The sequence below is a fragment of the Streptomyces sp. A3M-1-3 genome (genome assembly GCF_024213665.1).
Classification (GTDB): domain Bacteria; phylum Actinomycetota; class Actinomycetes; order Streptomycetales; family Streptomycetaceae; genus Streptomyces.
In genome coordinates, this window is record NZ_JANAVP010000021.1 from 54,770 (window position 1) to 111,064 (window position 56,295).

The 56,295-nt window shown below is 71.6% G+C and carries 53 protein-coding genes, 1 tRNA gene and 1 pseudogene (2 of these 55 only partly in view); 28 read left to right on the plus strand and 27 right to left on the minus strand.

Translation table 11 applies throughout. The features are described from left to right. Window positions 1-56, minus strand: the 5' end (the start) of a protein-coding gene (locus tag NLX86_RS23005) for a DUF1707 and FHA domain-containing protein (RefSeq protein WP_254373659.1). The gene continues 493 nt to the left of window position 1, outside the view; the window shows 56 of its 549 coding nt (coding positions 1-56); it begins with the start codon at window positions 54-56; its stop codon lies beyond the left edge, outside the window. Window positions 57-198: 142 nt separating this feature from the next. Here NLX86_RS23005 and NLX86_RS23010 point away from each other — a divergent pair, with 142 nt between their 5' ends. The 3 genes from NLX86_RS23010 (at window position 199) to treZ (ending at window position 4,059) form a co-directional block, all read left to right on the plus strand. After that, window positions 199-1,152 (plus strand): GNAT family N-acetyltransferase, encoded by a 954-nt coding sequence (locus tag NLX86_RS23010; RefSeq protein ID WP_254373660.1) that lies wholly within the window; start codon window positions 199-201, stop codon window positions 1,150-1,152. Between the two features lie 177 nt (window positions 1,153-1,329). After that, complete coding sequence (locus NLX86_RS23015; protein ID WP_254373661.1) at window positions 1,330-2,241, plus strand: GNAT family N-acetyltransferase; 912 nt, start codon at window positions 1,330-1,332, stop codon at window positions 2,239-2,241. Between the two features lie 42 nt (window positions 2,242-2,283). Then, entirely contained in the window at window positions 2,284-4,059 is a 1,776-nt protein-coding gene (gene treZ / locus NLX86_RS23020) for a malto-oligosyltrehalose trehalohydrolase (RefSeq protein ID WP_254373662.1), read from the plus strand. 60 nt (window positions 4,060-4,119) lie between these two features. Here the strand turns inward: treZ and NLX86_RS23025 are convergent, their stop codons facing one another. Both NLX86_RS23025 and NLX86_RS23030 read right to left on the minus strand, forming a co-directional pair. Next, complete coding sequence (locus NLX86_RS23025) at window positions 4,120-5,256, minus strand: aminopeptidase P family protein (protein ID WP_254373663.1); 1,137 nt, start codon at window positions 5,254-5,256, stop codon at window positions 4,120-4,122. Between the two features lie 50 nt (window positions 5,257-5,306). Next, window positions 5,307-6,266 carry a hypothetical protein gene (locus tag NLX86_RS23030; RefSeq protein ID WP_254373664.1) on the minus strand — a complete coding sequence of 320 codons (960 nt, stop codon included), beginning with the start codon at window positions 6,264-6,266 and terminating at the stop codon, window positions 5,307-5,309. A gap of 146 nt (window positions 6,267-6,412) precedes the next feature. Between NLX86_RS23030 and NLX86_RS23035 the strand changes: the two genes are divergently transcribed. The 9 genes from NLX86_RS23035 (at window position 6,413) to NLX86_RS23075 (ending at window position 14,338) form a co-directional block, all read left to right on the plus strand. Further along, a tRNA-His gene (locus NLX86_RS23035) sits at window positions 6,413-6,485 on the plus strand. 326 nt (window positions 6,486-6,811) lie between these two features. Next, the gene (locus NLX86_RS23040; protein ID WP_254373665.1) at window positions 6,812-7,069 is read left to right on the plus strand and encodes a hypothetical protein; all 258 of its coding nucleotides are present in this window, start codon (window positions 6,812-6,814) and stop codon (window positions 7,067-7,069) included. Next, complete coding sequence (locus NLX86_RS23045) at window positions 7,066-8,412, plus strand: RiPP maturation radical SAM C-methyltransferase (protein ID WP_254373666.1); 1,347 nt, start codon at window positions 7,066-7,068, stop codon at window positions 8,410-8,412. Before NLX86_RS23040 ends, NLX86_RS23045 begins: the two co-directional genes overlap by 4 nt. Before the next feature lie 178 nt (window positions 8,413-8,590). Beyond that, window positions 8,591-9,613: a 3-oxoacyl-ACP synthase III family protein gene (locus NLX86_RS23050; protein ID WP_254373667.1), complete on the plus strand. Its 1,023-nt coding sequence runs from the start codon at window positions 8,591-8,593 to the stop codon at window positions 9,611-9,613. Then, the gene (locus NLX86_RS23055) at window positions 9,610-10,374 is read left to right on the plus strand and encodes a glycosyltransferase (protein ID WP_254373668.1); all 765 of its coding nucleotides are present in this window, start codon (window positions 9,610-9,612) and stop codon (window positions 10,372-10,374) included. Before NLX86_RS23050 ends, NLX86_RS23055 begins: the two co-directional genes overlap by 4 nt. Window positions 10,375-10,528: 154 nt before the next feature. Beyond that, window positions 10,529-12,010 carry a class I adenylate-forming enzyme family protein gene (locus tag NLX86_RS23060; protein WP_254373669.1) on the plus strand — a complete coding sequence of 494 codons (1,482 nt, stop codon included), beginning with the start codon at window positions 10,529-10,531 and terminating at the stop codon, window positions 12,008-12,010. Beyond that, window positions 12,007-12,234, plus strand: coding sequence for a hypothetical protein (locus tag NLX86_RS23065; RefSeq protein ID WP_254373670.1), 228 nt, complete (start codon window positions 12,007-12,009; stop codon window positions 12,232-12,234). Before NLX86_RS23060 ends, NLX86_RS23065 begins: the two co-directional genes overlap by 4 nt. Next, complete coding sequence (locus NLX86_RS23070) at window positions 12,231-13,388, plus strand: cytochrome P450 (RefSeq protein ID WP_254373671.1); 1,158 nt, start codon at window positions 12,231-12,233, stop codon at window positions 13,386-13,388. The genes NLX86_RS23065 and NLX86_RS23070 overlap by 4 nt, the downstream gene beginning before the upstream one ends. Next, a complete protein-coding gene (locus NLX86_RS23075; RefSeq protein ID WP_254373672.1) occupies window positions 13,385-14,338 on the plus strand; it encodes an NAD(P)-dependent oxidoreductase in 954 nt (317 codons plus the stop codon). Before NLX86_RS23070 ends, NLX86_RS23075 begins: the two co-directional genes overlap by 4 nt. Here NLX86_RS23075 and NLX86_RS23080 read toward each other — a convergent pair. From NLX86_RS23080 to NLX86_RS23135, 13 genes and pseudogenes are all read right to left on the minus strand, one after another. After that, window positions 14,284-14,499: pseudogene (locus tag NLX86_RS23080) on the minus strand (peptide-methionine (R)-S-oxide reductase); the annotation flags it as partial. The gene NLX86_RS23075 and the pseudogene NLX86_RS23080 overlap by 55 nt on opposite strands. Further along, window positions 14,451-14,813 (minus strand): PCC domain-containing protein, encoded by a 363-nt coding sequence (locus tag NLX86_RS23085; RefSeq protein WP_254373673.1) that lies wholly within the window; start codon window positions 14,811-14,813, stop codon window positions 14,451-14,453. The gene NLX86_RS23085 and the pseudogene NLX86_RS23080, both read right to left, overlap by 49 nt. Before the next feature lie 34 nt (window positions 14,814-14,847). Further along, window positions 14,848-15,846, minus strand: coding sequence for an asparaginase (locus NLX86_RS23090; protein ID WP_374213939.1), 999 nt, complete (start codon window positions 15,844-15,846; stop codon window positions 14,848-14,850). A gap of 194 nt (window positions 15,847-16,040) precedes the next feature. Further along, entirely contained in the window at window positions 16,041-16,766 is a 726-nt protein-coding gene (locus NLX86_RS35140; RefSeq protein ID WP_374213943.1) for a helix-turn-helix domain-containing protein, read from the minus strand. Between the two features lie 656 nt (window positions 16,767-17,422). After that, a complete protein-coding gene (locus NLX86_RS23095) occupies window positions 17,423-18,163 on the minus strand; it encodes a hypothetical protein (RefSeq protein ID WP_254373675.1) in 741 nt (246 codons plus the stop codon). Window positions 18,164-18,199: 36 nt separating this feature from the next. Beyond that, on the minus strand, window positions 18,200-19,420 hold the full coding sequence (locus NLX86_RS23100) for a DUF1015 domain-containing protein (protein WP_254373676.1): 1,221 nt from the start codon (window positions 19,418-19,420) through the stop codon (window positions 18,200-18,202). 83 nt (window positions 19,421-19,503) lie between these two features. Beyond that, window positions 19,504-20,802: an MFS transporter gene (locus tag NLX86_RS23105; protein ID WP_254373677.1), complete on the minus strand. Its 1,299-nt coding sequence runs from the start codon at window positions 20,800-20,802 to the stop codon at window positions 19,504-19,506. Beyond that, window positions 20,799-21,956, minus strand: a complete 1,158-nt coding sequence (locus NLX86_RS23110; RefSeq protein WP_254373678.1) for a PLP-dependent cysteine synthase family protein — start codon at window positions 21,954-21,956, stop codon at window positions 20,799-20,801. Before NLX86_RS23110 ends, NLX86_RS23105 begins: the two co-directional genes overlap by 4 nt. Window positions 21,957-22,646: 690 nt before the next feature. Further along, window positions 22,647-23,099: a hypothetical protein gene (locus NLX86_RS23115; RefSeq protein ID WP_254373679.1), complete on the minus strand. Its 453-nt coding sequence runs from the start codon at window positions 23,097-23,099 to the stop codon at window positions 22,647-22,649. 703 nt (window positions 23,100-23,802) lie between these two features. Then, window positions 23,803-24,216 (minus strand): peptide-methionine (R)-S-oxide reductase MsrB, encoded by a 414-nt coding sequence (msrB, locus tag NLX86_RS23120; protein WP_254373680.1) that lies wholly within the window; start codon window positions 24,214-24,216, stop codon window positions 23,803-23,805. A gap of 13 nt (window positions 24,217-24,229) precedes the next feature. Further along, entirely contained in the window at window positions 24,230-25,624 is a 1,395-nt protein-coding gene (murC, locus tag NLX86_RS23125; RefSeq protein WP_254373681.1) for a UDP-N-acetylmuramate--L-alanine ligase, read from the minus strand. Between the two features lie 41 nt (window positions 25,625-25,665). Continuing rightward, complete coding sequence (locus tag NLX86_RS23130) at window positions 25,666-26,133, minus strand: indole-3-glycerol phosphate synthase (protein ID WP_254373682.1); 468 nt, start codon at window positions 26,131-26,133, stop codon at window positions 25,666-25,668. A 130-nt stretch (window positions 26,134-26,263) separates the two neighbouring features. Then, window positions 26,264-27,046: a pyrimidine reductase family protein gene (locus NLX86_RS23135; RefSeq protein WP_254373683.1), complete on the minus strand. Its 783-nt coding sequence runs from the start codon at window positions 27,044-27,046 to the stop codon at window positions 26,264-26,266. Between NLX86_RS23135 and zapE the strand changes: the two genes are divergently transcribed. The 7 genes from zapE to NLX86_RS23170 all read left to right on the plus strand — a co-directional run bounded on the left by zapE (window position 27,045) and on the right by NLX86_RS23170 (window position 33,464). After that, window positions 27,045-28,175 (plus strand): cell division protein ZapE, encoded by a 1,131-nt coding sequence (gene zapE / locus NLX86_RS23140; protein ID WP_254373684.1) that lies wholly within the window; start codon window positions 27,045-27,047, stop codon window positions 28,173-28,175. The genes NLX86_RS23135 and zapE overlap by 2 nt on opposite strands. Window positions 28,176-28,216: 41 nt before the next feature. Next, window positions 28,217-28,642 carry an OsmC family protein gene (locus NLX86_RS23145; protein ID WP_254373685.1) on the plus strand — a complete coding sequence of 142 codons (426 nt, stop codon included), beginning with the start codon at window positions 28,217-28,219 and terminating at the stop codon, window positions 28,640-28,642. A gap of 106 nt (window positions 28,643-28,748) precedes the next feature. After that, window positions 28,749-30,113 (plus strand): alkaline phosphatase PhoX, encoded by a 1,365-nt coding sequence (locus NLX86_RS23150; RefSeq protein WP_254373686.1) that lies wholly within the window; start codon window positions 28,749-28,751, stop codon window positions 30,111-30,113. A gap of 76 nt (window positions 30,114-30,189) precedes the next feature. Continuing rightward, complete coding sequence (locus NLX86_RS23155; protein WP_254373687.1) at window positions 30,190-31,104, plus strand: PPK2 family polyphosphate kinase; 915 nt, start codon at window positions 30,190-30,192, stop codon at window positions 31,102-31,104. A 100-nt stretch (window positions 31,105-31,204) separates the two neighbouring features. After that, window positions 31,205-31,840, plus strand: coding sequence for a metal ABC transporter ATP-binding protein (locus NLX86_RS23160; RefSeq protein ID WP_254373688.1), 636 nt, complete (start codon window positions 31,205-31,207; stop codon window positions 31,838-31,840). A gap of 2 nt (window positions 31,841-31,842) precedes the next feature. Then, window positions 31,843-32,700 (plus strand): metal ABC transporter permease, encoded by an 858-nt coding sequence (locus tag NLX86_RS23165; protein WP_302061660.1) that lies wholly within the window; start codon window positions 31,843-31,845, stop codon window positions 32,698-32,700. After that, window positions 32,658-33,464, plus strand: coding sequence for a metal ABC transporter substrate-binding protein (locus NLX86_RS23170; protein ID WP_254373690.1), 807 nt, complete (start codon window positions 32,658-32,660; stop codon window positions 33,462-33,464). The genes NLX86_RS23165 and NLX86_RS23170 overlap by 43 nt, the downstream gene beginning before the upstream one ends. 76 nt (window positions 33,465-33,540) lie before the next feature. Here NLX86_RS23170 and NLX86_RS23175 read toward each other — a convergent pair whose 3' ends face one another. Further along, window positions 33,541-35,265, minus strand: coding sequence for a class I adenylate-forming enzyme family protein (locus NLX86_RS23175; protein WP_254373691.1), 1,725 nt, complete (start codon window positions 35,263-35,265; stop codon window positions 33,541-33,543). Then, window positions 35,262-37,070 (minus strand): CoA transferase, encoded by a 1,809-nt coding sequence (locus tag NLX86_RS23180; protein WP_254373692.1) that lies wholly within the window; start codon window positions 37,068-37,070, stop codon window positions 35,262-35,264. The genes NLX86_RS23175 and NLX86_RS23180 overlap by 4 nt, the downstream gene beginning before the upstream one ends. A gap of 164 nt (window positions 37,071-37,234) precedes the next feature. Here NLX86_RS23180 and NLX86_RS23185 point away from each other — a divergent pair, with 164 nt between their 5' ends. Then, window positions 37,235-38,431, plus strand: coding sequence for an acyl-CoA dehydrogenase family protein (locus NLX86_RS23185; RefSeq protein WP_254373717.1), 1,197 nt, complete (start codon window positions 37,235-37,237; stop codon window positions 38,429-38,431). A 246-nt stretch (window positions 38,432-38,677) separates the two neighbouring features. Here NLX86_RS23185 and NLX86_RS23190 read toward each other — a convergent pair whose 3' ends face one another. Together NLX86_RS23190 and NLX86_RS23195 are read right to left on the minus strand one after the other, a co-directional pair. Beyond that, on the minus strand, window positions 38,678-39,751 hold the full coding sequence (locus tag NLX86_RS23190) for a sugar ABC transporter permease (RefSeq protein ID WP_254373693.1): 1,074 nt from the start codon (window positions 39,749-39,751) through the stop codon (window positions 38,678-38,680). Further along, window positions 39,748-40,887, minus strand: a complete 1,140-nt coding sequence (locus NLX86_RS23195) for an MFS transporter (protein WP_374213944.1) — start codon at window positions 40,885-40,887, stop codon at window positions 39,748-39,750. Before NLX86_RS23195 ends, NLX86_RS23190 begins: the two co-directional genes overlap by 4 nt. Window positions 40,888-41,177: 290 nt before the next feature. Between NLX86_RS23195 and NLX86_RS23200 the strand changes: the two genes are divergently transcribed. Both NLX86_RS23200 and NLX86_RS23205 read left to right on the plus strand, forming a co-directional pair. Then, window positions 41,178-41,891 carry a hypothetical protein gene (locus tag NLX86_RS23200; RefSeq protein ID WP_254373694.1) on the plus strand — a complete coding sequence of 238 codons (714 nt, stop codon included), beginning with the start codon at window positions 41,178-41,180 and terminating at the stop codon, window positions 41,889-41,891. Window positions 41,892-42,036: 145 nt separating this feature from the next. Then, window positions 42,037-42,681 carry a sigma-70 family RNA polymerase sigma factor gene (locus tag NLX86_RS23205; RefSeq protein ID WP_254373695.1) on the plus strand — a complete coding sequence of 215 codons (645 nt, stop codon included), beginning with the start codon at window positions 42,037-42,039 and terminating at the stop codon, window positions 42,679-42,681. 56 nt (window positions 42,682-42,737) lie between these two features. Here the strand turns inward: NLX86_RS23205 and NLX86_RS23210 are convergent, their stop codons facing one another. The 3 genes from NLX86_RS23210 to NLX86_RS23220 all read right to left on the minus strand — a co-directional run bounded on the left by NLX86_RS23210 (window position 42,738) and on the right by NLX86_RS23220 (window position 47,433). Then, window positions 42,738-43,856: a CapA family protein gene (locus NLX86_RS23210; RefSeq protein ID WP_254373696.1), complete on the minus strand. Its 1,119-nt coding sequence runs from the start codon at window positions 43,854-43,856 to the stop codon at window positions 42,738-42,740. A 97-nt stretch (window positions 43,857-43,953) separates the two neighbouring features. Then, window positions 43,954-46,191, minus strand: a complete 2,238-nt coding sequence (locus NLX86_RS23215) for an exo-alpha-sialidase (protein WP_254373697.1) — start codon at window positions 46,189-46,191, stop codon at window positions 43,954-43,956. A gap of 84 nt (window positions 46,192-46,275) precedes the next feature. After that, on the minus strand, window positions 46,276-47,433 hold the full coding sequence (locus NLX86_RS23220) for a S1 family peptidase (RefSeq protein ID WP_254373698.1): 1,158 nt from the start codon (window positions 47,431-47,433) through the stop codon (window positions 46,276-46,278). Between the two features lie 448 nt (window positions 47,434-47,881). Here NLX86_RS23220 and NLX86_RS23225 point away from each other — a divergent pair, with 448 nt between their 5' ends. Further along, entirely contained in the window at window positions 47,882-48,760 is an 879-nt protein-coding gene (locus NLX86_RS23225; protein WP_254373699.1) for a polysaccharide deacetylase family protein, read from the plus strand. Here the strand turns inward: NLX86_RS23225 and NLX86_RS23230 are convergent, their stop codons facing one another. Continuing rightward, complete coding sequence (locus tag NLX86_RS23230; RefSeq protein WP_254373700.1) at window positions 48,761-48,949, minus strand: hypothetical protein; 189 nt, start codon at window positions 48,947-48,949, stop codon at window positions 48,761-48,763. 22 nt (window positions 48,950-48,971) lie between these two features. Next, window positions 48,972-49,649 (minus strand): AIM24 family protein, encoded by a 678-nt coding sequence (locus NLX86_RS23235; protein ID WP_254373701.1) that lies wholly within the window; start codon window positions 49,647-49,649, stop codon window positions 48,972-48,974. A gap of 39 nt (window positions 49,650-49,688) precedes the next feature. On the opposite strand from NLX86_RS23235, the gene NLX86_RS23240 reads away from it, so the two are divergent. The 5 genes from NLX86_RS23240 (at window position 49,689) to NLX86_RS23260 (ending at window position 54,332) form a co-directional block, all read left to right on the plus strand. Continuing rightward, window positions 49,689-50,474 carry a peptidyl-tRNA hydrolase gene (locus tag NLX86_RS23240; RefSeq protein WP_374213940.1) on the plus strand — a complete coding sequence of 262 codons (786 nt, stop codon included), beginning with the start codon at window positions 49,689-49,691 and terminating at the stop codon, window positions 50,472-50,474. A gap of 162 nt (window positions 50,475-50,636) precedes the next feature. Next, window positions 50,637-51,437: a DUF4142 domain-containing protein gene (locus NLX86_RS23245; protein ID WP_254373703.1), complete on the plus strand. Its 801-nt coding sequence runs from the start codon at window positions 50,637-50,639 to the stop codon at window positions 51,435-51,437. Window positions 51,438-51,578: 141 nt separating this feature from the next. Next, on the plus strand, window positions 51,579-53,006 hold the full coding sequence (locus NLX86_RS23250; RefSeq protein ID WP_254373704.1) for a DUF692 domain-containing protein: 1,428 nt from the start codon (window positions 51,579-51,581) through the stop codon (window positions 53,004-53,006). Between the two features lie 5 nt (window positions 53,007-53,011). After that, window positions 53,012-53,986 (plus strand): TIGR04222 domain-containing membrane protein, encoded by a 975-nt coding sequence (locus tag NLX86_RS23255; protein WP_254373705.1) that lies wholly within the window; start codon window positions 53,012-53,014, stop codon window positions 53,984-53,986. A gap of 28 nt (window positions 53,987-54,014) precedes the next feature. Then, window positions 54,015-54,332 (plus strand): hypothetical protein, encoded by a 318-nt coding sequence (locus tag NLX86_RS23260; RefSeq protein ID WP_308409633.1) that lies wholly within the window; start codon window positions 54,015-54,017, stop codon window positions 54,330-54,332. Between the two features lie 40 nt (window positions 54,333-54,372). Here NLX86_RS23260 and hemQ read toward each other — a convergent pair whose 3' ends face one another. Both hemQ and hemG read right to left on the minus strand, forming a co-directional pair. Continuing rightward, entirely contained in the window at window positions 54,373-55,086 is a 714-nt protein-coding gene (gene hemQ / locus NLX86_RS23265; RefSeq protein WP_254373706.1) for a hydrogen peroxide-dependent heme synthase, read from the minus strand. Window positions 55,087-55,090: 4 nt separating this feature from the next. Then, on the minus strand, window positions 55,091-56,295 hold the 3' portion of the coding sequence (gene hemG / locus NLX86_RS23270; RefSeq protein ID WP_254373707.1) for a protoporphyrinogen oxidase. It continues 340 nt past the right edge of the window; only the last 1,205 of its 1,545 coding nucleotides appear in the window; its start codon lies beyond the right edge, outside the window; its stop codon occupies window positions 55,091-55,093.

Genomic DNA, 56,295 nt, shown 5'->3' on the forward strand with positions numbered 1-56,295 from the left:
CGCTCGGCGTCCGAGAGCCGTGCCGGGTACGTGTGGAATTCGTAGGAGGACGTCACAGAGCCGATTGTCGGGCCGACGGGCCCGGGTGTCCAGAAGAACCGGTTTTCCTTGCGGAGCTGACCTGCGCCGACGGATGCAGCGACGCCGTTCGAAGATCGTTGCCAGGGTCTGCGGACTCGACATCCGCTGGGGGAACCGATGACCGCGACACCGCACGATGTGACCGTCCGCCCGCTCGCCGGACCGGAGGAACTCGGTCTGTTCCTCGGGCTTTCCTATGTCCTCGACCACGAACTCGCCGAGGACCTCGAACAGGGCCGCCGCCGCCCGGAGTGGATGTGGGTCGCCCTGCGCGACGGCCGGGTGCTGGCCCGCATGGCCTGGTGGACCACGACGGGTGGTGGGACTCCGCAGGCCCTCGACTTCTTCGACCTCGACGACACGCTGGACGATCCCGAACGCACCGACATCGTTCTGCTGTTGCTGAAGACCGCGACGGCCGCCGTGGTCCCGGCCGGTGCCACGCCGCCGGAGTACGGCCGGTTCGTCCCCGCCGACTGGCGCGAGGACCCTGCGGCCACCCGTGTCGTCGAGGGCCGTATGAACGTCCTGGAGCGGGCCGGCGCCCGGCTGCTCGTCGAGCGGCTGCGGCTGGAGTGGCGTCCCGGCACGCCGGTCCCGGAGCCGACGGGGAGGCTCCGGTTCCGACCGGCCGGCGACCGCGAGGAGCTGATCGGCCTGATGACGCTCGTCCTTCAGGGCACGCTCGACGCGCACAGCCTCCAGGAGCTGTCCACCATGACGGCCCGGGAGTCGGCGACGCTGATGTACGAGGAGGAGTTCCTCGCGTACAAGAGCCCGCACGACTGGTGGACGATCGCGGAAACGCCGGACGGCGAACCCGTCGGCTTCGTCATCCCGGCCCGCAACAACTACAACCCGGTCATCGCGTACATCGGCGTCCTGCCGACCCACCGCGGCCACGGCCACATCGACGGCCTCCTCGCCGAGGGGACGCGCATCCTGGCCGCGAACGACGTGCCGCGCATCCGAGCGGCGACGGACCTGGCCAACGTCCCCATGGCGAAAGCCTTCGCACGCGCCGGATACGTCAACTTCGAGCGCGCGCTCAACATGACCTGGAGTTCCTGAACCCGGGCCTCGTAAATCCGTGGACGCGGCCCGCCGGCCGCGTCTAGTGTGCCCGTACGCCCTGGAAGAGGAAGGAGGCGAGCGCCGTGCACACCGTCATCAGCTGTCCGCGCTCCCGCCCCGTCCGCCGGGCGTCTTCGGTCTGACCGGGAGCGCACCACTTCCCGGAGGATCTCCATGACCGATCTGGTCATCCGCGCTCTCACCGAGAGCGATGCCCATCTCTTCAACTCCCTGCAGGACCCGGGTCTCGTCGGCCGCGCGCTGAACGGGGTCTCCTACCGCACCCTCGCCGAGGGCGGCGAGTACCGGCCCGACTGGACCTGGGTGGCCCTGCGCGACGGCCACGTCGTCGCGCGAGCCGCCTGGTGGGCGGGGCCGGACGACGACGCGCCGGTGATGCTCAACTGGTTCGACTTCGCCGAGGGCGAGGACGAGGCAGGAGTGGAACTGCTGCGCACCAGCCCGCTGTATGCCGAGTACGAGCTGTCCGTACCGCCGCACTGGCGCGAGCAGCCGGCCGTGCGCGCGGCCGCCGAGGCCCGCCTCGCCGCCGTCGCGGCGGCCGGGATGAAGCCCCTGGTCGAACGGTTCCGGTACGAGTGGACGCCGGCCCTCGGGCTGCCCGAGCGCCCCGGGCGGCTCGTGTTCCGCCCGGAGCCGGACGACGCGGTGGTCTTCGACATCCTGCGCCGGGTCCACTCCGCCACGCTGGACGCGCACGCGCTGCGGGCCATCGCCGGCCCGGGCGGCCTGGACGCCGCCGCACAGGAGGAGCTCGACTTCTTCCGCTGGTGCCCCTCGCCCCGCTCGTGGTGGCAGTCGGCGCACACCCCGGAAGGTGAGCTGGTGGGCCTGCACATCCCGGCCCGCAACCTCCAGGGCCCGGTCATCGGCTTCATCGGGGTCGTGCCGGAGCAGCGCGGTCACGGCTATGCGTACGACCTGCTGGCCGAGTCCACGCACTTCCTCGCCGCCCAGGGAGCCGAGATCATCACGGGTGCCACCGACCGGAGCAATTTCCCGATGGCGGCCAACTTCACCAAGGCCGGATATCCGGTGATTCAGGAGCGGATCCACTTCGTCTGACGCACCATGGTGGGCGGGTGTCGGCGACGAGGGGATCCGTCCGTGCAGTTCGAGGTGTGGGCACCGCAGGCAGACCGGGTCACGCTCCAGGTGGCGGGCACCGCCCAGCCCATGGAGCGCGACCCGGTACGCGCCGGGTGGTGGACGGCCGAGGCGGAGGCCGCCGACGGCGCCCGGTACGGCTTCCTGCTCGACGACGGCACGCTGCTGCCGGATCCGCGCTCCCGGCGCCAGCCGGACGGGCCGGACGGCCCGAGTGCCGTCGTCGAGCACGACCGGTTCGCCTGGACGAGCACCCCGCCGGGGCGGCGGCTGCCGGCCGCGGTGCTGTACGAGCTGCACATCGGCACGTACACCCCCGAGGGCACCTTCGACGCCGCCGCCGCGCGCCTCGGCCATCTCGTGGAGCTGGGGGTCACCCATGTGGAGCTGATGCCCGTCTGTCCCTTTCCCGGTACGCACGGATGGGGGTACGAAGGGGTGTCGCTGTGGGCCGTGCACGAGCCGTACGGCGGCCCCGACGGACTCAAGCGCTTTGTCGACAAGGCTCACGCGCACGGCCTCGGGGTCGTCCTCGATGTCGTCCACAACCATCTCGGCCCGTCCGGCAACCATCTCCCCGCCTTCGGGCCGTACTTCACCGACACGCACCACACCCCGTGGGGCTCCGCGGTGAACCTGGACGCACCCGGCTCCGACGAGGTGCGGGCGTATCTGCTGGGCAGTGCGCTGGCCTGGCTGCGCGACTACCGCATCGACGGGCTGCGGCTCGACGCGGTGCACGCGCTCGCGGACACCCGGGCGCTGACGTTCCTGGAGGAGCTGTCCACGGCCGTGGACGCCCTGGCGGCCGAACGGGGCCGGCCGCTGTTCCTGATCGCCGAGTCCGACCTGTGCGATCCGCGTACGACGGCCCCCCGCGAGACCGGCGGCCTCGGCCTGCACGCCCAGTGGAACGACGACTTCCACCACGCCCTGCACACCGCGCTCACCGGTGAGTCACAGGGCTACTACGCGGACTTCGCCCGCGCGCCGCTGGCCGCCCTCGCCAAGACCCTGACGCACGTCTTCTTCCACGACGGTACGTACTCCGCCTTCCGGGGCCGTACGCACGGCCGCCCCGTCAACCGAGTCCGCACCCCCGCCCACCGCTTCCTGGGCTACGCGCAGACGCACGACCAGATCGGCAACCGCGCGCTCGGCGACCGCCTCTCCGCCACCCTCTCCCCCGGGCTGCTCGCGTGCGCGGCCGCCCTGGTACTGACGGGCCCGTTCGTACCCATGCTGTTCATGGGCGAGGAGTGGGGAGCCCGCACGCCCTGGCAGTTCTTCACCGACCACACGGACCCGGAGCTCGCCGAGGCCGTACGGAGCGGCAGGCGCCGGGAGTTCGCCGCACACGGCTGGGCGGAAAGAGCCACGCCCCGGCAGGGGCATATGGACGACTTCCCCGACCCGCAGGATCCGGCCACGCGGGAGCGGTCCTGCCTGGACTGGACGGAGGCCGCGCGCCCCGAGCACGCCCGGCTGCTCGCCTGGCACCGGGTCCTGATCGCGCTGCGGCGCGGGCAGCCGGACCTCGGCGACCCGGACCTGGCGGCGGTTCGGGTGGCATACGACGAGGAGGCCCGGTGGCTGACCTTCCGGCGCGGAGACGTCCGTGTCGCCGTCAACCTCGCCAAGGAACCGGCCGAGATCCCGCTCGGCGGCAACGGCACCCAGGTGCTGGCCGCGTGGGATCCGGTCGTAGAGCCGCCCGGCGCGGACGGGCTGCTCCGCCTGCCGGGCGAGTCGTGCGTGGTCCTCGGCCCGGCGTGACTGGGCCGGGCGTGACTGGGCCGGGCGTGACTGGGCCGGGCGTGACTGGGCCGGGCGTGACTACTCCACCACGGCCAGCTCGCGCGCGACGGTGTTGAAGCGGCGCCCGCCGGTCTCGGTCACCGTCACGATGTCCTCGATCCGCACGCCGAAGCGGCCGGGCAGATAGACGCCGGGCTCGATCGAGAAGCACATACCGGGCACCAGCGGCTGTTCCTCGCCCTCGATCATGTACGGGGGCTCGTGCGTGGTCACCCCGATCCCGTGTCCGGTGCGGTGGATGAACCGCTCGCCGTACCCGGCCGCCGTGATGACCGCCCGCGCCACCCGGTCCACCTCCTGGCAGGCGATGCCGGGCCGCACCGCCTCGAACGCCGCCTGCTGGGCCGCCCGTACGACATTGTGGACGCGCTGTTCCTCGACGCCCGGGGCGCCGACATGCACCGTACGGGAGATGTCGGAGCCGTAACCGTGCATGAGCCCACCGAAGTCGAGGACGACCATGTCGCCGTTCTCGATGACGCGGTCACCGGCCTCGTGGTGCGGATTGGCGCCGTTCGGGCCGGAGCCGACGACCGTGAAGTCGACCTGGGAGTGCCCGGACTCCCGGAGCAGCGCGGCGAGATCGGCCGCCACGTCGGTCTCCTGCCGCCCGGAGAAACGGACCTTCAGGATCCGCTCGTACACGGCGTCGGCCGCCGCGCCCGCCGCCTCCAGCCGGGCGAGTTCGTGCGCGTCCTTGACCGCCCGCAGCATGGGCAGGGCCTCGGTCAGCGAGACGTACGAAATGCCCGGCAGCTCCTTCTGCAGGCCCAGCAGATGCATCGCCCAGGCGTTGTCGCTGATCCCGAAGCGGCCGTCGGCGTCGAGGAGCGGCGCGGTCACGTCGTACGGGTCCTTGCCGTCGGTCCAGTCGCGCAGCGTGAGCGCGGAGGCGCCGGCGGCCCGCACGGCGTCCGGTGCCTCCAGCGTCGGTACCACCAGTACGGGTTCCTGGCCGGCCGCGAGCACCAGCAGGGTCAGGCGTTCGGTGGCCGCGGGCGGCCGGTAGCCGGTGAGATGGACGAGGTCGGGTCCCGGCGCGACGAGCAGCCCGGCGAGCCCGGCATCGGCGGCGGCCTGCGCCGCCCGGTCCATCCTGGCCCGGTAGTCGGCGGCGGTGAAGGGTTCCGTGAGCGGTGCGGGCGTGCCGGCCATGTGCGCCTCCTCTGCGACGCCCCCATCCTGCCGGTGGCCCGGCCGGGACGCTACTGCTCGTCAACCAGCCGCTCCAGCAGCTCCTGGAAGTCCTCGCCGACCACGATCCGCAGCCCGTCCCGGTCCCCGTCCTCGCCCTCGTCCCGGTCGGTGAGCTGGGTCAGCTCCCCGTTGCGCCACCAAAAGACGTACGGGCTGATCGCCCCGGGAGTGTCCTGGTACCCGGCGGCGGCGAACCCGGCCATGCCGTTCAGGGCCTGGATCACGCCCACGTCCCGGATGGCGTGGAACGCCAGCTGGTGCCGGAACGGCATCGCGACCAGCGCGCCGTCGGCGCCGAGCGCCCGGCCGGTGACCCGCTGTACGAGGTCGTCCAGTACCAGGACCCGGCTCGCGGTGAAGAAGGAGTCGCCGACGACAACGTCGAAACGCATCCCCTCGCCGTTCTTGACCACCTCGTGGCCCTCGACGGGCAGCTCACGGAGATTGTCCAGCGCCCGGGTGCGCAGCTCGCGGACCTCGCCGAGCGGCTCCAGCGCCTCGTCCGTCAGCATCATCACGCTCTCCGGGAGGTCGAGCGCGATGATCTCGTGCAGCCCCGGGGCGAGCGGCCGGGCGTATCCGAAGGCGTGCGGGTTGAACCCCTCCGAGCCGATCACCCGCGGGTAGAGCTGGGCGCGGATCTGTTCGGCCGGCAGGGTGTCCAGCGCGGAGGGCGCGTCCATGGTGCGCAGCACCATGCCGACGTGCTCCCGCGCCACCTCGGGCCACACCCGCGGACCGCGGTCGTCGTTGTGACAGACCGCGGCGAGATTCCCGAGCCCGAACTGCCGTCCCGCGCTGTCCTTGACCATGTCCGCGTAGACGGTGACTTCGAGGCCCTGCTCGGCGAACGCCTCCCGCACATACCCGCGGAAGCGCGCGCCCTCGTCGGTGGAGAAGTAGGAGAACTCGGGATCCCGCGGTGCGTCGCTGCGGTCCCGCTTGGGCCCACGCCGGAATATCCCCACTTCAAGCCTTCCTCGAGCCCGTGACCTGCGGTGCGCCCGATCCTACCGACGCCAGGTCCCGGCGGGCCCCGGGGCGGCGCGGTGGCCCTGAGCTGATCGGCTATGCTGTACATGCACGATGAACGGGCGCCTCGGCGCCCGTCTTGGTGGGTGTAGCTCAGTTGGTAGAGCACCTGGTTGTGGTCCAGGTGGCCGCGGGTTCAAGTCCCGTCACTCACCCTGTGAAAAGCCCTCGGGGGTACGAGATCCGTCTCGTACCCCCGAGGGCTTTCCCGCGTCGGCCGCCTGCCGAGTGGCTGAGACTGTCCCTTGTTCCGCTCCGCCAACGATGCCTACCTTGAACCCTCCCCCAGCTAAAGCAGGGGGATTCCTGGCTCACGCTGCTCGGTCGCTCAGCGAACGATCGAGTCTTCCACGATCAACACCAGCCGGGTTGGAACCAGCCCGGTTTATGAAGTTTGGAGATTGGTGTGCCGGCTTGGTTCTCACTCAGCACGCCGTGCGCGCTTGGTTCTCGCAACGCACGGCATGCACCTTACCCGATCATGTGGGCGGTTTTTCGCCCTGGGGGCAAACCCCGTCCCCTGCTGCACGCGCTGCTCACCCGTACCCGGCCGGACGACGACGTGCGCGAGTTCCACGGCTCGCTGCGCTGGGCGGAATTCCTGCTGGAGCGGTCGGACGGGCAGCTGCGCCCCGGGGACCATGTCGCGGTGGGCAGCGATTCGATCTTCGACGGGCTCGGGGACTGGGTCTTCTCGGGGTCCTCTACGACGACCCCGACTGGGGCACAGCCAGATTGACCGAGTACGCCCGACAGCGCGGGATCGCCATCGACACGGCGTCCCGGATGCGTGTCCACGCGTCGGAGTTCATCGCGGACAGCGCGTCCGAGATCCTCGCGGACGATCCGGACGTCGTGGGGTTCACCAGTACGTTGATGCAGAACGTGTCCTCGCTCGCGCTCGCCGGGGAACTCAAACGCCGGCGCCCCGGACTGACCGTCGTCTTCGGCGGCAGCAACTGCGACGGGCCGATGGGGCACGCGCTGCACCGCAATCACCGATTCGTCGACTTCGTGGTGCGCGGCGAGGGTGAGTACGCCTTTCCCGCCCTCCTGGACCACCTGAGCCGCGCCACCCCGCCGGCGGACGTGGCGGGACTGTGCTGGTGGGACGGCGAGTCGTCCCGGGCCAACGAGGTGACGCGGCGCACCGTGGCCCCCGGGGACATCCCGTCGCCCCACTACGACCAATGGCAGGCGGCCCTGGACGCCTCCCCGACGGCGGAGTACGTCCATCCCAAACTGGTGGTGGAAGGCGCACGGGGCTGCTGGTGGGGCGAGAAGCACCACTGCACGTTCTGCGGCCTCAACGGCTCCGCCATGGCCTTCCGCGCCAAACCCGGCGGGCGGCTGTGGAGCGAGGTCGACCGCCTGGTCCGGCGGCACCGCATCCTTGATGTCATCACCGTCGACAACATCATCGACATGGCGTACTTCAAGGACTTCCTTCCGCTCGCCGCCGACAGCGGCTGGGACCTGCGGATGCACTACGAGGTCAAGTCCAATCTCTCCGCCGATCAGCTGGCCCTCCTGGGCCGGGCGGGAGCGGTACACATTCAGCCGGGCATAGAGAGCCTCAACAACCGGGCTCTTGAGCTGATGGACAAGGGCGTCACCGGCGCCCGCAACGTCCGTACCCTGCGGGAGTGCGAGAACCACTCGCTCACCTGTACCTGGAACTATCTGTACGGGTTCCCGGGCGAGACCGCCGAGGACTACGGCTCGGTCGTCGACCAGATGCCCGCGCTCGTTCATCTGCAGCCGCCCGGGGGTGCCTTCCGCATCCAACTGGAGCGGTTCAGCCCCAACTTCGCCAATCCGGGCCTCGGGTTCGGCGAGCGGCGACCGGCCGAGATGTACGGCCATGTCTACGACCTGCCCGAGGATGAACTGGCCGACCTGGTCTACCTCTTCGACACGCCCCCCGCCGGCATCGGCGGCGAGACCGAGGAGCGGCTCAAGCGGGCCGTCACGCAGTGGCGTGCCGGACACCCCGGCTCGAGCCTGACCCTGGAGCAGGAGCAGGAGCAGGAGCAGGAGCAAGGCCACGGCTCCGGCGGCTGGGCAACGTCCCGGTGCTGACGGGCTCGGCGGCGGTGGCGCTGATCGCGGCGGCCGCCCTCTGGTTTCCGCTCCGGCCGGACACCTCGTGACGGCCCATCATCTGCCCATCATCCGCGCGCGTGCTTACCAGACCGGTCCATTGATCTGAGCCCGGGTACTCAGGTCCGGGCCCCGCATGACCTGAAATCATCTGCCCATGCCCAAACAGATGAGCGATCCGCAGCAGCAGGTCGGGATAACCGCCGTCGGCAGCCTGCTGCCCGACGAGGTCCTGTCATCGGACCGCCTGCAGCAGGAGGTTGCCGGAAGCAGCGGATTCGCGCTGCCCCCGACGCTGTTGAAGCAGGCCACCGGGATCGTCACCCGCCGTATCGCGGATGAAGGTACGTTCGCCTCGACGCTCGCGGTGGGCGCCGCGCGCCGGGCCCTGGCCGCGGCCGAACTCGATCCGCTCGATATCGACCTGCTGCTGTTCGCCTCCGCGTCGCGTGACATGGTCGAGCCCGCCACCGCGCACATCGTGCAGGCAGAACTCGGTTCGAGGGCGCACGCGCTGGATGTCACCAATGCCTGCAACAGCTTTGTCAACGGGATCGACCTCGCCCGTGTCATGATCCTCGCCGGGCGGGCTCGGCGGGCGCTTGTGGTCACCGGGGAGACCCCGAGCCGGGCGATGCACCGAGCACCCGCCGGTTTCGCCGAGTTCCGCTCCGGGTTCGCCGGTTACACTTTCGGCGACGCGGGGGCCGCCGTGGTGCTGGAGGCGGTGGAGCGCGGCGGGATTCTCGACGTGGACAGCGAGACGTACTCCGAGCACTGGGCGGTCGGCGGAATCCCCGGCGGCGGGTCCCGGCATCCGCGCGGCGACGAGTACACCTATTTCCGCGGCGACGGCCGGGAGTTGCGCGGTGTGTTCGAGAAGGCGGGCACCGCGGTCATCGACCGGACGCTGCACCGTACGGGGATGGAGTGGGACAGTTTCGCGAAGGTGCTGGTGCACCAGGTGACGGTGCCGTATCTGGAGCGCTTCGCGGAGCTGACCGGGGTGCCGGCGGAGAAGCTGGTGGTCACCGTCCCCGAGCTGGGCAACGTGGCCAGCGCAAGCATCGGGGTGCAGCTGGAGCGGGTGTACGGAGAGCTGTGTCCGGGGGACCGAGTGCTCTTCGTGGGTCTTGGCGGCGGCATCAGCATCATGACGATGATCTGGGAGAAGTCTTGAGCCGCCGCGAGCTGATGTGGGTGATCGTCCCCGCCCACCAGGAGGAGGCCCGGCTGCCCGGTACCCTCCGGGCGCTGGCCGCCCAGCGGGATCAGGACTTCACGCTTCTGGTGGTCGACAACGGTTCGTCGGACGGCACGGGGGCCGTCGCCCGGAAGTTCGCCACGCAAGCCCCGTTTCCGGTGGAGGTGATCGAGGAGCCGGAGAAGGGCGTGGGATGCGCCGTGGACACCGGGTTCCGGTACGCGATCGAGCGGGGCGCGACGCTGCTTGCCCGCACGGACGCAGACTGCCTGCCCCGCCCCGGCTGGACCGCCGCCGCACGGGCCGCGCTGGCGGACCCCTCCGGCACCGGCGGCGCCCGGATGGTCTGCGGGCGGATCGTCGCCCGGCGCGATGAGCACGGTCCGTTCGGCCGGGCCTGCTTCGCGGCGATGGTGGCGCTCGCCGCGCTGTTCGGGCGGCTGCGGCCCGCGCATGCCCGCAGGAACGGCTACCTGGCCCCGTATCGCATGCATGCCGGGAACAACATGGCCATCAGCGCCGAGCTGTATCCGGCCGTCGGAGGCATGCCCCGGCGCCCCTCGCCGACGGACCGTCTCTTTCTCAACGCGGTGCGCCGGCACACCACACAGATCGCGCGTTCGCGGGCGATGGTCGTGGAGAACTCCACCCGGCGGCTTCGGGCGTACGGGATCGCCGGCACCGCCCGCTGGTATCTCGACCAGGGCCCTGGCCGGCACGGACAGGACCCACGCTGAGGGGTCTTTTCCCCACCCGCCCGAAGGGCGTACGGGTGCGGGGGCTTGCCCCCGGTCACGGGAAGGGGCGGGTGCGGGTCGGGGAACAGCCCGCCGCAGGCCCGCCACGATCCCCCGGTTCAAGGCCCGACGCCGCACAGAGAGGACCCGCCCCATGCTCGACCGCCTCCAGCACTCACTCCGCACCCGCCCCGAGCAGCCCGCAGTGCTCACCGCCACCCGCACCGGCGCGCCCCGGGTCCGCGCCACGCGCGGTGAACTCGTCGGGCTTGCCGACGCGTACGCCGCCGCATTGCATCAGCGCGGGCTGCGCGCCGGGGAGACGGTCGGCGTCGCCGTACGCCCCGGACCGCGCGCGCTCGCCGTACTGCTCGCCCTGTGGCGGCTCGGGCTGCGCGGCGCCGTTCTCGACCCAGGCGCGGGCCCCGAGGTACTGCGCGCCCGGCTCGCGCTGGCCCGGCCCTCGCTCGTACTCGCCGATGCCACGGCACAGGCCGTCGCGGGCTGGGCCCGGCCGCTGGCGCGCCGTGCCCAGCTCGCCCTCCCGGACCTGGGCGAACTGGGTCCGGTGGCCACGGTCGGCCGCCGGCTCCCGGGCTGCGCGCCCATGCTCGATGCGGCCGCGTCCCGCGTCGGCGTCCCCGGCCCTGGCTCGGACCACGGGGACGGCGACGCGGTCATCGTCTTCACCTCCGGCACCACCGCCCGGCCACGCGCCGTGGTGCACACCCGGGCGAGCCTGGCCGCCGGGATGGACACGGTCTCCTCGCTCTTCGGGGCGCGGCCTGACGAACCGGTGCTCGGCGGCACCTTCTTCGTCCTCGTCCCGTCCCTGACCGAGGGCGCCCCCGTCGCCCTCCCGGCGCGCTCACCGCGCGTACTGGCCCGGCAACTGCACCGACTGCGCCCCCAGGGCACGTATCTGACCCCGCCACAGCTGCGGGACGCGCTGCGCGCGGGCGCCCGCTTCCCGGGGCGGGTGTGGACTGGCTCGGCTCCCGCGAGCGCCGAGCTGCTGTCCCGGGTGCGGCGTGCGGGCGCGGCGGAGGCATGGGGCGTGTACGCGCTCACCGAGCTGTTTCCCGCGGCCGCCGTCGAAGCGCGCGAGAAGGCCGCGTTCGACGGCGCCGGAGACCTCATCGGCGCCCCGCTGCCGGGCGTCGAGGCCAAGCCGGACGAGGACGGACAGCTGCTGCTGGCCGGACCCGCCGCCCGGCACCGCTATCTCGGCGAGGACCCCGACCCGTGGGTGCGGACCGGCGACCGGGCGCATCTGGACGCCACGGGCCGGATCATCCTGGAAGGCCGCTGCAAGGACATGGTGCTGCGCCGGGCGGAGAACATCTATCCGGGCCTGTACGAGCCCGCCCTGCAGGTGCCGGGTGTGGAGCTGGCCGTGCTCGTGGGCGTCCCGGCGGGTGACGGCGACGAACGGCTCGTCGCCGTCGTACAGCCGCAGCCAGGCGCCGGCGAACCCGAGCTGCGCGCCGCCCTGTCGGCCCCGCTGCGGCGCATGGGCACGGCCCGCCCCGACGCCCTGCTGTTCGCGGACATCCCACTGGCCGGCCGCTCCCGCAAGCCGGACCGGGCCGCGACGGCACGGCTCGCGACGGCACGGCTGGACGGACGCGCGTGACCGGCCTGACCGTCCGCCCGCACGCGATCGCGGCCGCACGTGCCCTGCGTGCCGCCCGGGACCGTGTGATGGCGGCCCACCGCCGCCACACCTCCGCCAACGGCGACGCGCTCGCCGGGGCGCTCACTCGACGTGGCGCTGCTCAGGGCGCGCGCCGGACCCTGCTCCGGTACTGGGACCGGCGCCACCGGCCCGCCGACATCGCGGAGGTACACGTCCGATGACCGCAACGACCACCGGAACAACGCCGGACTCCGCCCTCGCCCGGGCCCGCCGGCGCGACCGCCGGGTCTATCTGCGCAGCCACCCCCTGCTGTTCGCGCTGCTCGCCGCCACTCGCGGCCGGCCGGTGCGCAGGATCGGGCGGACACTGCTGGTGCACGAATCCGACGCCTTCCGGGAGGCGCTGACCCGCCTGCCGCTCGACCGTACGGCGGCCGGCACGACGGGCGGCGCGGCGCGGGCGGCGCTCTCGGCCACGGGCGCGCACGACGGCGGGGTCCTGTTCGACCAGGAGGGCAGCGCGCACCGGTCGGGGCGGCGCGGCCTCGCCGAGAGCCTCGGCACGGCCGGGGTGGAGCACCTGCGGGCGGTGTGGCAGCCGTTGCTCCTGCGGCGGCTCGCGCCACTCGCGCAGGGCGGCGAGGTGGACCTGGTGGAGCTGGCGCGGGAGATGTCCGGCTCGGTCGTGTGCGCCCTGCTGCGCTCCGACGCCGACCCGACGGCGGTCGCGCACGCCGCAGCCGAGGCCGCGGCCGCCTCGGTCCGGAGCCATCTGCCGGGCCCGCGCCGCCCCGGCGCGCAGGCCGAAACGGCGCGTTCCACCACACGCCTGACGCAGCTCCTCGGCTGCGCGGACGACGCGCTGTCCGCGATGGTGGCGGTGGCCGCCGTCAACACCACCGTCGCCGCACTGCCCCGGGCCGCGGCCTGGTGCGCGGACGCCGGGCTGTGGGACCAGGCCGCGGACGAGACGCTGCGCCAGGACCTGGCCGACGAACTGCTGCGAGTCACCGCGCCTTCGCCGCTCCTCCCCCGCGTCGCCGCCGCGGACGGCACGGTCGGTGGCTGCCCAGTTCGCTCCGGCGACCGGCTGCTGCTGATCGCCCGCCACGCCGTCGGCGCGCACGAACGCGATCCCGACGCCCACCACCCCGCCGAACCGGACCTCGCCCACCTGGTGTTCGGCGCCGGGCCGCACACCTGCCCCGGCGCCCGGCTCGCCCGCGTACAGCTGGCCGACGTACTGGCGTCGCTCACCCCGCACCGGCCGGTCGTGGTCCGGGCCCGGGTCGACAGGCGGGCCGCCCTGCCCGGCTGGCAGTCGCTGACCGTACGAGCCGGAAGGCCGGCCCACGACCCGGAGGCGCGCCCATGACGTCCCACCCGCGCATCGCCGTCACCGGAGCGAGCGGGTTCTGCGGTGGCCATCTCGCCCGCGCCGCCGCCACCGCGGGAGCGGACGTGGTGTGCGTAGGACGCAGACCGGGACCACTGGGCGAACACCGCTTCTGGGACGCCTCCCTGAGCAGCGTCCCCGACCTCAGGGGCACGGATCTCGTCGTGCACTGCGCGGCGGCGGTCGGGGATCCTGTGCCGGGCTCACCGGCCGAGGCCGAGATGCGCGCGGTCAACATCGACGGCACCGCACGGCTGCTGGAGGCCGCGGGCGGCCGGCCGGTGGTCTGGGTGAGCAGCGCCAGCGTCTACGACCCGCGGTACGACCGCAGCCTGGTCGGTGAGGATCACCCGCGCGGCGGCCACCTCAACGCGTACGGCCGGACCAAGGCGGCGGGCGAAGCGCTCGCCCTGTCCGCGGGCGCCGTGGTGCTGCGGCCGCGCGCCGTGTACGGCCCTGGCGACACCCAGCTCCTGCCCCGGCTGCTCTCCCGCGTCCGTGCCCGGACCCTGCTCCTGCCCGGCCCCGACGTCCGGCTCAGCCTCACCGCCGTGGAGAACCTCGCCGACGCCTGCCTCGCGGCAGCCGACTGGACGCCGGGCGCGTACAACGTGGCGGACGCCGTTTCCTACGCCCGCGACACCGCCGTACGGCAGGTGCTGCGGGCCCACGGTGTCACGGCGCGGATCCGCCATCTCCCGCTGGGAGCCGCCCGCACCGCCGCACGCGCCGCCGAGGCCCTGGCCCGCCGCGGCGCCGGATCCGCCGAGCCCGCCCTCAGCCGCTACGCGGTGGATCAACTGGCCCATACGGTGGTGCTGGACATGACCCGGGCGCAGTCCCAGGGCTGGACCGCGCGCCGGAGCCTGGCGGACTACCTCGTCGCCTTGTCCAGGGCCGGCGTCAGCGAAATCGAGTTGATGCAGTAGCGCTGGTCGGTGGGGGTCGGGTAGCCCTCGCCCTCGAAGACGTGGCCCAGATGCGAGCCGCACCTGGCGCACCACACCTCCGTGCGGAGCATGCCGTGCGAGCGGTCCTCGATCAGCTCGACCGCGTCCGTGTCCTTCGGGTCGTAGAAGGACGGCCATCCTGGGCTTTGAGCCCGGCGGATGCGTGAATGTGCGGCAGGATGCCGCCGGTTTCCGGGTCGTGGGCGAGGGTGCCGGCGCCGAATGCCTCGACGTTGGTGACGTAGGTCTTGGCCCAGACGGGTGCGTTCGGGTCCTTGAGCTTTTCGCAGGCACCGACGATCTCGGCTTCGGCGAAAGCGCCGATGAACGAGGGGACGTATCCCTGGCGTATCCCGTGCTCACGGCAGAACCGGGAGAGCGTGTCGAAAAAGTCCTCGCCATGGTCGAAGGTGACACCAAAGGTCCGACCGATGGTCAGTTCGTGGGCGTGCATGCGCGGTCCTCTCCGGGGGCTGTCTGCCGTGGTTTCAGTACGCCATGTCGGCGAACGTGTCGACGATCGTCCTGCGGTCCGCTCCTCGACCGATCAGCGAGCGGAGCAGGAGCCGGGCCTGGTACGGGCTGAGGTCGCCGGCCGGGATGAGGCCTCGTCCGATCAGGTCCTTCTCCGATCCCGCGAAGCTGTAGGTGCCCTTCAGGACAGGGCCGTTGCCGATCCGCGAAGCCAGGACGACGGGGATGCCCGTGGCCATCCGACTCAACGCTTCCACGAGCAACTGCGGCACGTGGCCCACCCCGAAGGCAGCAACGACGAGCCCATCGCACTCTCCGTCCCACAACTCGAGAAGGCTGCCATCGTCTCCCAGGGTGACGGTGTAAAGGCCCACTCGGACGTCCCGGGCGGGCCGTCCCAGACCGGCGCGCCGGGCGGGCAACGCGGGGTTCAGCCGTACTCGGTCTTCAGCGACAGATCCAATCGGGCCGGCACCAGGCGAAGTGAAGGCGGCCGGGCTGGTGGTGTGGGCCTTGCGGACATGGCGCGCCGCGTGGATCTCGTCGCCCAGGACGACCATGCACCCGGCTCCGCGCAGCTTCGAATCGGCCGCCGCGATGACGGCTGCGTACAGGTTGGCGGGTCCATCGGGTCCGGCCATGGTCGGGTTGCGCATGGCACCGGTGACGATGACGGGCTGGTCCTGGCCGTGGTGAAGGTCGAGGAAGAACGCGGTCTCCTCGATGGTGTCGGTCCCCTGGGTAATGACGATCCCGTCGACGTCGCCGCCGCTGAGTGTCTTGTCGATCTCCGCGCTGAGGTCGGCAAGGTCTTCGAAGGCGAGCGAGGCGCCGGGAACCCTGCGGAAGTCATGTACGCGCAGCTCGATCCCCCGCGCCTCGAGGCCGGGAACAGCAGCCAGCAGGTCATGGGCGGACAGAGCTGGCACAACGCCCCCGGTCGCGGGATCTGTGGTCATGGCGATGGTGCCGCCAAGAGAGTAGATCGCTACCGTCTTTGTCACGCCCACCATCGCCCCAACTCCCCGTCGGCTCCCGCCTGAACGGATCTCAAGTGCCGTTGATCGTTCCGTGCAGGCTATCGGGTCGTCATCGCATGAGGACCGGCCACGGACTTCAATTCGGCAGCCGCGTACACACAGGCGGTGTCCAGGGCGTCGAGGCTGAGGTGGCGGCTGCGCGGCCTGGCGCGTGTGCGGCCCGGCCGTCAGCGCGGTCTGAGGGACGGCTTCAGCGCGCACCCAGGTGGCGATCGCGGCCCGGTGCCCTGTGAGCAGCTTCGGGCTGCTCCTTCACGTGCATCCACGGCGAAATACCGCTGGGCACCGTCGACCACCCGGGACGCGACGATGAGCGCCCTGAGCGGCATGCAGGTCCACGCCTTGATGTCCCGGCTCGGAGAGAGCCACAGAGAGCTTCCGCGGAATGTTGAGGCAGGGCCGGTAAGCGTGGGCAGCGCGGTCGGCGGAAGACTCCGGCCGGCAGGAAGGAGGAGATGACCAGGTCCGTCCGGAAATTCGAGGCGGCTGTCAGCGCGATCCACCGAGTGCGGTGGAGGGTGTTCCGTGCTCGGCAGCGGTCCCATGAGGTCGTCGGGCATGCCGAGGGCCTCGCCCCACTGCGCAAGCCGGCGACGGTCGCGGATCTTCTTCCGTCCTCGCTCCAGTCGGCTGACTTCGGCTTGGTCAATGTTGACCAGGCGGGCTACGGCGGCTTGAGAGAGACCCGTGTGTTGCCGGAAGAGACGGACCACAATCCCGATTTCCCACGCCGCTGCGGCGTCCCGCACTGCGGGGGTGGCCCAGAAGGCCGGGTCGAGCCGCCTCACTGGTTCGCGCTGGCAGGACGCACAGCGAGTTCCTGCGTTGGATCGGCTCAGCGGCACGCCGCACTGCACACACCGTCGCCGTTCGCTGCTCCCCATGGTCGGCATTCTCTCGCTGAACACAGGCTTGTGGGACGGGACTTCGGCGATCACTCATAAACGCTCATAAGCCGGTGGCTGGCGGGCTGCGATCGTGAATTGGCATCCGGTCGAGGGACAGCTCACCAGTCTCTCGTACGACGAAGGGAACGCTCCGCGTGACGCCACAGACCGCGCCGCCACCGCCGTGGCTTGCTGACACACCGTCGCTTCACGACGCATGGCAGGCGCTGGCCGATGGCGCTCTGCGCGCAACGATCCGCAGCACTGTCGCCCGAGCGCAGGACGTGTCCTCCGCGACACCGCGTGACACGTCAACCTGAGGCACCCTGGAACGCGGACAGCCGATTGTGCTGCTTGAGCTCTGGTCTCGCACCCAGCCGCGTGCTGGACGCGATCAAACACCGTGATCAACAGGGAGCTTCGTGCTCTTCCGGGTTGTTAGACCGCCCAGCGGATACAGCCGGGCACTGCAGTCGACAGCCGGACTGGCGGCTGGCGGCTGGCGGCTGGCGCGCTGGGGCAGCTGGAGCGCCTCGCTCACGGCCGGGTCCGCCTTCACGGCCGCGGTCACCAGCGAGCAAGTGGCAGCCGCCGCTCGCTTACGTTCTGCAGGCGATGGACCCGGCGGGGGCGCACCCGGCGGGTCCATCGCATACGTGGATTCAGTGACTGTGCCCGTCGTCGCGTCCCGGAGCTTCCGGCTGACCAGCGTCTGTCGCCGCCGAAGTTGGCTCCGGCGCGCCGGCAGAGGGGCCTGCGTTCTCCGGCATCTTCTCGTCGTGCCCTTCTTCCGTTCGTTCCTCTCCGCTTCCGTGGCTGTGGCCTCCGCCGTCCGCGGGTACTGCCATGGTCGATGCCACATAGCGCAGACCCACGAAGCTGACGATGACGACGATCAGTGCGGTGAGTCCGGCCAGGCTGAAGATGCGGCGCCATGTCGATTCTGCGTCTTTGAGGACGTACGCCACGAAGGAGACGGTGACGCCGAGCGGTACGAGCAGGGCGGCGCGGTCCGGGAAGTCCTCGAAATGCTGAAGGCCGCCGCTGAGCATGCCTATACCGAACGAAAGCAGCAGGGAAGCGCCCATTACCTGAAGCATCCTCGGCAAGGCGGGCTTCTTCTCGGCGAGGATGTACTCGTTGAGCAGGGTGGCGGCCAGGAAGACCAGTACTCCGTAGCCGGCGATGCGTGTATAGCGGGCGGGGTCCAGGGGGTGGTGCACCACCGCACCGCTGATGAGGCCGGCGCCGACGAAGTATCCGACGTAGCCGAGATAGCGCGCCAGCAGCGCGTTCTTACGAGCCCGGCTTACTCGCGCTTTGCGGAGTGCGGCGCGGCCGGATCCGGGTCTGTGCCGCTTGTCGGTCTCGTACGGCCGCTGGATGAGCTGGGTGGAAGACAAGAAATCTGCTCCTTGCAGGTCTGATGTGCGGAAATATCAGGGGGCGCCGAGCACACGCAGTGCGAGCCCGGCGGCCGGCTTGGGACCGAACGAGGTCGTTTTTCGGGGTAGAAGCACGCCGGCACCGGCCAGCGTTCGTACGGTTTTTTCGCTGACGGCAGGCAGCAGAACGGCGATGCCGTGCCCCGGTGTGACTGCGGAAGCGGTGGCGAGGTGCGCGTCGTGTACGTGCCGTACGGCGCCGGGGAGGTCGGGCACCGACCAAGTCCGGTTCAGCAGGAGGTGGTCGGCGACGGCTGTGGGCAGGTCGCGCCATTCGGTCGGCTGCCCCGCCAGTGCCTCGTCGAGTGACCGCGGGTCGGGGTCGGTGAGAACCCACGCATGTCCGCCTGTGGTGAGGACGAGTTCGCCGGGCAGCGGCTGCCGGGCCCCTCCGGGCAGGGGGCGTACGCGCATCACGTCGGCCGCTGCCGCGAGGGCCTTGTCCGGCTCCAGACCGGGGATGACGCGGTGGATCGCGGTCAGCTGCAAAGGGTGGGTCGCCTGGTCGACCAGCAGCGCCAGGCTCTGTCCCCATGGTCCGCGAGGCTGCTGTTCGCCGAGCCGCAGACAGGCGGCGTAGCGGTGGTGGCCGTCGGCGATGAGCGCGCTGGCGCCCGCCAGGTGGCCGGTGATGGCCGCCTGTTCACTCAGATCGGTGCAGGCCCACACGCTGTGTGTGATCCGGCCGATCCGGGCGACAGCCAGCGGCCGGCGCCTGGTGACGCCCTCCACGGCGGCGCTCCCCGAGGAAGCCGCGGCACGGTAGGTGAGCAGCAGCGGTTCGAGCTGGGCTCGTAGAACTTCCATGTGAGCCGCCCGCTGACCGACGACGTGTGCCTGTACGTCCTCGTGGGGAAGCACCGCGGCAGGGGTGCCGGTCGGCAGGTCGAGTTCGCCTATGACGCCCCGGTGCAGGACCTTCGCGCCGAGCTGCTGCTGATAGACGTAGAGAGCGGGGAGGCTGTCCCGTACGAGGACGCCACGCTGCAGCCAGCGCTCCAACTGCCCGGCGGCGGTCTGTGGTTCCGACGAGTACAGGAGCCGCGCCAGGTGATGAGGGCGGCGGCGCAGGGCGCGAGCATGGGACGAGCCGACGTCGTCGTACGGCGGACAGATGACATTGGACAATTCCCCGGCGGTCGCGGGGTCGTAGCGAACAGCTCGGAAAGGCCGTAGCCGCAGGCCGCGTGCGGGCGGCGTGGCGGGGGTGGGCATGGGTGCTCCTGGAGGAGATGGGCACGGCAGGAGAAGGGGCGGGCACCGTCGAGTGCCCACCCCTCCCTGGTGGGGCCGGTTCGTCAGGCTGCTGCCGGCTGGGCTTCGCGCACCGGCGGCGAGAGACGGTCGGTGCGGTGCAGCCCGTACAGGGCGGTGGCGCAGGCAAGGCCGAGTGCGAGCAGCGAGATCCACGGCAGAGCCGACATGCCGGCTGCGCGGGCCGCGTCCAGCGCGGCGCCGGTGAGCAGGTTGCCCAGCGTGATGCCGACGCCGCAGATGGTGTTGTAGAGCCCGTAGTGGGTGGCGACGAGCCGGTCACCGGAGAGGCGGACGATGGTGTCCATCTCGAATGGGTACGCGATCATCGTGCCGAACGCGAGCAGCAGCGCGGCGAGTGTCGGCGGCACCGCCGCGAGCAGCCACAGTGCCATCCCGCCGTCGGGTACAGGCACGGCCGTGGCGGCCAGCAGGGGGACGAACGCCACACCCATCATGAGCACTCCCCAGGTGAGCGCCCGGCCAGGCTCCATCCGGGCCTTGCACCAGGCGGTCACCTTGGTCTGGAAGAGGATCGTGCCAAGGCCGGAGGCTGCGAAGAGCACCGCGACTGCGGCTGTGCCGAACGATCCCTGACCACCAAGGCGCCGGACTTCGAGAGGCAGAGCCAGGTAGACCTGAAAGGACAGGACGTACGAGCCGATCATGGCGGCGGAGAACAGCAGGAAAGGCCGGTTGGCCAGGATCCCGCGCCACTGGGAAATCACGCTCTCCCGCTTCCCGGTCTTTGCTTCCTTCGTTTCATCCGCCCGGCGTGCCGGCAGGCTGCGGATCTGTACGACGCTGAGCAGCGCGAAGATGCCGGCCGCGACCAGGCAGGTGACGCGGAAGTCGACGCCGGTCAGCACCATGCCGACCAGCGGGCCGAGCAGGATGCCGGCCTGGTAGAAGACGTTGAAGAGGGCGAAGGCTTCCACCCGCCGTTCACCCGCGTCGGCGGCGAGGTAGGCGCGGACGGCCGGATTGAACAGTGCTCCGGCCAGGCCGGTGGCCGCGGAGGCAGCCAGCAGGGCGGGCAGTGAGTCCACGAGGCCGAGGGTGGCGAAGCCGGCGGTGCGCAGGACGCAGCCCGCCACGATCATCGGCTTGTAGCCGAGCCGGTCGGCGAGGGTGCCGCCGACCAGGAACATGCCCTGCTGGCTGAAGTTCCGTACGCCAAGGATGAGTCCGACGATCCAGCCGGCGAGCCCGAGGGTCCCGGAGAGATGGGCGGCGAGGTACGGCATCAGCATGTAGAAGCCGAGGTTGATGGTGAACTGGTTCACCATCAACAGCTGGACGCTCCGTTCGTAGGAACGGACTTGTGCGAGAGTGCCCTTCACTGACGCTCGTCCTCCGCCTCGTCCGGCGCGACATACGTATCGGTCAGGGCGACATCCTCCGGCTGCTCCGAGCCATCCGGGAGCGTCAGCGGGTCTACGACCGCTGTGCACCGGGTCCAGCGGGTGATCTCCTTCTCGTCCACCCGTCCCACAATTTCGGGTTCGATGGCTGGAGGCCCTTCGAGCAGACCGTGGGCGGCGCAGTAGTCGTCGTCGTACACCGTGCCCAGATAGCGCTGCGGCCCGTCGGGGAAGACAGCCGTGATACGGGTGTCGGCCGGTAGCGTGCGCGCGAGCCATCCGGCGACCAGAGCGACCGCCCCCACGCTCCAGCCGCCCGTCGCATAGTGCGAGGCGGCAAGCTGCCGGCACGTCCACACCGCCTCGGCCGGAGCCACCCAGTGCACCTCGCTGAAGTTCTCGTACGCGACATTGCGTGGGTAGATGCTCGATCCCAGGCCGCGCATAAGCCGCGGCCTGGCCGGCTGCCCGAAGATCGTCGAGCCGATGGCGTCCACGCCGATGACCTTCAGCTCGGGGTACAGCTGACGCAGGACCCGTGACACGCCTGCGGAGTGTCCGCCAGTGCCCACGCTGCACACCAGCACATCGATGTGCCCCAGCTCAGTGGCGAGTTCCAGGGCGAGCGGGGTGTAGGCGGTGGTGTTGTCCGGGTTGTTGTACTGGTCGGGGCACCAGGAGCCGGGGTGCTGGGCCATCAGCCGTTTCACGCGCTCGCGGCGAGCCTCCTGCCAGCCGCCCGTCGGATGAGGTTCGGACACGACGTTGACCTGCGCTCCGTACGCGGTCAGTAGCCGCGTCATGGACATCTCCAGGCCCGGGTCGGTGACCAGCGTGACCGGGTGGCCGTAGACCATGCCGGCCAGCGCCAGCCCGAGACCGAGGGTGCCGCTCGTGGACTCGATGATCCTGGCGCCCGGCCGCAGATCGCCGCGGGCACGGGCGCGCTCGACCATGTGCAGCCCAGGGCGATCTTTAATGCCGCCGGGGTTGAAGCCTTCGAGCTTGGCCCAGAAGCCGCGGCCGTCCTGAGCGAAGGGCTCGGACACCCGAAGAAGGGGGGTGTTGCCGACCAGTCCAGAAAGAGCGGTGCGAGAGGGCGGGCTGGTTTCAGCAGTGGGGAGAGTGGACATCTTTTCGGCTCTCGTTCGTAGATGGCTGTTTCAGTGCGCATCTCGCCTGCTGCTGCGGCCGAGGGGCAGAGTCCTGCTCCAGGCGGCAGCATTCGGCGGCGGCCGGTCGTCACGGCCGCACGAGTGAGCTCTAAATACGCCAACAACAAACGTTTGTGAGTGTGAAGCGGCCAGTCCGTATTGCGGGGGGTCTGAAGAGAGGCCGCTGAGCAGCCGAAGGCCACATACTGAGAGCGGCCACGACCGCCACGACCGCAGGGCCCTCAGCTGACACCTTGAGTGCGGGCGCTTCCTGCCCTGCTCTCAACGTACGGGCTGCGGTAAGGCAGACTTCCGCAGAATCGGACGGCGCGGGCACGTTGCCGGTGAATTCGTTGCTGGTGGTCGCATGCTGGGACAGCGTCGGCGTCTCAGCGTGAGAGTGACCCGCTTCACGGGAATGGACAACACAGGCAACAGCGGCGATCGTCAGTGCGGCAAGAATGCAGGCGACGAGGCCGCCGCGCATTCGAGCGCCTGTGGTGCCAAGGAATTCGAGCGGGTGGAACGACACAGTTCCTCCGTGCGGTGCCTTCCTTCTCAAGAATTTGGGAGAAGGAAGCAGGGACAGAGATCGGTCACTCGGGAAGTGCCGTCGACAGGCCCGTTCAAAGTGCGGGCTGTCGATCAGCTCGAGGAGAGATCCAAGTCCTAGATCCGCAGGATGCCTGTCGCTCTCGCACCTGCCAAGGGCAGGCCGTCCGTCCGGCCGTCGGCCACGGGCGACCGGTGCGGTACCTGACCGCCGAGGGCGCTGTCACCCAGGACACCTGAGCAGGGAACCTGCAGGGCAGCGCCCTGCTGTGGCTGTCCCGGCATACATTCCTCGGCCGGCTGCGCGGGGTCCTCCTCGTCGTGTTCCTCGCCCGCCCCAGCAGGGGACTGGGCCGTTTCCGTGGAGGAGTCGACGGGATCGGCGGACATGCTGCCCGAAGTCAATGCCGAGAAGGACGCACTGCTGGAGAGATGATGGGCGGCGCTCTCGGCGCTCACGCCATGCGCGTACACCAATCCCACCATGAGCAGGGTCAGCCAAAGCATGCGCAGCGGACCGCGGGATGTCCGGGCCCGCAGCACACCGAAGGGCGACCGCGCCGTAATCATGCCGTGATCCTAACGGGTGCCGCGCACCCGATTGCAACTCCACCTTCAAGCACCCGGTAAACCAAATCGAGCATATGGTGCATGCACGGCCAAATGTTTGGTGAGCATTAAACGAAAAGGCTCACCGACGAGGAGCTGCGGCTGGCTTTCCAGGTCATGCACGGCGCGCCGAGGCAAGGATCCGGTTCTGCGGACGTCCCAACCGAGTCGCGTGACGTCCTCCGAGCGGAGGACGACCGGATGATCGAGGGCCTGGTGCCCCAACGACGGCGTCGGTGACGCGGCCCGGCTCCGTGGGCTTGGAGTCCTGCTGGCGGCGGTTGACGCTGCGATTCTGGGGCTGCCCATCGAAACCCCTGCACAAGCGGCGGGTAGGAAGGCCGTCGGACAGGCCGAAGCTCAGCGAAGGAACCGCATGTCCAGCGAAGAGGACCTCGAACAGATCGCGAAAGACGCCTATCGTCCGAGCAGCGGCAGGATTCGTCGCGGCCGACGCTGATTGCAGGGCACCAGACGGTGTGAGGGCCGAGGCGTGAACCGGTTGCCCGCCCCGGAGAACCAACCGAGTGAGCCTCCCGGAGGGCTGACAGCGGATAGTCCGGAAGAGCCACCCACGCAAGGCGCTTCGGCACGTCGTCGACCAGAATCTCGCTCAGACCGGCACGGCACAAGCGCTGAGGCGGACCAGCAGGATCCGGAAGGGTCAGCCCTCGTCGGAGTCCGGGATCAGCCGCAAGGAGATGGAATTGATGCAGTAGCGCTGGTCCGTGGGGGTCGGGTAGCCCTCGCCGTCGAAGACATGCCCGAGGTGCGAGCCGCAGCGGGTGCAGCGGACTTCCGTGCGGATCATTCCGAGTGACGTGTCGGACACAAGTTCTACGGCATCCGAGTTGCGTGCATCGTAGAAGCTCGGCCAGCCGCAGTGCGACTCGAACTTCGTGTCGGAGCGGAACAGCTCGGCGCCGCACGCCCGGCAGGAGTACACCCCGGCCGTCTTGGTGTCCGTGTACTCACCGACGAAGGCGGGCTCGGTGCCGGCCTGGCGCAGGACCGCGTACTCCGCGGGGGACAGCTCCGTGCGCCACTGCTCGTCCGGCTTCTCTACGTCGTACGACATGGGTGGCGTCTCCTCAGTTCGACAGGCGGGCGAGGATCTCGGGGCCGAGGTCGGTGACATCGCCCGCGCCCATGGTGAGAACGAGGTCGCCCGGCTTCGCCATTCCCGCGATGACTCCGGGGATCGCCGCCTTGTCGTGCTCGGCCGTCACATCGGCGCCCGCCGCCTTCGCCGCGTCGATGATCAGCGCGCTGGTGATGCCGGGGATCGGGTCCTCGCGGGCCGGGTAGATGTCGAGGACCACCGAGGCGTCGGCCAGTGCCAGCGCCTGGCCCATCTCGGTGCCCAGCTCCTGGGTGCGGGAGAAGAGGTGGGGCTGGAAGACGACCAGGATGCGCGAGCCGTCGGCTGCGCCGCGGATCGCCTCCAGGTCGGCCGTCATCTCGGTGGGGTGGTGGGCGTACGAGTCGATGACCTGGACGCCGTTCGCCTCGCCCTTGAGCTGGAGGCGGCGCTTGACCCCGGTGTACTTGCCGAGCGCCGAGGCGAGGTTGTGGGCCGGGATGCCGAGGGCGACGCCGGCGGCGAGGGCGGCCACCGCGTTGTGCGCGTAGTGGCGGCCGGGGACCGAGACCATGAACGTGAGGAACTTGCCGCCGAGCAGGACCGTCACCTCGCTGGTGAGGCCGCGCGGGGTGACCTTGTGGATGCGTACGTCCGCCGACTCCGACTCTCCGTACGTCACGACCTTGATCGTGGACAGGTCGCGGACCCGGGAGGTGAGTTCGACGGCGCCGGCCTGGTCGGCGGCGACGACGAGCGTTCCACCGGGCACGATCCGGCCGACGAAGGTCTCGAAGGAGTCGAAGATCTCGTCCATCGAGGCGTAGTTGGCGTGGTGGTCCAGCTCGGCGTTGAGGACGATGGCGACCTCGGGCGCGTACTTGTGGAAGCTGCGGTCGCTCTCGTCGGCCTCGGCGACGAAGATCTCGCCGCCGCCGTGGTGGGCGTTGGAGCCCGGCGCGTCGAGGTCGCCGCCGATGGCGTACGACGGGTCGAGGCCCAGCGCGGCGAGCGAGACGGCCAGCATGGACGTGGTGGTCGTCTTGCCGTGCGTACCGGCGACGGCGATCGGGCGCAGCCCGTCCATCAGGGAAGCGAGGGCGTCGGACCGGTGGACGACCGGGATGCCGAGCTCGGCGGCGCGGGCCAGCTCGGGGTTGTCCGCGCGGATGGCGCTGGAGACGACCACGCACGACGCGTCGTCCGCGAGATGCCCGGCGGCGTGTCCGATGTGGACCGTGGCGCCCAGGGCCCGCAGCGCCTCGGCGGTGGCGGACTCCCGGGCATCGCTGCCGGCGACCTGCGCGCCGCGCTGGGCGAGGATCTTCGCGATGCCCGACATTCCGGCGCCGCCGATGCCGATGAAGTGCGGTCGGTCCATGGCGGAAGGAAGGCCGGATGCCATGCGTGTGTCTCCCAGGTCGGTGCGGCGTGTGCGCCTTCAGCCTATTCGTTGTGCGCGAACAGCTTGAGCACCGGTACGCCGACCTTGTGGCGGGCGCGCGAGGCCCAGTCCCGGTGGAAGAACTCCTCCACGAAGTGGGGAGCGGTGAGGACGATCACTTCGTCGGCCCCCGTCTCCTCGACGACCGACTTCAGCTTGTCCAGCGGGTGGTCCTCCACGACCTGGCCCACGGCCTCGTTGCCCGACGCGCGCAGTGCCTCGACCGAGTGGGCCAGTGCCCTCTCGGCCGGAAGTCTCGCGTCCTTGCCCTCCGGCTCCTCGCCCTCGCGGATGGCGCCGGGCAGTTCGCCGAGGGCCACGTCGTCGATGGCCCGGAGCAGCCGGTCCTGGTCGCCGCGCGGCTGCATGAGTACGACGAAGGAGACCCGGTCGTCGCCGTGCAGTGTGGTGATGAAATCCACGTCGACGGATGTCAGGGGCTTCTCGATCATCAATACGCTCGTGAACACGACGGGCGCCCTTTCCTTGATGGGTCGTGGCCGACCCCTGCGGAAACCATCCTGCCCCGTGCGCCCACGGGGCCTGCGCATTTAAGTGTGCCCAGCGGAAACTAAGCGGAACAGCATATTCCGCCGATTGTCAGATCCGACGGTATCGGGTGAAAAGGAAGCCGGCCTCCTCCAGTACGGACGCCAGTGCGAAGCGCTCCGGTACGGCGATCGCGGGCCCGCCGGCGATGCGCTGGGCGTCCCCGGCGGTGAGCATCGGCGCCACAGTCAGGCAGAGCTCGTCCAGTACCCCGGCCGCCACGAACTGGCCGAGCAGCCGGGGCCCGCCCTCGGTCAGCTGCCGGGTCAGGCCGCGGTCCGCCAGCGCGCGCAGCGCGCGCGCCGGATCGACGGCCGCCCCCTCCCCCGCGACGAGCACCTGTGCGCCCGCCTTCTCGGCGGCCTGGATCCGGTCGGCGGGTGCGCCCGCGCCGGTCAGGATCAGGGTCGGGACCAGGGGCGAGGCGAAGAGCGGCAGGGCGAAGTCCAGCCGCAGGCTTGCGCTGACCACGGCGATCGCGGGCGCGGGCCCCTGTCCGGCCGCCTCCCGGCGGGCGGCGAAGGCCTCGCGGGCGCGAGCCGGCCGGTACCCCTCAAGACGAACCGTTTCAGCTCCGACCACCACGACATCGGCCAGGCCCCGCAGGGTCCCGAAGATCCGCATGTCCGTGTCGCAGGAGATCTGCTGGGAACGCCCGTCGTGCTGGGCCGCGCCGTCCAGCGTGGAGACCATGTTGGCCCGCAGCCAGTGCGCCTCCCCGGCCGGATACGCGTAGGCATCGGCCAGCTCGTCGAGCTCCCACTCGCGGCCGGCCGCTCCGGCGGCTCCGGCCGTCTCTGATGTCTGGTCGGTCACGGGGAACAGGCGTCGCATGCGGTGCAGTGTGGCACGGGACGTAGAGTGGACAGCTGTGTCGTCCTCCCTCACCGCGTCCGCACAGGGCCCGATTGCCGAAGCGGGCCCGCTGTCCCTGTGCGCCCGCGCGCCGCACGTCCCCGCCGACCGGCTGGTCGCCGAAATGGTGCCGCCGCCCCGGTTCGACTCGGTGCGTTTCGCCACGTACGTACCCGACCCCAACCAGCCCAGCCAGGCCGAGGCGGTCTCCGGGCTGAGCGCCTTCGGGGCCGGTCTCGGCGGGGCGCACGCGACGGGCTCCGGCAAGCGCCGGTGGTTCGCGAAGAAGCCCACCGCGCCGGCCGGCCCGCGCGGCGTGTACCTGGACGGCGGGTACGGCGTCGGCAAGACGCACCTGCTCGCCTCCCTGTGGCACGCCACCCCGGCCGCCCCCGAGTACAAGGCCTTCGGCACCTTCGTCGAGCTGACGAACCTGGTCGGCGCGCTCGGCTTTCAGCAGACCGTGCGAACCCTGAGCGAGCACCGGCTGCTCTGCATCGACGAATTCGAGCTCGACGATCCGGGCGACACGGTCCTGGTCTCCACGCTGCTCGGCAAGCTCGTCGACGCGGGCGTGGCGCTGGCCGCCACCTCCAACACCCTCCCCGGCAAGCTCGGCGAGGGCCGCTTCGCCGCCGCCGACTTCCTCCGCGAGATCCAGGGGCTGTCCGCACAGTTCCGGCCGCTGCGGATCGACGGCGAGGACTACCGGCACCGCGGGCTGCCCGAGGCGCCGCCGCCGTACTCCGACGAGCAGGTCACCAAGGCGGCGTACACCAACGAGCAGGCGTCGCTCGACGACTTCCCGGGCCTGCTGGACCACCTTTCGAAGGTCCACCCGAGCCGGTACGGGGCGCTCACGGACGGCGTCAGCGCCGTCTGCCTCACCGATGTCAAGCCGGTTCCGGACCAGTCGACTGCGCTGCGCCTGGTGGTGCTCGCGGACCGGTTGTACGACCGGGAGGTGCCGGTGCTCGCGTCCGGACTGCCGTTCGACCAGCTGTTCAGCGACGAGATGCTGAACGGCGGCTACCGCAAGAAGTACTTCCGGGCGATCTCCCGGCTCACCGCGCTGGCGCGGGACGCGAAAGGCTTGGTGGCCCAGTAGGTTGGGGCCGGTTGGGACCAATCCATCTGAAGGGATCCATCATGGCCACCAAGCGTCAGGCGCACACGGTGTGGGAGGGCAACCTGCTCGAGGGCGCGGGCACCGTGACCCTCGACTCCTCCGGCATCGGCGAGTACCCGGTCTCCTGGCCGTCGCGCGCCGAGCAGGCCAACGGCAAGACCAGCCCCGAGGAGCTCATCGCGGCCGCTCACTCGAGCTGCTTCTCCATGGCGCTTTCGCACGGTCTCGCGCAGGCCGGCAACCCGCCCACCCGGCTGAACACCCAGGCCGAGGTCACCTTCCAGCCGGGCACCGGCATCACGGGCATCCACCTGACGGTGCAGGGCGAGGTGCCGGGTCTTGACGAGGCCGGCTTCGTCAAGGCGGCGGAGGACGCGAAGGCCAACTGCCCGGTGAGCCAGGCGCTGACGGGCACGACGATCACGCTGTCCGCGTCGCTCGCCTGACCGGTAGCCACACGAGGCACTGTGGCCCGCATGGTTCACGTGTCACCCAAACGCGTGATACACACGTGCGGGTCACATCTCCTGTCCCCCAGCAGGGAGTTGCCTCATGACCGCGACACGACGTCAAGTCCTGGCCGGTACCGGCGCATCGATCGCCGGCATCGCCTTCACCGGCTCCGTTTCGGAACTGTTCACGGATACGGCCGCCGCGCAGGGCCGGGGCAGGAGCGGTTACGGGCCGCTCGTGCCCGACCCGGACGGCCTGCTCGATCTGCCCCGGGGATTTCGCTACAAGGTCCTGTCGAGAGAGGGCGATCCGCTCCGCTCGGACGAGGGCAGGGTGCCCAGCAACCATGACGGCATGGCCGCCTTCGCGGGCCGCCGCAGCCGCGTCCATCTGGTGCGCAACCACGAGAACCGCCCCACCGCCAGGATCCGCGTACCGGCCGTCAAGGGCCTGACGTACGACCCGAACGGCATGGGCGGCTGTACGGCCCTCGCGCTGGACTCCCGTAACCACGTCCTCGGCGAACGGGTCGCCATCGCCGGTACCGCCGTGAACTGCGCGGGCGGGCCCAGCCCCTGGGGAACCTGGCTGACCTGCGAGGAGACCGAGGACAAGGCCGGCACCAACGGCTACACCAAGGACCACGGCTTCATCTTCGAGGTCGACCCGGTCGATCCGCACCGCACCGGCGCCGTGCCGCTCACCGCGATGGGCCGCTTCCAGCACGAGGCGATCGCCGTCGACCCGAAGAGCGGCATCGTGTACGAGACCGAGGACGCCTTCCAGAAACCTTTCGGCCTGTTCTACCGCTTCCTGCCCGAGAAGCCGCTGGGCGGTACGGGCTCGCTGCGCGCCGGTGGTGCGCTGGAGGCGATGCGGGTACCCGGCGTGCCCGACCTCTCGGCGATCCAGGAGACCGGCGCGAGCTTCGGCGGGGTGGAGTGGGTCCCGGTCCCCGACCCGCTGGCCAAGGAGACCCCGATCCGGCTGCAGGACTTCGGTCGACAAGGCATCACGCACGCCCAGAAGCTGGAGGGCTGCTACTGGGGCGGCAAGTCGGTGTACTTCGTCTCCAGCTTCGCGCGCAGCAGGGAGGGCTCGGCCGGCGACCACTTCGGCCAGGTGTGGAAGTACGAGCCGCACCGGCGCCGGCTGACCCTGGTCATCGCCTTCGGCCCGAGTACGGACATCCAGCTGCCCGGTGAGTCCCCGGACAACATCTGCCTCGCGGCCGGCGGCGGCCTGATGGTGTGCGAGGACGGCGACGGAGCACAGCACGTGTACGGGCTGACCAGGCGCGGCGAGGTCTACCCGATGGCCCGCGGCGCCCAGAACATTGGGACCCCCAAGGCCCCGGAGTGGGGCGAGTTCGCCGGGGTCGTCTTCTCGCCGGACGGCGGGACGATGTACGTGAACTGCTACACCCCCGGCACCACGTTCGCCGTCACCGGCCCTTGGCGATAGCGGGGCCAGCACTCGCGGTTCCCGGCGATCCGTCGCACGATCGAGGGAACTGACCGGCTGCCGGAAGGGGTGCGCAGTGGCCAAGAAGGACACGAAGAAAGGCAAGGCCGCGAAGGGCGCGAAGAGCCCGGCGAACAAGCAGCGGCGGCCTGCCGGTCTCCGTGGGCTGCTGCGTATCCCCGGCGACGAGCCGCTGGATCTTTCCTCCTACGACGCGGCGGACACACCGGCGAGCCCGGCCGACCGGATCGACGCGCTCGCCGACACCATCCAGATGGGTGAACGTCTCGGCGAGCTGCAGGAGCGCCTCTTCGCGGCGAGCACGTCGGGCGACCGGCGCCGGCTGCTGCTGGTGCTCCAGGGCATGGACACCAGCGGCAAGGGCGGCACGGTCAAACACGTCATCGGTCAGTTCAATCCGTCCGGCTGCCGGGTCAGGGCGTTCAAGGCGCCGACGGCGAAGGAGCTGAACCACTCCTTCCTGTGGCGGATCAAGAAGGCGCTGCCGCTGCCGGGCGAGATCGGGATCTTCGACCGCTCGCACTACGAGGACGTCCTGATCGCCCGGGTACGCGAACTGGTGCCGCCCGACGCGGTCGAGCGCCGCTACGAGAAGATCAACCGCTTCGAGAAGTCCCTCGCCGACGACGGGGTGACCGTCGTGAAGGTCTTCCTGCACATCAGTCACGAGGAGCAGCGGGGCCGGCTGCTGGAACGGCTCGACAACCCGGACAAGCACTGGAAGTTCCATCCGGGCGACATCGACGAACGCAAACTGTGGCCGGCGTACATGCGGGCGTACGCACTGGCCCTGGAGCGCTGCTCGACGGATGCGGCCCCCTGGTACCTGGTCCCGGCTGACCGCAAGTGGTACCGCAACTGGGCGGTCAGCAAACTGCTGCTGGAGCACCTCCAGGCCCTGGATCCGCAGTACCCGAAGGCGGACTTCGACGTGGCGGCGTGCCGCACGGCGCTGCTCCACGGGCACTGACCTGTGCCCCTGCCGCGCTCACCGGAATGACTTCCCGGAGCGCGGGAACTGGACGCGTCTGCCATCCGACTTCCTTCGTGCGGAGAACGAGGGAGGTGTGATGGGCGGGCTGGAAGTGCGGATGAGCGAGGTCGCCTGCCGCCATGGCCGGGTCGAGGCCGTACGGGACGTGGATCTGGAGATCGCGGCCGGTGAGCGGGTCGCGCTGACGGGCACCAACGGCTCGGGCAAGACCACGTTGCTGCGGGCCGTGCTCGGCCTGCACCGGCAGTGGGGCGGCCAGATCCTGGTCGGCGGACGCGGCACCCGGTCGGCGGCCGAGTGGGCGTGGCGGCGGCGGGCCTGCGCGTGGATTCCGCAGAAGCCGGCCACCGGCCGGTTTCCGTTGCTGGCAGCCGAGTTGCTGGCGAGCGGCGGGGCCCGGGGCGAAGCCGTCGAGGCGGCCGGGAAGCTGGGGGTCGGACATCTGACCGGCCGGCCGCTGCACACCCTGTCCGGCGGGCAGTTGCAGCGCATGTACCTGGCTCGGGCGATCGGTTGCGTCACCGCCGGCGCCGGCGTACTCCTGGCGGACGAACCCACCGCCGCGCTGGACTTCGATGGTCAGGAAGAAGCGGCCGACGTGCTCACCTCGCTGCCGGTCACCCTCGTGGTCGTCACCCATGACCGGGCACTGGCGGACCGCTGCGACCGGGTGCTGGAGATGGCTGCCGGACGGCTGCGGGAGGTCGGGTGAACCTGGCGGCAGACGTCGGTGAACTCCTGCAGCTCCTCCCCGTACAGCGGGCGGGACTGGCCCTGCTGCTGGCGGCGGTCGGCCTGCCGGTGATCGGCGTGGTCATCGTGGGGCTGGACATCATGCCGGTGCGGTTCGCGATGATGCATGTGGCGCTGCTGGGCATCGCGGTCGGCATGCTGACCGGCCTCGACCCGGTGCTGTGCGCACTGGTCGCCTGCGCGCTGGCCGGTGCGGGCGTCGCCCCACTGGCCCGTACACCGGACGGACTCTCCGGGGCGATGGGCCTGCTGATGAGCCTGGCCATCGCGGCGGCCCTGCTGGTGCTGTCCGTCTCGGGGGTCAACGCCTCCGGGGCGTTCGCACTGCTCTGGGGCTCGATCCTGTCGGTCGGCACCCCGGACCTGGTGGTACTGGGCGCGCTCGCAGTCATCGTGCCGGGTCTCTTCTGGTGGCGGCGGCGCGATGTGGCGCTGCTGCTGTACGACAGGGAACTCGCCCTCTGCTCCGGGGTTCCGGTGCGAGCCCTGACCCTGGTGCTGCTGGTGCTGGTCGCGGTGGCGGTCGCGGGCGCGATCAAGCTCACCGGCGCACTGCTCGTCGACGCGCTGACACTGCTCCCCGCGCTCGCCGCACGCCGGCTGGGGACGTCACTCGGATCGATCACCGCCTGGGCGGTCGGTATCGGAGTCGTCGTCAATCTGACGGGCTTTCTGATCGCCCTCCGGCTGGACCTGCCGCCCGGTCCGGTCCTTGTCCTGACGGCGGGGGCTGTTGTCCTCGGCGTCCATCTGATACCTGAACGGAGAATCAGCTCATGGCGCGCAACCGCGTCCGTTTCACTTCCCTCCTCGCACTGAGCGCGGCACTGGCCCTGGTCACCGGCTGCGGCAGCGACAGCGACAGCGGCTCGTCGACCAAGGACGGGAAGCACCCGCACGACGGAAAGCCGGTGGTGGTGGCCACCACCACCTGGGAGGGCGCGTTCGCCAAGGCCGCGGGCGCCGAGGACGTGACTGTCATCGTGCCCCAGTCGGTGCACCACGCCCCCGACTACGACCCGAAGCCCTCCGACCTCGCCGCCGTGGCCAAGGCCGACTTCGTGCTCTACGCGCCCTTCGAGCCGTACGCCGAGAAGATCAAGGAGGCGGCCGGCTCCGACGCCGAGCTGGTCGAGGTGAACCTCGACAACGACGCGGACAACGCCACCGCCGAAGTGGCCCGCCTGGGCAAGCTGTTCGGCACCGAGGACGCCGCAGCGAAGTGGAAGACCACCTTCGACACCGAGTACGCCACGCTGTCGAAGGATCTGAAGGCGGCCTGGCCCGGCGGTAAGAGCCCGGCCGTGGTCACGCAGGTCTTCACCGCCTGGTCGGCCAAGATGGCGGGTGTGAACGTGGTGGGGACGTACGGGCCCGAGGCGGTCACCCCGGCGCAGCTGGCCCAGCTGTCGAGGAAGAAGCCCGCGCTGGTGCTGGACAACGCGCATATGTCGACCGGGACCGTGCTGCCCGACTCGGGCGCGAAGCAGGTGAAGATCGTCAACTATCCGGGTGAGGACCTGGATCTGCTGCCGGTGTACCGCAAGGCGGCAGCTGAGCTGAAGGGCGCATTGGCGTCCTAGACCGTCCCAGACCAGACCCTTCCCGGCCGTGGGGGCAGTCCTGACCAGGACTGCCCCCACGGCCGTTTGGGTCGGATCAGACCGCCTCCGCCGACGGGGCTGCTGCCCCGTCCGCGCCCGGCTGTGGTGCCTGTGTCCCGGCGAGGCGCTCGCGGAGGGCGGGCCGGTCGGGCTTGCCCGCCGGGGTGAGCGGGAGCTCTGCCACCAGCAGGAGACGTTCAGGGTGCTTGCGCTGCTCCAGCCCGCGAGCGGTGAGGTGGTCGCACAGCTCGGCGAGGGTGGGAGCGTCTCCGGCGGTCGCCACGATGCACGCCGCCAGCCGCTCCCCCATCAGCTCGTCCGGTATGCCGACACACACCACGTCGCGTACGAGGGGATGGGCGGCCAGCTCCCGTTCGACCTCGGCGGGGCTGATGTTGGCGCCGCCGCGGATGACGACGTCCTTCAGGCGTCCGACGACGTGGAGGGTGCCGTCGTCGTCGAGGAAGCCGAGGTCTCCGGTGCGGACCCAGCCGTCGGGTGTGCGGTAGCGGGCGTCCAGGTCGGGGGCGCCGACGTAGCACAGCGGGGTCATGGGGCCCCGCGCGATGATCTCTCCGATCGTGCCGTCCGGCGCCTCCTTGAGGTCGGCGGCCTCGGGATCGGCGATGCGGATATCGGCGACGCGGGGGTCCGGACGGCCGGCCACGACGCCCGGGCCGTCGGCGCTCGGGGCGCCGGAGTTCGGGCCGTCGGCGCTCGGGGCGCCGGCGTCCAGCCCCGTATGGCAGTTGACGCCGTCGGCCGACCCGTACAGGTTGACGACGGGGCAGCCGAAGGCACGGCGGGCATTCTCCGCCGTGGTCTCGTCCAGGGCCGACCCGCCGAGGATCAGCGCCGTCGGCGCGGGCAGGTCCGCGCCGCAGTTTTCGAGCCGGTCGAGCATCATCCGCACCATCGTCGGTACGCCGAGGATGTGCGTGGGCTCGTGTTCCCGCACCGCGTCGAGCGCGGCCTCGGGGGTGAAGTGGTCGAGCAGGACCAGGGTGCCCCCGTGGCGGGCCAGGGTGACCGCGGTGCCGTTGGAGCCGAAGGCGGAGGCGAGCGGTACGAGGAACAGACAGCGGGGCGGAGTCCTGTCGGGCATGAGGGAGGCGAGGAAGTTGCCGCGTCCGCCGGCGAGCGCGTTGTGCGAGTACGCGACCATCTTCGGCTCGGCCTCGGAGCCGGAAGACACCAGGATGCGCGCGGCGCTGTCGGGATCGGGCCGGGCGGGGGTGAAGGCGCTCGGGTCGGAGCGCAGCAGCCGGGAGAGCGGAACCGTTCCTTCGGGGGCCGTACCGGGCCCGGCCGCGATGACGTGGCGCAGTGCCGGGAGCGCCGGGGCGAGGGCGAGCAGATCGGCGGCGTGCTGGTTGCCGCGGTGCTCGGCGGCGGCGATGACGGCGACGGCTTCCGCCCTGCGCAGCAGGCATTCGGCCTCGATGCTGCCCCGGCCGACCGGGAAGGGCAGCGCCACGGCGCCGAGGGCGGCCAGGGCCAGGTCGGCGATGACGGCGTTGCGGCCGCCCGGGAGCTGGACACCGACCACGTCGCCCGGACGTATCCCGACGGCTTCGAGGCCGGTGGCCAGACATCGCACCTTGCGGTCCAGGGCGGTGTAACAGAGCTTGCCCTTGGCATCGATGACGGCGGTGCGGTGCGGATCGGCGATCTGATGTGCCCGGTAGAGGCTGTAGAGATCGAGGTCGGGGCAGGTGCCGTCGGCGGCCCAGGAGCGGCGCAGCGGGGCGGGCAGCAGGTCGTGCAGTACGACGGTCATACGAAGCTCCAGGGGTCGGGAACGGCGGGTGCACCGTGGGCGTCGCAGCTGATCGAGCCGGCGAAACGCGGGTCGTGGTGCAGGTCGGCCAGGTCGGTGGTGACGGCGGTCGCAGCCAGCCCATGCGCGCGCAGTTGGGTCAGGGCCTCGCCGGTGGGCAGGTCGCGCAGGTCGTACGCACGGGCTGCCGCCGCGCAGGCGTCGGCGGGGGCGACCCAGCCGTCTGCGGTGGGCAGCGGCCGGCGGAACCCGGCCGGTTGGCGCGGGCTCTGGCCCGTGGCGGCCCGGCGCAGGCCGGGAGCGGTGAGCACATCGGCCGCCCCCAGGAGGGAGGAGTCCACGCGGACGCCCTGGCCGGTGCGTTCCCGCAACAGCAGACCGGCGAGCACCGCCTCGGTTCCGAGGAGCCCGCCGAGGACGTCGAGGAGCGTCATCAAGGACGGGGCGGGCGGCTCGTCCGCAGGCCGTGCGGCCTCGCCGACGCCGGTGCGAGCCTGGACCATGAAGTCCGTGCCCATGGGGGCGCCGGGCAGGCGATCGGCCCAGCCGCTGGTGTACGCGTATACCAGGGCGGGGTTGACCACGGACAGGTCGCCGGCGTCGAGGCCGAGCTGCGCGGCCTTCCCCGGCGCCCAGTTGTGCAGGAAGACGTCCGCCTCGGCTGCCATCTCGCGCAGGCGGCGCCGGTCGGACTCCGCCTTGATGTCCACCTCCACGGCCTGTTTGCCCCGGTTGAGCGCGAGCCAGCGGGCGGAGATCCCGGAGCAGGCGGGCGGCATCCCACGCAGCGGATCGCCACCCGGCGGCTCGATCCGGATCACCTCCGCACCCAACAGCCCCAACAGGTGTGCGGTGAGCGGAGCCTGGATACGGCGACCGGCCTCCAGCACGGTCAGGCCGGCCAGCGGTCTGGCGGCGGTGGGTGTCACTTCCGCGGGCCGGTGGCCCGATCCCCGAGCGGCCAGTGACCACGGGGCCGCGCCGTCGTGTTCGACGGCCCGCTCGGCGGCGCGCTCGGCCGCGCGCTCGGTCAGCGAGCGCAACGGGCAGACCTCGGCGCCGGAAGCGGACGCGGCCTCCCGGATCCGCTGCCAGGAGTGGTCCCGCGTCGTCGCGTGCAAGGCAGGGGGCAGGGGCGCGCAGGCGGTGGCGTATCGGAACTGGAAGGGCCGCCAGCCTGCCCGTACGGCGTCGGCCGGCGCGTCCAGGGCGCGCCAGAAGGCGGCCCACGCTCCGGCATCGAGCGTTTCGAGCTCGAAGAGGGTGCCGTCTGCTGCGGTGAACGGCGGCCCGCCCGGCGCCAGTTCCACGGCCTCGCCCTCCGCGGCGCCGGCCGCTGCGAGGTACTGGGAGACGGACAGCAGCCCGGCCCGCTCCGCGCTGGTGGTCACCTGCGCGGCCGGCCCGCCCCTGGCCTGTGCCAGCAGACCGGCCAGCAGCCCTTGCGCGGTGAGTACGGCCGTCGCCGTGGCGGCACAGTCGACCGCCAGGCCGCGCGGGCTGCCGTCACGGCGCCCGTGCACCGCCATGATGCCGGTGGCGGCCTGCGCCGTCGCCTCGTCACAGATGCCGGTCTCCCGGCTGCCGTCGGCCCAGGCCGTGCGGGCGCCGGCAGCGGCGAACCCGTCGCCGGCCAGGGATATACGGGCGGCCGGGCCTTCGCTCTCCTGGCCGGAGTCCGTCGGGGCAGCACCGAGCAGCCGCAGGTGTTCGGCGGCGAGTGCGGTCAGCTCCGGGGGCCCCGAGGTGTGCAGGTGCAGTCCGTCGAGTGGCCGGACCGTCCGCATGGTGGCTGGTGACGCCATGCCTCTCCTTTCCTGGCGCGGCGGTGGCCGTCGCCCGGGATGTTTCGGAACAGGGGAACCCGGGGGCTTTTGCACCCGACCAGTTCCATCGGAGAGGCAGTCGGACTGTCGTTCCCATGGGTTCCCGACAGGCTGGAGGAAAAACGGTGGAGAACCAGGGCGAAATGGTGCGCGGCCTTCCCGAATGTCCGCCGCAGGCGGTGAAGTTGAGGGACCGGGTCACCGACTTCGTACGCCGCCGGGTCATGCCGAGTGAGGCCACGCTCGATGCCGGCGGGCCCGCGGCCGCAGCCACCATGCGTGACCTTCAGTCCCAGGCCAGGGATCAGGGGCTGTGGGCCCTGCCGCTCCCGGCCGAACTGGGTGGCCAGGGCGTACCACTGTCGACGTACGCGCATATCGCCGAAGCGGAGGGGGCCAGCGACCATGGGCCGGCCGCGCTGGGCTCGGCGACACTGCTGGACGTACTGATGCTGCGGCGGCACGGCTCCGACCGCGTGCGCCGGCTCTACCCCGAGCGGCTCGCCGCCGGGGAGCTGCGTACCTGCTACGCGATGACCGAACCCGACACCCCGGGCACCGATCCGTTCCTCACCGAAACCCGCGCCGCCCAGAGGACGGACGGCAGCTGGACCGTCAGCGGGCGGAAGTGGTTCACCTCCGGCGCCGGCGAAGCCGACCTGGTGACCGTCCTCGCGCGCACCGCCGGCGCACCGCCGGACCGCGAAGGGCTCTCCCTTCTCCTGGTCCCGACCGATACCCCGGGCTTCCGCGTGGTGCGCGAGCTGCCCGTGCTCGGCGCCGGCGGACAGTGGGAGATCGAACTCGACCGCGTCACCGTGCCCGCCGATCACCTGCTGGGCGAGCGCGGCAAGGCACTGGCCATCGCGGGAGAACGGCTGCAGCTCGGCCGCACCTTGCGCTGCCTGCGCTGGCTCGGTCAGGGCCGGCGCGCCTTCGACCTGATGGGCGAGCGGGCCAACACGCGCACCCGGTCGTACGGTCCGCTCGCCGACCACCAACTCGTACAGCGCCACGTCTTCGAGGCGCTGCTCGCGCTGCGCACCACGCGCCCGCTGGTCTACGAAGCCGTGGCCCGGATCAACGCCGGCCAGGACGCGCAAGTGGAAGTGGGCCTGGCCAAGGTTGCCGCGGCCCGCATGCTCCAGCAGGTGGCGGACGCCGCCATCCAGATTTACGGGGCGGCCGGGCTCGGGCCGGACACCCCGCTGCCCGCGCTGTTCCGCACCGGCCGGACGGCCCGCATCCTGGACGGCCCGGACGAGCTGCACATGACGTCGGTGGCCCGTCGAGTGCTGCGCGAACGCGGGCGCCAGACGGCCGACCGGAGGTGTTCTTGAGGTCCTGTCCGGTCGATCAGGCCGGATCTGGGAGGTCTGGTGCCGCGGATCGCAAGGCGGAGGAGGCCGTGACATCAGTCGCTGCCGCGACGGGCGACGCGGTGGGGGCACCTCTGGGGGCACCCGCAGAGGTAGCTGTGTGGGGGACGTCGGCGACCGACGACAACGCGGCGAGGCGCGGCCCGCCGCGGAGCGGCTGATGTCACTGCGGGCACGCGAGCCCGGCATGATCGGCCGGACAGGACACTATGCGGCCCGGACGTCCACGAGTCCGATGAGGGCCGCGAGGCCGAATGCCAGGAAGAAGTCCCCCCACACCAACTCGTGTCGTACCGCCGTCCCACGGGCGGCGTCGTAGCAGCCGTTCAGCAGCATGCCGGGCGGACGGCCTGCTCCGGTTCCGGTCAGATGGGCGTGGGCCAGATGGTGAAGGGTCGCGACGGCGCGGGCCTGGAATTCGGTCGCCTGCGGCCCTGCCGTGCGGGCGAGTTTGAGCAGGGCAACGGCGGCGATCGCGGCGGCGGACGTGTCGGACGGACCGTCCGGCAGGGCCGCGTCGGCTGCCGGAACGAGTGGCGCCCCCGCCACCGTCCACGGAGCGGCCAGTTGCCGGGCCGCCGCGAGCCGCCGCGGCTTCCGCTCGTCGGCCCCCAGGCAGTGGATCGCGTCGGCAACCGCCAGCATCAGCCACGCACTTCCCCGGCTCCAGCCCGGCGGCGGGTCATCACACGCGCGCCAGCCGGTTTCCGCCTCGAAGCGGCAGGCCGGCCGCAGCAGTCCCTCGTGCAGGCACACATCGAGATGCCGGTCCAGATGGGACCCGGCCGCTGCCGCACCCTCGGGACCCACGGCAGCGAGCAGCGGCACCATGCCGGGAACTCCGTCGACCCGCGCCAGCAGCCGGGGGCCGCCGAAGGCCGATCCCCAGGGCACCAGGCCGAGTCGCGGATCCATCGCGGCCAGGCAGGTACGGCCGGCCCGCTCCCGGAGCTCGGCCGCCCTCGCGTCACCGGTCGCCAGGGCGGTCCCGTACCAGAGGATCAGCCCGCGGGTGGCGGTGTCGGCCGGTACCCAGTCGGCCAGGCGTCCGGTGCATGCCGACGCCACGGCCCGGTCACCCTCGGCGCCGGTGTGCAGCGCCCGCAGCCACAGCAGCCCGGCCCAGAACCCACCGGTCCACGAACCGCGGCCCGTGGTCGTCCAGCGGCCGCCGTCCGGGTCGGCGAAGAGCGGGAACCGGTGACCGACCTCGGCCTCGGTGACCGCAACGCGGCCGAGGAGGGCCGCCAGCGCGCGCTCTGCCCAGTCCGCCGTGGTCATACGGAAACGACCGGCGTTCGGCGACGGTCCCGTACCGCCCACAGCACAGCCACCGCGCACGCGCCCGCGAACTCTCCGGCGACCAGCAGCCAGCCGGGTCCGTAGTGCCCGGCTTCCGCGAGAAGACCGAACAGCGGCGGCCCCACCGCGAAACCGGCGAAAAAACCCGCCGCGACCAGCGCCGAGTCCAGTCCCGCCCGGCCCGGCGCCGCACGCTGCATGACCAGCACCATGGAGACGGCGTTGGCCGAGACGGCAAACACGCCCACGGCCGCCGCCGCCACCCATGCCAGCGGGTGTAGGAGGGTCGCTCCCGCGAGGAGCAGGGCCGCTGACACCGCTCCCGCGGCCAGCCATCCCGGCAGCCACGCGGCGCGCCCCGGACGACCGGCCACTCGCGACCAGCCCACCCGGCCCGCGATTCCGGCGACGCCCAGCACAGCCACCAGCGCGCCGGCCGCGGTGGGCCCCAGCCCGAGGCGCTGAGCACCGAAGAGTGCGAGATAGGTGTTGACCGACGCGATCCCGCAGCCCAGCAGCAGAGAGAAACCCGCCAGCCAGGCAACAGTGCCCCGGGGGATCATCGACGGACGCGGCCCCGGGGCAGCCGAGGTCCCCTCCGGCGGATCCGCCGGGAGCATACGGACGGCCCAGACAGCTGCCACGACAGCCGTGCCGGCCGCCGTCCACACCGCGCCCCGCCAGCCGATACCGCCGGCCAGAGCCGCCAGCGGCAGACCGGCGGCGAATGCGCCGAGCTGCACCCCGGACTGCTTCATGCCGGTCACCGAACCGCGTGCGGGCGGCGGGACCGCGGCAAGGATCGCCTTGTTGGTCGCGGGATTGGCCAATGCCTGGGGCAGACCTCCCAAGGCCACCGCCGCGAGCAGCAGCCCGGTGCCAGGGGCAGCGCCGATCAGCCCCAGTGCGGCGGCGGACACCAGCAACAGCGCCACCAGGCAGCGGCGCGGGCCCACCCGGTCCACCACCCGGCCGCCCACCGGGGAGAGCACGGCGGCCGTCCCGAAGCCGACCGTCGTCGTCAGGCCGAGCACCGTGGGCGAGATACCGAGTTCGCCGACGAGCCGCGGCCCCAGCGCACCGAGCAGGAACAGCTGCATCATCGAGAACGCCATCGCGCAGGTCAGCAGCGCTGTCAGGGCGCCGACAGCGGGTTGCCGCCGGCCCGTTCCGGCCGATGCGGTCGGTGCCTTCCGCTCCGCCTCCACAGGTGTTCTCCGTTCCACGCCGACTCGATCGGCCACTGGGACCTTGTCAGAAGTCGGCTCGCACCGACGCGGAGTTCCCCGGGTTTCATGTGTCCTGCGCCACATGCCCCGGGGTGAACTGGAGGCCACCGGAGGCGCGTAGAACATTCCGGACCCGCCGCCTGCGAGCGCGGGACGGATGCGAGGATGAGGCCGCCATGACTCCGAGTCGAAGCTGTCGCGCGGTACGGGCTGCGGTGTTCGCAGCCGCCTGCGTGCTGCTCGCGGCTCTCGGCCACGTCCTCATGTCAGGAGCGGACGCCCCCTGGTGGGCGATGTGCACCGCATTCGCCACGAGCGGTGCCATGGCGTGGGTGCTGGCCGGCCGGGAACGCGGGTTCCTCACGGTCGCCTTCGCGGTGGTCACCACCCAGGCGGCGTTGCACTCCGGGTTCTCCCTGGCCCAGGCGGTGGTGAGACCTCAGCTGGCCGACGGCGCGTCGTTGGGCCGGCAGTGGGCGCAGTACCTGCTGTGCGGAGCGTCGGAGGCGAAACCGCTTCGGCCTGCCGATATGCCGTCCATGGGCGAGCACGCCCACCACACCATGCACGCCATGCCGGACCACACGGTCATGCCGGTGAGCCACGGCATGGGTGACATGTCGCCGAGTGGGATGCTGGCCGCGCACCTGCTGGCCGCCCTGCTGTGCGGCCTCTGGCTGGCCCACGGTGAGCAGGCCGCCTTCCGTATCCTGCGCTCCCTGGCCGCCTGGATCGCCGCTCCACTTCGACTGCCGCTACGGCTCCCCGCGTATCCCTACCGGCCGCGCATCCGCGTCCGCCGCGCCCGCCCGGCCCAAGCCCTGCGGCAGCTTCTGCTTGTGCACGCCATCACCTCACGGGGTCCGCCCTCCGGGATCGCTGTCTTCTGACGGCCAGTTCCCCGCCGCCGCGACGGTGCCTTCACCACCGCGGCGACGGGCATCGGCGCTGCCCCACGCGGCGCCGTACCCACCTCACCGGCCCCGCCCGAACGCGGCTGCCGGATCCCGGATTTGTCGAAAAGGACACCAGGCGATGAACCCTGCCCTCCTCCCCCGCCCGCCGCAGACCACCGGCACGCGCCCGCCGAGACGCGTCAGCACATCCGTGCGCACGAATGACGAAGCGATCACCGGCTGGGCGCTCGCCGCAGGCAGTGGCGATCCGGCTGCCGTGGAACGCTTTGTATGCGCACTGCACCGCGACGTCTGGCGTTACGTGGCCTACCTGAGCGCGGACCCGCAGTCGGCCGACGACCTGACCCAGGACACGTTCCTGCGCGCGCTCGGCAGCCTGCACCGCTTCGAAGGCCGCTCCTCGGCGCGCACCTGGCTGCTCTCCATAGCCCGGCGCGCCGTGGTGGACAGCCTCCGCTACACCGCCGCCCGCCCCAGGCTGTCGGGCACCGACGACTGGCAGTCCGCGGCCGAACAGGCCCAACCGCGTGACGCGCCGGGGTTCGAGGACGGAGTCGCCCTCTCCGAACTGCTGGCCACGCTTCCGGACGAGCGTCGCGAGGCCTTCGTACTCACCCAGTTGCTGGGACTGCCGTACGCCGAGGCGGCGTTGGTCAGCGGCTGCCCGGTGGGAACGGTGCGCTCCCGTGTGGCCCGCGCCCGCACCTCCCTGATCGAGCTGCTGCGCGATGCCGAGCGGCCCTTGACCGGCTCCGAGGCCTGACTCCGAGCCGACCCGGCCCCGGCCGGCACCTGTGTGCCGGCCGGGGCCGGGTGCTCTCAGCAGCCCAGGGTGAGCATGCCGTCGCCGCCGTCGGTGGCCTCGGCGATATGGGTGCCGAAGGCGCGGCTTACGCGGTTCAGCGTGGCCCGCAGCCACGCGGCGTCTTCGGCCGAGGCGTGCTGGAGGCGCAGCCGGCGGGACCGCAGGGGTGTGATCCGCGCGGCGGCCAGTCTGCCGGTTTCCGGCCGCACCGAGAGGACGTACAGCAGCCGCAGGTCGTCCCGGTACTCCTCATAGCCGGTGATGCCCTCGTAGTCGTCGATGAAGTCGCCGCAGCCGTACAGGATGAGCTTGTCGCGGTACACCTCCAGGGGGCGGGGATGGTGCGAGGAGTGGCCGTGCACGACATCGACCCCGCCGTCGATCAGCGCGTGCGCGAAGCGCACCTGTTCCCGCGGGATGCCGTAGCCCCAGTTCGATCCCCAGTGGACGGAGACGACCGCCACGTCCCCCGGTCGCTTCGCCTGCCGCACGCGGTCGGCGAGCTCCGCCGCCGCGGCCTGGGACGGCTGGGGTACGAAGTCGACACCGGGCCGGTCCTCGGCCGCGGCCCAGCTCGGCGGAATGCCGCTGGACGACATTCCGCAGGAGAAGACCAGGACCCGGCCGGCGCCGGCGACGGCGACGGCCGCGGGCCGCCGCGCCTCATCCGCGTCCCTGCCCGCGCCCACGGCCCGCAGGCCCGCGCCGGTCAGGGTGTCCAGCGTCTCCGCCAGTCCCCGGTGGCCGAAGTCCAGTACGTGGTTGTTGGCCAGGACGCACGCGTCGGGCCGGGCGGCGGTCAGGCAGGGCAGGTTGGCCGGGTGCATCCGGTAGTGCACCGCCTTCCCCGGCGCGAAGTCGTCGCTTCGGGTGATGCTCGTCTCCAGGTTCACCACCCGGACGTCGGGCGCGCTCGCGTCGAGTGCCTGGAGGGCATCGCCCCACGGCCAGGAGTAGTCGACGGGACGAGGGATCGGACCGTTCGCCGCCTCCGCCAGCTCGACGTATGTCCCGGCGTCGTCCAGGAACGTCTCCCGCAGTGCCGGATCACCGGGGTGGGGAAGGATCTGGTCGACGCCGCGGCCGAGCATCACGTCGCCGCAGAGGGACAGCGTCACCAGGTCGCCGCGCACGCTTCCACGCTAGGCCGCGCGGACCCCGGACGGTAGTCGCCCGGGGTCCGCTCCCTGGTCAGACCCACTGGTCAGGCCCGCTGGTCAGGCTCTCTGGTCAGGGGGTGGTCAGCTCGTAGAAGCCCCGGCCGAAGGTGGCGGCGACCAGGCGGTGGTGCCCGGCGTCGTACTCGATGTCGTCGACCGGGACCAGCGGCATGCCACGGCCGAGGCGGTGCCAGTTGCCGCCGCCGGCCCGGCCGGCGAACACGCCGTGGTCGGTGCCCACGTACAGGACGTGTCCCCGCCCGATGACCAGGTCGTTGACCGGTGCGGCCGGCAGGTTGCCGGACAGGTCCTTCCAGTGTCGGCCGCCGTCGGTGCTGCCGTAGACGTGGGGCAGCCGGGAGCCCGCGCGGTAGCCGGAGTGGGTGGTGTAGACACGGGCCGGGTCGGCCGGGTCCACTACCACACGGGTCACCCAGCCCCGGCCCTCGGCCAGCTTCGTCCAGGTCGCGCCCAGGTCTTTGGTGACCCAGACGCGGCCGTCGTCGGTGCCGGCGTAGACGGTGCGCCCGTCGCCCGCCGGTGCGATCGTCGTGATCGTCCCGTAGTTGGTGTAGATCGGGTCGGCGCCCGGGCCGCCGGTCAGGTCGCCGCTGATGGGCTGCCAGGTCACGCCGCCGTCCGTGGAGCGGTTGAGTACCTCGGCGCCGTAGTAGAGGATCTGCGGATCGCGCGGGTCGAAGACGACGGGCGTGAACCAGTTGCGCCGTTTGAAGGTGGTCTTGTCGGCGAAGTACGTCAGCGTGTCGCCGCCGTCGGTGGAGCGGAAGCAGTTGCCGTACTGGTAGCAGGCGTAGACGTTGTCGACGTCCGTCGGGTTGATGAGGTTCTCCTCGCCGTCCCCGCCGAGATACTCGTTGAAGCCCTCCCCGCCCCAGGAGCGCAGCGATCCGTTGTCCTGCGCTCCGCCGGAGATCCGGCCGGTGTCCTGCGGGGTGATCGCCGCGCTGTAGAGCTGGGTGTACGGCTCGTGGCGGGCCTTGACCCAGCCGCCGTCACCGTCGCTGTCGGAGCGGTAGACCCCGCCGTCGTTGCCGAGGTAGACGCGGCCGGGGCGGCGCGGATCCCAGACCATCGCGTGGTGGTCGACGTGGATACTGGTGTCGTCGTGCGTCCAGGTGGCGCCGCCGTCCTTGGTGGTCAGCAGGGCGACCCCGGCGACGTGGACGTGCCGGGCGTCCTTCGGGTCGGCCCAGATCTTGCCGAACCACCAGCCGAAGCTCGACTGCGAGTCGGTGAGGGCCTTGTTGGCCGGGGTCCGGTTCCAGGTGTCGCCGCCGTCGGTGGAGGCGTAGAAGCCCTCGAAAGGGCCGCTGGTCTTGTTGACGATGGCGTAGAGCCGGTCGCCTGCGACGGCGAGACCGATCCGCCCCACGTCGGGGCCCTGCTCGGGCAGGCCGCCGCCCAGTCGCTGCCAGGTCGCCCCGCCGTCGGTGCTGCGGAAGACGCCCGATCCCACGCCGCCGTAGGTGCGCAGGTCGGGGCGGCGGCGGTGGTCCCACATCACGGCGTACAGCGTGTTCCCGTTGACCACCACTTCGGTGGCACCGGTGAACTCGTTGGCGCCGGTGAGGATCCGCTGCCAGGTCGTCCCGCCGTCGTCGGACCGGTAGACGCCCCGGTCGCCGCCGCCGTTGTAGAGCGAGCCGGCCGCGGCCGCGTAGATGCGCCGCGGGTTGGCGGGGTCCACGGTGATCGCACTGATCGCGCCGGAGTCGCGCAGCCCGATCGGCCGCCAGTGGGAACCGCCGTCGGTGCTGCGGTAGAGGCCCGTGCCCTCGTACGTGATGCTGCCGCCGCCGGGGTTGGGCTCGCCCGTGCCGGCGTAGAGGGTGCCGTCCGGGCCCGTGGCGACCGCCCCCATCGCCTGCGTCCAGTCGTCCGGCCACGCGGACCGGAAGGTCTGCCCGGCGTCGGTGCTGCGCCAGATCCCGCCGCTGGCCGCGGCGGCGTAGACGGTGTCGGCGCGCCTGGGGTCGAGCGCGAGCGAGACGATGCGTCCGCCGATGTTGGTGGGCCCGACGGACTTCCAGCGCCCGCCGACAGTGGGCAGTTGCCGCGCCTGCGTCGCGGCGTCGGCGTGGGCGTGGCGCGGAATCGACTCTCCCGGCCAGGTCTTCTGCAGGTACCGGTACTCGGCCGGCGCGGCGGGTCCGCGTACCGGCCGGTACACATCGGGCGGGCCGGGCGGCGCCGCGGCCGCGGGGGCGGTGACGATCGCGGCGCCGACCAGCGAAGCGAGGACCAACTGAAGCAGACGTCTGCGCATGAACACCCTCTTGGTCGTCATGGCCGTTTCAAACCGTGTCGACGTTACGAGAGGGGACAGCGCGACAGAAGTCGCAAGTCAGCCGTCATGAAAGGGATTTCCGGGTCAGCCGTTCTGGCCGGGGCCGTCGCCCGCGCCGTCGCCCGCGCCGATCTCAGCGCCGACCGCGGCCAGTGCGGTCGTCACCGGCTGGAAGAAGGTCTCGCCGCCGGAGGTGCAGTCTCCGCTGCCGCCGGAGGTGAGGCCGATCGCACTCCCGTCGGGTGTGAAGAGCGCACCGCCGCTGTCGCCCGGTTCCGCGCAGACACTGGTCTGGATGAGCCCGGTGACGGTGCCTTCCGGGTAGTTCACCGTGGCATTGAGCCCGGTCACCGCGCCGTCCCTGAGCCCGGTGGTGCTGCCCATCCGGAACACCTGCTGGCCGACGGCCGCGTCGGCCGCCTGGGTGATCTGCACGGTCTGGCCGCCGCCGACGTCGACCGCGCTCGGGGCGTCGGTGCCCGGGTCGTCGTACGTGACGAGTGCGAAGTCGCCGTCGCCCGGAAACGTCGCCGCCTGCACCGTACCGATGGGCGCGCCGTTCGGGTCCTGCGACCACTGCTCGGCGGCGACACCGCAGTGCCCCGCGGTGAGAAAGCCGGGCTGCCCGTCGTCGGTGGTCACGTTGAATCCGAGGGAACAGCGCGCGCCGCCCCCGAAGATGGCGTCGCCGCCCTCGATGAACGGCTTGAACTCGCCTGCGGACTTCTGGATACGGGCCATGCCCGTGCCCAGCGATCCCACGGCGCTCTCCAGTCTGTTCCAGCGCTCACCGGTGACCGTGCGGTCCGCCGTGACCAGGATCTGGTTGGTCCGCGGGTCGAAGGCCCACGCCGTGCCCGGAATGCTGGCCCGCTTGGTCAGCGACCGCGTGGCCGACTTCAGTTCGCCGGCGCTGTTCTGCACCTGCCTGGCCACCGCGCCGGCCTTCTTGACCTCGACGTTCACGTTGTTGTTGTTGCCCACGACGTTGACGACGACCTGTTGCTTCTCGGCGTCGTAGTACGCCCCTCCATAGGCCGCTTCGCCGAGCTGCGAGGCCAGCTGCGCGACGAGGTCCGCCGCCGACGCGGCGCTCACCGCCCTGGGGGCGGGCCCTGACGGGGGCTCGGACCCGGACTGCGAAGCATTGGCTTGCGGCAGCAGCACGGCGGCCGCGGCGATGCCCACGGCTCCGGCTCCTGCGAGAACGGCCTTTCGCTTCGATATGCGCCTGTGACTCAACTCGTCGCCTCCTGCGGGGGTACGGAGCCCGGTCGCCGACGGAAACCGGGGGGACGCGTCCGACCACTGATACGCGTGGGACGGGAGTCGTGTTCACCGGCCTCGCGGAAAGAAGGTTTCCGATGTGGTGAGCCAACCGCCGTCACCGCGACCGCAGTTGTGGTTTGCGGCCGTACCGTCGCCGTGAGGACACTGCCGGCCGAGGGCGCGAGCGGTACCGTCGCCGAGGCGGACCGTCCCACACCCGCGCACCTCGGCCCTGCCGGCCCCGCCCCGACGCGGGGTGGCGGCGGCGGGACGGTGGGGGCTGCCCGGACCGAGACCGGCCAGGGGTGGATCGTCGAGGTCACCTTCAGCAGCGCGGACCGCTTCCTCTCCGGGGCACCGGGCGCCCGCCGACAGGGTGACGGCTTCGCCGTCTGGGGTGCCGCGAGCCGACACTCCTTACATGATCGTATATTTTCCGCGAGTGACCATTTTTGTAGGAAGATTGGCGGCGGCTGCGGTTCTCGGTGCCGTACTTACCGGTTGCGGGGGCTCCGATCCGCGCCCCGGACCCACCGCGGCCCGTAGCGCATCCGCCTCCCCGCCCGCGGCGACCGCTCCCGGTTCACCGCAGTCGAAACCGCCCACCATGGCCCCCGGCCCCGCCGGCCTGACGCCCGTCTTCGAGCGCGCCCGCACCTCCGCCGGGGAGAAGACCGTCGCGCTCACCTTCGACGCCGACATGACGGCGGATCAGGGCCCGCGCGCAGCCCGTGGCGAGCACTTCGACAACCCGGCGCTCATCGCCTCACTGCGCCGCCTCAAGGTGCCTTCGACGGTCTTCATGACCGGGCGGTGGGCCGAGGAGTATCCGGACCAGGCCAGGTCCATCGGTACCGATCCGCTCTTCGAGATCGCCAACCACTCGTACAGCCACCACGCCTTCAAGTCGCCCTGCTACGGCCTGCCCGCCCTCGACAACAAGGCGGCGCGCGCCGATGTGGAGCGGGCATTCGCCGCCTTCCGCAAGGCGGGTGCGCGCAACACCGTGCCGTACTTCCGCTTCCCCGGCGGCTGCTACGACGACCGGGCGCTACGCGCGCTCGCCCCGGCCGGGGTCACCGCGGTGCAGTGGGACGTGGTCAGCGGCGACGCGTTCGCGAGCGACGCGGACGCCGTGGCGGAGCAGGTGCTCGCCGGCGTGCGGCCCGGTTCTGTGGTGGTGATGCACTGCACGCGCAGCGCCGCGCCGGTCACCGACGAGGCGATCGAGCGGATCGTGCCGGAGCTGCGCAGGCGCGGCTACCGCTTCGTGAAGGTCTCCGAACTCATCGAGAAGTGATCAGCCGGAGCAGGCGCTGCGCTGCGCCTCCTGCCATTCGCAGACCGGGCACAGCACGATGCCCGGCGTCGCCACTGCGTACTCGGTCGGCTTGCCGCACCGTACGCAGTCGGCGTACGGCGGGCCGCCGGGCACGACCGCGGGCGCGCGGCCGGCCGGCGTCTCGCAATACGGCTGGTTCTCGTCCATACGTACGAGCGTACCGGCGGTGTCAGTTGGCGGTGGCCTTCTCGGGCTTCGCCTCGCTCGGCCGTACGATCACGAAGCCCTCGCCCTGGAGCATCAGCTGGACGGCCTCGCCGGAACCGCCGCGCAGCATCGAGCCGACGCTCTGCGAGCGGTGCAGGGAGGTGTTCAGCTGCGCGCTCCAGCCGACGACCGCGTCGGTGTCGACGTACACCGGGGCCTGCTGGGAGACGGGGATGACCAGCGGGTTGCCCTCGCAGATCACGCCGAGCCTGCCGTAGCCGGTGAAGAGGCTGTTGAAGAGTCCGCCGCCGGTCATACCGGCACCCTTCACCGTCTTGATCTCGTACGAGAGGGTGGCGTCGAAGCACAGCACGTTGCGGCCGTTGATGGTCAGCGCGTCGCCCTGGTCGAGGTCGACGATGAAGCAGTTGGCGGCCTCGTGCGCGAACCACGCCTCGCCCTGGCCGCGGACCGCCATCAGGGGCAGGCCCTCGCCGGTGACGGCGCGCTTGAGCATGCCGCCTATGCCCTGGCCCTTGCGTTCGAACTGGAGGTTGCCGCGGAAGGCGATCATCGATCCCTGTCGCGCGAGCATCTCCCCGTTCACGGCGTACTTGATCGACTTGGCGTTCTGCAGGGTCATCCCGGGTGCGGTGGCGGGCTGGACCATGTTCTCGGAGGCAAAAAGATCGCTCTTCATACGGCGCATCCTCACCCGGAGGCATCGGCTCCGCCAACAATGCTCACGTCACGGCCTGGCAAACTGAGCGGCGTGAACAACCAGTACAACAACGCCAACGCCACCCCCGACAGCCCTTTCCGGCACGAACAGACCCGGCGCGACGCGGCACCGCAGTTCGTGCTGCCGCTGGTGGTCCGTATCGAACGGGCCGAACCCCCGGCGCGCACCGACGCGCTGGAGACGGCGGCGCGCGCGGTTCTCGTCCTGCTCTCCGACGAGCGGTCGCGCGGCGTGGGGGTCCCCCCGGCGGAGCCAGGGGGAGAGTGGGCCGCGGCGGTGCGGGACTGGCAGGACGCCCGGATCCGCAAGGTCGTACGGCGGGCGCGCGGGGCGGAGTGGCGGCGGGCCGGGACGCTGCCGGGCATCACCGTCACCGGCAAGTCGGCGCAGGTGCGGGTGTTTCCGCCGGTTCCGCTGGACGGCTGGCCCAAGGAGCTGGCCAAGCTCCAGGTGTCGGGCACCGACCTCGACGATCCCGAGCCGCCGGCCGGTCCCGACCTCACCGCTCCGGTGCTGTGGCTGAACCCGGACCTAGGAATGTCGGCCGGCAAGGCTATGGCCCAGGCGGGCCACGGCGCCCAACTCGCCTGGTGGGAGCTGCCGGCGACGGAACGGGCGGCGTGGCGCGGCGCGGGCTTCCCGCTGTCCGTACGGACCCCAGGGCCACAGCTGTGGCGTGAACTCACCACGAGCGGGCTGCCGGTCGTCCGGGATGCCGGATTCACGGAGATCGCACCGGGTTCGTGCACGGTGGTCGCCGACCACCCGGCGCTGCGCGGCTGAAACTGCCGCTGGCTGAAACAGCAGGCCCACAGGCCGCTTTGCTCTCCCCTTGAACAGAGCGGTGACGAAATTCGTACCCACCAATACCTGCAAGTAGGTTGAACGCCTGTTCAGTCGGCGGTTTGGTTCGACGGTGTAACGCATCTGCCCGGGAGAAACACATTGCGACGCATCAACGGAACAGCTCTCATCATCGCGGCCCTCGTCGCGACCCTCGGCGCCCTCGCCTTCCCGGTGTGGTCCTACGCGGACCGCTCCGGCACCGGGCAGGCCAATCTCAACGCGTCGACGGTCGCGACCCAGTGGGGACCGCTGTCCGCCACCGACCGGGACTTCCTGGTCAAGGTGCGGCTCGCGGGGCTGTGGGAGCTGCCCGCAGGACAGCAGGCGATCGAGCGCGCGCCCAGTGAGGCCATCAAGGCCACCGGCGACCACCTCGTCGTCGGGCACGCGGACCTCGACAAGCGGGCCCGCCTGGTGGCGGCCAAGCTGAGTGTCGAGCTGCCGAACGTGCCCAACGAGCAGCAGCAGGGCTGGCTGCAGGAACTCTCCGCCGCGACCGGAAAGACGTACGAGCGGAAGTTCGTGCAGCTGCTGCGCAACGCCCACGGCAAGGTCTTCAGCCTGGTCGCGCAGGTCCGGCACACGACCCGTAACACCCTCATACGGCAGCTGGCGACCGACGCCAACCAGACGGTCCTGGACCACATCACCATGCTGGAGAACACCGGGCTCGTGGACTTCGACGCCCTCGCCAACGAGGCCGCCGGCGGCGCCACCGCCAGCCCGACCGGACCTCCGCCGCCCGGCTCCTCGGTGCCGCAGGTGCCGGTCCCGGCCGTGCCGACGGGCACGGACCAGAAGTTCACCTCGCGGCCGTCCGCCCAGCCGACGGAGGAGCTGGACAACGGGTCCGTGATCAACACCAACCGGCCCGAGCCGCAGGGCCACCGGATGGAATAACGGGTTCCACTCCGGAACCTCGCCCGGAACTCTGCCGGAACCTCAAATGAAGCTCTGAACGTCCCCTCCTCTGGGTTCGCCGCGCTCCGCCGGGGCCATTACCCCAGCACCCGTCGAACGTACGGAGCAGAGGAGGGGAACATGGAGCCCATGACTCGCCTGGGGACCGGCATCGGCTGGCGGCCGGAAATCGCCGACGCGGTGGAACGGCTGCCCGGTGTCGACTGGGTCGAGGCCGTCGCCGAGAACCTCTGCCCCGGCCATCTGCCCGAATCGCTGCTCCGGCTGCGCGAGCGCGGCACACTCGTCGTCCCGCACGGCGTCTCGCTGGGCCTCGGCGGGGCGGAGCGCCCGGACGCGGGACGCCTCGCGGACCTGGCGGCCCGCGCCGAGGCGCTCGGTTCGCCGCTGGTCTCCGAGCACATCGCGTTCGTACGGGCGGGCGGCCCGCTCACGGCCTCCCCCCGCCTGGAGGCGGGCCATCTGCTGCCGGTGCCGCGCACCCGGGACGCTCTCGCGGTGCTGTGCGAGAACGTTCGTATCGCGCAGGACTCACTGCCCGTGCCGCTGGCCGTCGAGAACATCGCCGCGCTCATCTCCTGGCCGGACGAGGAGATGACGGAGGGCCAGTTCCTGGCGGAGCTGGTCGAGCGGACCGGAGTACGGCTGCTGATCGATGTCGCGAACCTCCACACGAACCGGGTGAACCGGGGCGAGGATCCGGCGGCGGCGCTGGACGAGCTGCCGGTCGAGGCGATCGCGTACGTCCATGTCGCGGGCGGCGTCGAGCGGGACGGAGTGTGGCACGACACGCACGCGCACCCGGTGACCCGCCCGGTCCTGGACATCCTGGCGGAACTGCGCGCGCGAACCGATCCGCCGGGGGTGCTGCTGGAACGGGACGACGACTTCCCGCCGGAGGCGGAACTGGCGTCGGAACTCACCACGATCCGCGCGACACTGGCGAAGCCGCAGTCGCCCGCGACCTCGGCGCCCCTGCGCGCCGCGGCGGGCGGACCCGCAGCCGGTTCGCACGTGAGCGGAGCGGCAGGGCGCAGCGTCGCCCGGGGCTCCGGGGCGACGACCGTCCTGCCGGGTGCGCCCATGGCGCGGGGCGCCGTGCCCGGCACGGAGGCCGGGGGCGTCGCGGCCGACGACGGCGCCGCCCGGACCCGGCTGGCGCTTGCGCAGACCGCGTTGCTGTCCGCGCTCGTCGCCGGCACCCCCGCCCCGGAGCGCTTCGACGCGCGTCGCCTGCGCGTGCAGAGCCGGGCGCTCGCCGCCAAGCGGGCGGACGTCATCGCCAAGGTCGCCCCCGAGCTGCCGCGGATCCTCGGCGACCGCTACCGCCGCACGTTCCTCGCGTACGCCAAGGCCCGCCCCATGACGGACGGATACCGCCGTGACGCCCTCGACTTCGCCGAGCATCTGCTGATCGCCCAGATGCCCGAGGACCCGGCCGTACGCCGCCGGCTGACCGACTGGTGGCGCGAACGTGCCGCCCCGCAGCCGCCCACCCGTACCACCCGCTTCGTACGGGCGGCTCGTGCCGCCCTGGTCAGGAGGTGACCGCCGTGAACGTTGTCGCTGTGCTCTGCTACCTCGCCCTCGGAGCGTCGTCCGTCGCGCTGATCGCCGGTCTGGCCGGCGCCCGCAGGAACGGTCCGTCCGGCGGCCATGTCCACGATGTGATGGAGGGGGCCTTCCTGGCCGGCGGCCCCGCCCGGGTCGTGGACACCGCCATCGTCGCGATGGCCACCGACGGCCGGCTGTCCATCGGCGGCCCCGGAATCGTCTCCGTGCATCCGTACAGCGCGGTCCGCGAACCGGTCGAGCGCGCCGTACTGGATGCGCATGCGGAGGCGCCGAGCGGTGCGCTGCACACGCTGCGCTTCGCGGTGATGCGCAGTCCGGCCGTACAGGAGATCGGGGACGGCCTGGCGGCGCGCGGCCTGATGGCGGCGCCGCGCGAGAACCGGAAGTGGCGGATCTGGGGCCTGGCCCAGGCGGTCGGCTGCTTCCTGGGCTTCCCGCTCGCCTTCGTTCTCACGATCGTGCAGTTCGTGGACGAGGATCCGTTCGACGCGGGGTTCCCCTTCATCGTGCTGGTGGCGCCGGCGCTGATCGGCGGCGCGGTGACGGGCGCGGTGTGCGCGGGGATCGCGAAGAGCCGTATCACGAGGGCCGGGCAGCAGGCGCTGCGCGAGTACCGCACGGCCCAGGCGTACGCGACGCATCCGGCGGTCCTGGTGGGCACGCAGGGCCTGGGCGCCCTGCCGGACCCGCTACTGCGGGCGCAGTTGGTGGCGGCGGCCCGGGAACGGCGCGCCGCGGCGCGAAGCACGGGCGGCGACGACGCCGCCGCGGGGGTCGTGGTGTGGTGCGCCGCATCCAGCCCCGGAGGGGGCGGAGGCTGCGGCGGCGGTGGCGGAGGCCGGGGCGGGGGCTCAAGCTGCAGCTCGGGCTCAAGCTGCGGTTCGGGCAGCTCTGGCAGCTCGGGCTCGAGCTGCAGCAGCAGCTCCGGCTCCAGCTGCAGCAGCAGCTCCTGACCTCCGCCGGGCCGGAGTTCGGCCTACCGTGCGACGCCGTGGCACGAGGCACGGGACCTCGCCGGCGGCGCCGGCCTTCCCGATCTGGTCGCACCAGACCGCCCGGGCACCGGCCCAACCCAGTCGCCGCGCAGTTCTGGCCATCGCCCGGGTCGAGGTACACCCGTACTCCAGGTGGGCCTCCCCCGCCGGGCAGCGGCTGCTCGGCTGCCTGTCCGGCGACAGCGCGGGAGACGACCGGGAGTTTCTCACCGCCGTCGCCGTCCACGGGGTGGCGGTGGTGCGGGACCCGGCGCTGCGTGCCGCCCTGTCGGGCGGCGGCCGGAGCGGGCACCGGGGTCGCTGACCCCGGCGGCCCCGGCCGCGACCGCCCCGGCGGGCACCCGTCAGGCGAGTCCGGCCACCAGCTCGGCGACGGACTTCCGGCGCCCGGTGTAGAACGGCACCTCTTCACGTACGTGCATCCGTGCCTCGGACGCGCGCAGGTGCCGCATCAGGTCGACGATGCGGTACAGCTCGTCCGACTCGAAGGCGAGCAGCCACTCGTAGTCGCCGAGCGAGAAGGACGCGACCGTGTTGGCGCGCACGTCCGGGTAGCCACGGGCCATCTTGCCGTGGTCGGCGAGCATGCGGCGGCGGTCCTCGTCGGGCAGCAGGTACCAGTCGTACGAGCGTACGAAGGGGTAGACGCTGACGTAGTTGCGCGGCGTCTCGTCGGCCAGGAAGGCCGGGATGTGCGACTTGTTGAACTCGGCGGGGCGGTGCAGCGCCATGTTCGACCAGACCGGCTCCAGCGCGCGGCCCAGCTTGGTGCGGCGGAACAGGTTGTACGCCTCCTGGAGCTCGTCCGCGGTCTCCGCGTGCCACCAGATCATGAGGTCGGCGTCGGCGCGCAGGCCGGACACGTCGTACGTGCCGCGGACGGTGATGTCCTTCGCCGCGAGCTGGTCGAACAGCTCCTGCACCTCGTCGGCGTAACCGGCGCGGTCCTCGGGCAGCACGTCGCGCAGCTTGAAGACGGACCACAGGGTGTAGCGGATGACCTCGTTGAGGTCCTTGGCCTTCTTGCCGGCGTTGGGAGTCTTTTCAGGAGCAGTCATGCGGCTATTGTCCCGCGTCACGTCCCGTGACCGGCGCCAGGGTGGCCAGCACCTCGTCGGCGGCGCGGCGGGCGCTCGCGATGCAGGCCGGGATGCCCACCCCGTCGTACACCGCACCGCACACCCGCAGACCCGGCAGCCGCCCCACCGCCTCGCGGATCCGGGCCACGCGGCCCAGGTGGCCCACGGGGTACTGCGGCAGTCCGCCGTTCCAGCGGGTGACGACGGAGGCGACCGGGCGGGCCGCGAGACCCACTGCCTCGCCGAGGTCGGCGAGCGAGACGTCGACCAACTCGGCGTCGTCCCGCTTCAGGTCCGCCTCCTCGCCGTAGCGGCCCACCGAGGTGCGCAGGACGAACAGGTCCGGGTCGCCCTCGCCGACCCAGCGCCACTTGTTGGCGGAGAAGGTCGACGCCTTGATGGTCCGGCCGTCCACGGGCGGCACGAGGAAGCCGCTGCCGGTGAGCCCGGCCGGCACGTCGGCGCGCCGGAAGGCCATGGTGACCAGGGCCATGGAGGCGTACTCGACGGCGCGCAGCTCGCGCGCGGCGGCCGGAGCGGCCGCCGCGAGCAGGTCCGCAGCGGGGGCCGCGGGCGTCGCGAGGACGACGGCGTCCGCGTGGATCACATGCGGCGAGGCCGTCGTTCCGGCGGTGTCGCCGCCGCGGCGCGTCCCGGACCGGCCGACCCCGGTACCCCCGGTGCCCGCAGCGGCAGTGCTGGACGGGGCGGCCCCGGCGCCGACGGCCGTCACGATGCGCCAGCCGGTCGCGACGCGGGTCAGCTCACGCACCGGGGTTCCCGTGAGGATCTCCGCGCCGGCGGCCCGGCAGGCTTCGGCCACGGCGAGCGGGAGCCGGCCCACGCCGCCCTCGATACCCAGGAAGACGGGACCGGTCGCCCCTGGCCCGGCGGCGGTGCGGGCCTGAAGTTCCCGTACCCCCTCGCCCAGCGAGCGGTGGGTCCGCGCGACTTCGAAGAGCTGGGGGACGGCCGCGCGCATCGAGATGCGGTAAGCGTCGCCCGCGTACACCCCGCCGAGCAGCGGCTCCACGAGCCGGTCGACGACCTCGCGGCCGAGCCGGGCCGCGACGTACTCGCCGACCGCGACATCGTCGCCGATCTCGGTCGGCGGCAGTTCGGCGTCCTGTCCGATCCGGCGCAAGCCCGCGTCCGACATGACTCCGGAGGCGGCGAGCGGCGCGAGAT

Excerpts from the sequence above, each read along its gene's own strand:
- NLX86_RS23225 (WP_254373699.1), top strand. The coding sequence starts at position 47,882 with ATGATCGTATATTTTCCGCGAGTGACCATTTTTGTAGGAAGATTGGCG.
- NLX86_RS23205 (WP_254373695.1), top strand. The coding sequence starts at position 42,037 with ATGAACCCTGCCCTCCTCCCCCGCCCGCCGCAGACCACCGGCACGCGC.
- NLX86_RS23110 (WP_254373678.1), bottom strand. The coding sequence starts at position 21,956 with ATGTCCACTCTCCCCACTGCTGAAACCAGCCCGCCCTCTCGCACCGCT.
- NLX86_RS23070 (WP_254373671.1), top strand. The coding sequence starts at position 12,231 with ATGACCGCAACGACCACCGGAACAACGCCGGACTCCGCCCTCGCCCGG.
- NLX86_RS23190 (WP_254373693.1), bottom strand. The coding sequence starts at position 39,751 with ATGACCACGGCGGACTGGGCAGAGCGCGCGCTGGCGGCCCTCCTCGGC.
- NLX86_RS23230 (WP_254373700.1), bottom strand. The coding sequence starts at position 48,949 with ATGGACGAGAACCAGCCGTATTGCGAGACGCCGGCCGGCCGCGCGCCC.
- NLX86_RS23135 (WP_254373683.1), bottom strand. The coding sequence starts at position 27,046 with ATGCGACGCCTGTTCCCCGTGACCGACCAGACATCAGAGACGGCCGGA.
- NLX86_RS23170 (WP_254373690.1), top strand. The coding sequence starts at position 32,658 with ATGGCGCGCAACCGCGTCCGTTTCACTTCCCTCCTCGCACTGAGCGCG.
- NLX86_RS23250 (WP_254373704.1), top strand. The coding sequence starts at position 51,579 with ATGGAGCCCATGACTCGCCTGGGGACCGGCATCGGCTGGCGGCCGGAA.
- NLX86_RS23015 (WP_254373661.1), top strand. The coding sequence starts at position 1,330 with ATGACCGATCTGGTCATCCGCGCTCTCACCGAGAGCGATGCCCATCTC.
- NLX86_RS23215 (WP_254373697.1), bottom strand. The coding sequence starts at position 46,191 with ATGACGACCAAGAGGGTGTTCATGCGCAGACGTCTGCTTCAGTTGGTC.
- NLX86_RS23175 (WP_254373691.1), bottom strand. The coding sequence starts at position 35,265 with ATGACCGTCGTACTGCACGACCTGCTGCCCGCCCCGCTGCGCCGCTCC.
- msrB (WP_254373680.1), bottom strand. The coding sequence starts at position 24,216 with ATGTCGTACGACGTAGAGAAGCCGGACGAGCAGTGGCGCACGGAGCTG.
- NLX86_RS23085 (WP_254373673.1), bottom strand. The coding sequence starts at position 14,813 with ATGCACGCCCACGAACTGACCATCGGTCGGACCTTTGGTGTCACCTTC.
- hemQ (WP_254373706.1), bottom strand. The coding sequence starts at position 55,086 with ATGACTGCTCCTGAAAAGACTCCCAACGCCGGCAAGAAGGCCAAGGAC.
- NLX86_RS23240 (WP_374213940.1), top strand. The coding sequence starts at position 49,689 with ATGCTCACGTCACGGCCTGGCAAACTGAGCGGCGTGAACAACCAGTAC.
- NLX86_RS23025 (WP_254373663.1), bottom strand. The coding sequence starts at position 5,256 with ATGGCCGGCACGCCCGCACCGCTCACGGAACCCTTCACCGCCGCCGAC.
- NLX86_RS23010 (WP_254373660.1), top strand. The coding sequence starts at position 199 with ATGACCGCGACACCGCACGATGTGACCGTCCGCCCGCTCGCCGGACCG.
- murC (WP_254373681.1), bottom strand. The coding sequence starts at position 25,624 with ATGGCATCCGGCCTTCCTTCCGCCATGGACCGACCGCACTTCATCGGC.
- NLX86_RS23075 (WP_254373672.1), top strand. The coding sequence starts at position 13,385 with ATGACGTCCCACCCGCGCATCGCCGTCACCGGAGCGAGCGGGTTCTGC.
- NLX86_RS23145 (WP_254373685.1), top strand. The coding sequence starts at position 28,217 with ATGGCCACCAAGCGTCAGGCGCACACGGTGTGGGAGGGCAACCTGCTC.
- NLX86_RS23180 (WP_254373692.1), bottom strand. The coding sequence starts at position 37,070 with ATGGCGTCACCAGCCACCATGCGGACGGTCCGGCCACTCGACGGACTG.
- NLX86_RS35140 (WP_374213943.1), bottom strand. The coding sequence starts at position 16,766 with ATGCCGACCATGGGGAGCAGCGAACGGCGACGGTGTGTGCAGTGCGGC.
- NLX86_RS23060 (WP_254373669.1), top strand. The coding sequence starts at position 10,529 with ATGCTCGACCGCCTCCAGCACTCACTCCGCACCCGCCCCGAGCAGCCC.
- NLX86_RS23160 (WP_254373688.1), top strand. The coding sequence starts at position 31,205 with ATGGGCGGGCTGGAAGTGCGGATGAGCGAGGTCGCCTGCCGCCATGGC.
- NLX86_RS23150 (WP_254373686.1), top strand. The coding sequence starts at position 28,749 with ATGACCGCGACACGACGTCAAGTCCTGGCCGGTACCGGCGCATCGATC.
- NLX86_RS23185 (WP_254373717.1), top strand. The coding sequence starts at position 37,235 with ATGGTGCGCGGCCTTCCCGAATGTCCGCCGCAGGCGGTGAAGTTGAGG.
- zapE (WP_254373684.1), top strand. The coding sequence starts at position 27,045 with ATGCGGTGCAGTGTGGCACGGGACGTAGAGTGGACAGCTGTGTCGTCC.
- NLX86_RS23200 (WP_254373694.1), top strand. The coding sequence starts at position 41,178 with ATGACTCCGAGTCGAAGCTGTCGCGCGGTACGGGCTGCGGTGTTCGCA.
- NLX86_RS23115 (WP_254373679.1), bottom strand. The coding sequence starts at position 23,099 with ATGATTACGGCGCGGTCGCCCTTCGGTGTGCTGCGGGCCCGGACATCC.
- NLX86_RS23100 (WP_254373676.1), bottom strand. The coding sequence starts at position 19,420 with ATGCCCACCCCCGCCACGCCGCCCGCACGCGGCCTGCGGCTACGGCCT.
- NLX86_RS23090 (WP_374213939.1), bottom strand. The coding sequence starts at position 15,846 with ATGGTGGGCGTGACAAAGACGGTAGCGATCTACTCTCTTGGCGGCACC.
- NLX86_RS23050 (WP_254373667.1), top strand. The coding sequence starts at position 8,591 with ATGCCCAAACAGATGAGCGATCCGCAGCAGCAGGTCGGGATAACCGCC.
- NLX86_RS23195 (WP_374213944.1), bottom strand. The coding sequence starts at position 40,887 with ATGGCGTTCTCGATGATGCAGCTGTTCCTGCTCGGTGCGCTGGGGCCG.
- NLX86_RS23040 (WP_254373665.1), top strand. The coding sequence starts at position 6,812 with ATGTGGGCGGTTTTTCGCCCTGGGGGCAAACCCCGTCCCCTGCTGCAC.
- NLX86_RS23235 (WP_254373701.1), bottom strand. The coding sequence starts at position 49,649 with ATGAAGAGCGATCTTTTTGCCTCCGAGAACATGGTCCAGCCCGCCACC.